Consider the following 56,855-nt stretch of genomic DNA (forward strand, 5'->3'; position numbering starts at 1 on the left):
CCGGCCAAGGGCGAACAAGCCCGGAAGGAGATCCTGGCCGCACACCCCGGAGCCCGGACGGAGGTCCGCCACCTGGATCTCGCCGACCTGGCCTCGGTCCGCGCCTTCGCCGCCGGGCTGGTCTCCGACGGCAGGCCACTGGACCTCCTGCTGAACAACGCCGGAGTGATGAACGTGCCCCAGCGCACCGAGACCGCGGACGGTTTCGAGCTCCAGCTCGGCAGCAACTTCCTCGGCCCGTTCGCCCTGACCGTCCGACTGCTGCCCCTGCTGCTGACCGCTCCCGCCCCGCGGGTGGCCACGATGAGCAGCGGCACCGCCAACCGGGCACGCATCGACTTCGAGAACTTGCAGTCCACGCACGGCTACAGCCCCACCCGGGCATACGCCCAGTCCAAGCTCGCCGATCTGCTGATGATGCTGCACCTCGCCGACCTCGCGGCACTGCACGGCTGGCCCCTGCTGTCGGCCGGCGCGCACCCCGGCTACACCCGTACCAGCCTGCAGACCTCGGGCCCGACCCTGAACGGCGGCCGGCCCGGCCTGCTGGAATCACTGCTGTACAAGATCGTGCCGTCCCAGGGACCGGAGCAGGGCACAGAACCCCTGCTGTACGCGGCCACCAGCCCCGACGCCACAGCCGGCGGCTACTACGGTCCCCGTTGGGCGGTGGTCGGCCCGACCAAGGCCACCGCCCTTCCGCGCAGCGCCCAGGACAAGACCTCCGCGGCACGCCTGTGGACCGAGGCCGAAGAACTCACCGGCGTCTCGGCAGCCGACAGCATCCGCTGACCACCCGGTCCGACAGCCGGCGGGCCCGACGACATCCCACGGGATGCGAGCACCGTGCGGGCTCTTCAGCTTCCCTAGCCGTTGATGTCCCGGAATCCCTCGGGCGAGGCCGGCCGTGTGGTTCCTGCGGTCCCGGCGAGACCGAGGGAGCGTCCGTGCCCGGCCAGCGACCCCTCACCGGAGCCGAGAAGCTCGCGGGGGCGAAGCTCGGCGGTATCCCGGTTCCCGGGTCCGCTCCAACTTCGTCAACGGCAACAAGAAGCTGCCGGTCGAGGTGACTCTCGCCTGACCGTCCGATGTCGAGAACGCGGCACCGGCTCCGTCCCCGGGGTACCAGCGGTCCGAACGGACCGCGCGACGAAGAAGACGAAGAAGGAGCACCCCGTGACGATTCAGCGGATGGACAACGTAGGCATCGTCGTCGACGACCTGGAGGCCGCCGTCGCCTTCTTCACCGAGCTCGGCATGGAGCTGGAGGGCGAGGCGCAGCTCGAAGGGGACTGCCCGGACCGGATGCTCGGCCTCGACGGGGTCCGCAGCGCCATCGCGATGATGCGCACCCCGGACGGCCACGGCAAGCTGGAACTGACCAAGTTCCTCGCCCCCGCGGCGGTCACCGCCGGACCGCTCGACCCGCCGCCGCACACGCTGGGCCTGCACCGTGTCATGTTCGCCGTCGACGACATCGACGACACGATCACCCGCCTGCGCCGCCACGGCGCCGAACTCCTCGGCGAGGTGGCGCAGTACGGGACCATCTACCGCCTCTGCAACCTCCGAGGCCCCGCAGGCATCATCGTCGCCCTGGCCGAACGGATCGGCTAGGGCGTGTTGCGAAGGTCGCGTCGTTCGCCCGACGGGCGGGCCGCGCGGCAGGCGGGACTTCGTCGAGGTGGTAGTCGGCGGCCAGCGCATCGCGCAACTGATCGCGGTCGCACTCCGCCCAGGTCTGGAAACTCCCGCCGCCGGTCGCGTCCAACCGAGGCAGCACGACGTTCAGAAGCAGCCACACGGCACCTGCGACGGACGCGATGCCGGGGACGGCGAGAAAGGTGACCGGCAACGAGTGCTGCAACAGCTGACCCACATCATCGGCGAAGGCACCCGCTGCGACGGCGACCACGGCGAGGGCCACGGAAGCCTGGGTGTTGGCGCTCTGCAACTCACTGCGCACGGCGGCGGTCTCATGTTCAGCGCGGGAAACCATGACACCCCCGAGTGACGACGCCGCCGCTGAGCCCTGAGCCCTGAGCCCTGAGCCCTGGCGATGGTCGCCGGACAGCGTAGCGTGCGCCGCCTCCGGCCGGACAGAGCGTCACAGCGCCCATCGCCTCCGCCAAGGCCGCTAACTCAGCGTCCACTTCTGGTTGGTCTGGCCGTTGCAGGTCCACAGGACCAGCTGGGTGCCGTTGGAGGTGCCGGCTCCGTAGGCGTCCAGGCAGAGGCCGGCGTTGACGTTGACGAGCGTGCCGTCGGTGCCCACGTTCCACTTCTGGTTGGTCTGGCCGTTGCAGTCCCAGATCACGACCTTGGTGCCGTTGGTCGTGCCGAGATTGTAGGCGTCCAGGCATTTGTTGCCGTACACAACGAGTTCCTTGCGCGCGGTGTACGTCCACTGCTGGTTCTGGCCGCCGTTGCAGTCCCACAGCTCGGCCTGGGTGCCGTTGGTGATGGTGTTGTCGTAGACGTCGAGGCAGCGGCCCGAGCCCGTTCCGACGGCGAGTGTGCTGTTGGCTCCGGGCAGCGGGCGGACCGTGATGTCCGCCAGCGTGGGCGCGCCGGTGAACGTGAGCGTGTTCGCGGAGCCCTTGGACAGACCGACCTGGACCGAGATCGTGCCCTGGGCGGAGCCGGTGGGCGGGAAGGAGACCGCCGTCGGGCCCTGGCCGTTGACCTTGAGGGTCGCGGTGCGGGCACCGGAGGTGTTGTTGGTGTAGGCGACGTCTACGGTCTTCACTCCGGTGCTCCCGGACACCACGCCGGAGAAGGCCGACGTACCCGTGTACGTGCTGCTCGCCGCCTCGGTGCCCCCGGTCACCGTGAGCATGACCGAACCCCCGGCCGGAACACTGGTGGTGTAACTCGTCCCGTACGAGCCGATATTGGTGCGGGCCCACAGATCGCGGACGGTCGCGTTCGCGTTGGTCAGCCCGAGGTCGGACCAGCGGACGGTGATGTTCTGCGCGGCGGAGCTCCGGTTGAGGAGCACGACCGCACGGTTGCCGGTGCCGGACAGGACCTTGCCGTAGACCTGGAGACCGCTGGCGTCCTCGGCGATCTTGACGCCCTGAAGACCGCGCGGGTCCTGATCCACGGCGATGACCTCGGGGTTCTTGAGGATGTTCGCCGTCTCGGTCGTCATCGTGGCCAGGTTGTTCCCCGCGAGCAGCGGTGCTCCGGAGATCGCCCACAGGTTCATGTGGGTGCGGTTCTGGGCGGCGGTGAAGCCGGTCATGCCGGTCATCAGCATGTCCGGGTCGTTGTAGTAGCCGGTGTGCTGGGCGAGCGGGTGCAGCGCCTGGTCGAAGTTGGACAACATGTTGGCCGTCGACGGACTGTTGCCCCAGTAGATGATGTCGGTGCTGGTCCGGTACATCGGCGCCAGGCCCGGCGCCCAGTTCCAGGGGTTGGCCTTGCCCCAGTTGCAGACGGAGAGGGTGAGCGGCCGGCCGGTGGCCGCCGTCGCCGCGGCCACCGCGTCACTGATCGCCTTGTACGCCGTCGGCGCGTCGAGACCTTCCGCGTCGCCGCCGCACCAGTCGACCTTCACGAAGTCGAAGCCCCACTTGGAGAACTGGAGCATGTCCTGCGCGTAATGGCCCTCGCTGCCGGAACCCGGGGCGGCGGGGCGGCCCGTCGGGTAGTAGTAGCCACAGCCGTCCTTGCCCGCGTCGGTGTAGATACCGGCCTTCAGGCCCTTGCTGTGGATGTAGGCGGCGATGGCAGCCATGCCGCCGGGCCACTCCGACTCGTCCACGGTGATGTTGCCGCCGCTGTCGCGGGTGCCCTGCCACCAGCCCTCGTCGATGTTGATGTACTGGTAGCCGGCGGCCGGAAGACCTGCCGCCACGAACGCGTCGACCTGCGCCTTGATCACGTCGTAGTCGATGACGGCCGCGAAGCTGTTCCAGGACGCCCAGCCCATGGGCGCGGCCGGAACCGGTATCTGACGCGCTGTCGCGGCCTGCGCCGAGACCGGTATCTCATGCTCTGTCGCGGCCTGCGCCGGGGCCGGCTGTACGAAGAGCAGCGCGGCGGCGGCTGTCAGGGCGAGCAGGAGAGCGCGGACGACGGCGGCTCTGCCACGTCTCACGAGTCCTTCGCGGGCGGTTCTCGGCGGAGAGTACACGCGGTTCCTTCCAGTGATGGGGGCACCAGAATCTGATCGCAATCTCGAACAAGGGCCGACGATTCGAACACCGTGCGGGCCGAAGGTAGGCCCGTACGGGGGTGAAGTCAACGGATGCGACAGGGGGTGATCCAGCACTTCCCATCGGCATCCGCCTGCCCCGTGCGCGACCACCGCGCCCTCCGCCGCTTCGAGCGTCACACGGCGCGGGTGCCGCCGACGAAGGTGCGTTCCGGCGGCGACGCGACGAGTTCGACCATGGTGCCGGCGCGGAGGTCCTCGCCTACGACGCGCGTGACCGCTTCGGTGAGGGCGGCGCCGAGGCGCGTGGTGATCCGGGCAGCATCGGGGCGGTCGAAGACGCCGGCGCGGACGCCCAGGACCACCGAGGCGTTCGCGTCCACGGCCTTGCCGCCCTGCGCGAAACGGCCTGCGGGGACTCCGGCCAGGCGGATGCTCACGAGGGCACGGGCCCATTCGCCGTAGACGTCGACGACAGCGTCGGTCAGCGCGGCGATGAGTCCGGGTTCGTTGCCGGACAGCCTGCTCTCTGGAAGATGGACAGTGAGGTGCGGCATAGTGACCCTCGTTTCTCTTTGCCCACAAAGCCTTTGTCCTCAAAGGTATTCGAAAGAGGTCGCTCATGTCCACGAGTTCGGACGGTCCGGCCGTCGACGAGGCCGTCCGCACGCTGCTGTTGCTCATGCCACGGCTCGTCGGCCGGGCCAAGCGTCTGCCCATGCCGTCGGCGCTCCAGGGCCTGGATCTGGCACCGCGACACCTCGCGCTCCTGGCCCACCTGGAGTACGACGGCCCCATCAGCGTCAACGAGTTGGCCTCCCGGCTGGAGGTGGCCCCGACGACCGTCAGCCTCATGGTCGGCGAACTGTCACGGCTGGGCGTCCTGGAACGCACCGCCGATCCCGCCGACCGCCGCCGCCGCATCATCACCATCGCTTCCGCCTACGCCGTACCGATCGGCGAATGGCTCTCCGGCAGCGCCTCCGCCTGGGAAACCGTCATGCGCGACCTCGCCCCCGCGGAACGCGCCACGGTCATCGCCGCCCTGCACGCCTACGAGACCGCCTTGGAGCAGGCGGGCGGTCAGCATGGGAACACGCGGGCGCGCTAGCGGGGTGGATGGGCAACTCCGGTAGTGGCTCAGACGGTCCGTAGATCGAACACGTTCGCTCGCCGACCCCATGACGTTCCTGACCCTCCGGTCTCGCCACAAGGGGAAACCCTTTTCGAAATCTGAGCGGCGGAGTCGGTCGACTGACCGACCGGTAGCCTGGTTCGGTGATCGACTTGCAGGTGCGGGATGAGTCCGGGGCAGTCCTCGCGCACTCCCCGGGTGTTTCTTGGGACGAGGCGCTCGCGGACATCGACCGGGCGGAGTTCCCGTGCTCGCCGGGGTGTGCCCGTACGCCGACACCGTTTTCAACACCTGGCAGATATCCATGCTGCTCGAGGAACTGGAACGACTGCCCGTGGAGCGTGCCGGTCCTTGGCTGGAAGAGGTGCGGTCCATGTGCCGGACGGCGAAAGAAGGGCCCCATCGGTACGTTTGGTTCATGGGTGACTGATCGGCCGGCCTCTGCCGTGCTTCTGACCGGCTCGGTGATCGTGCCGTCGTGCAGAGAGGCCGTTGTTGCGCGGGGTGTGACCGTGTGAGGCCCGTTCCGACCCGCTTCAGCATCTGACCGAGCAGGTGCAGAGCGCGCGCTCGTATCGGTGCTTCGCGGGAGGTGCCGCGCCAGTGGTCGCCGGTGAACGTGTCGACGGCAGCGAGCGTCCGGGCGTCGTCATCCGCGGCCAGTATCAGGACGAAGCGCACGTGGTCCCCGATGTCGGTGCCCCGTGGATGGTGCTCCACGAAGTCCCGAAGCCGTGGAGTCAAAGCGGGCAGTGTGCGGGCAGAGGGGAACACCACGGCGAGGCCCGCGAGGGCCAGTCGGACCGCCGGACACTCGGCTGCCCATCGCCGCCTTCCAGGCGGACTCGAGCCTGGCGTTCATGCACCCGGCGTTCACCGAAGCCCTTGAAGCCGCGATCGGCACCTTCCTCCAGGGACTCGTCGCGGAAACCGCCGACGCAAGCTGACACGCGCCTTCAAGCGGTCAATCGACCAGTCAGTCGGTCGGCCAGTCAATCAGTCGGTCGGCCAGTCAGTCGGTCGGTCAATCGGCCAGTCGGTCAACCGGTCACTGGCCGCGATTCCGGCTTACACGATCGAGTGGTCGCACCGGCGGCCTCACGCAGGGGTGAGCCGCGCGGGGCCCGGCCGTCGCGGCTCGCGATGACTGCCGGACCCACGCCCCCAGGCGCTGCCCCGGCCCGGGCAGGACGAGCAGTGGCGGACGCCTCGGAAAAGCCGCGCGGCAGAGGTGCGGTAGGCGGCCCCGAGTGATCTCCGCCGGGCCGCGGCGCCCATACTGGTACGAGCACGTGCCCCTGCTTCCCCAAGGACCCATGCCCACCTCTCCCGCAGCCCGCCCCACGACTCCGGCCACGGTGTGGCCGGCTCGCGGTCGCCACGTCGGACCCGACGCCGAGGGCGTACTCCGTCACACCCTGCGCCAGCTCAAGGACGACCACGTCATCGACGACTTCATGGAAGTTCCCGATGCCGGCGACTCCTCCGCATACACCTTCGAGGCCCGCTGGCGGGTCCCCGACGACGTGACCGTACGCGCCCGGCTGAGCCTCGCGCCCCATACGGGCGGCGGGCGGGAGTGGACCCTGCTCGCGGAGGCGGAACAGCCGTGGGACACGGCCTGGCCCTCCCCCGTCACCCGGTTCTGGCCGGAGTACGGCGACTGGGACCACAACGCGGCCACAGGGCTGTCGCTGAGCAGGATCAACACTCTGCCCGAGGACGACAAGGACGCACGGCGCCTGCTCAAGACCTCCGCGCACGACGGATGGTGCATCCACGTCGTCGTCCACGAGGCCATGGCCCATGACGAGCGCGGACGGCTGCCCCTCGCGCGATGGCTGCCGCCGAGCCTGCGCCACCGCGTCGTGGAACACCGGGCCGCGCCGCATCAGCTGCGGGTCGCGCAGTGGGCGCTGCGGGACGTCGACGTGACGTTGCCACGCGGCGGTGCGGTGGTGCTGCCCGGCACCGCGGCCTCGTCCGGCTACGAGGCCGAGGACTTCGCCGTACGCACGGTGTTCCTGGACGGTTCGGAGCCGGCTGATCTCGTCGCGGCGGTGCAGCGGTTCGCCGCGCTGCCGCGTCCGCTGCCGGACGGGGCCGACGAGGCCCTGACCGCGCTGCGGGAGGACTGGCGCCTCCTCACTCTTCGGGAGGAACTCGCCCGGGAACGGCAGCGGGTGGCGAGGTACGCCGAGGCGCTGGAGGCCATGGCGAAGTCCCGGGACCTGTACCGGGAGGCGGCCGAGCGTGCCAACGAGGCGCTGGCCGTCTACCGCGAATTCGCCGACGCCGCTCCCGCCGAGCAACAGCCGTCCGCAACCCGGCCGACGTCCCCGTTCCAACAGCTCACCCGGACGCTGGAGCGACTGAAGGACAGCACCAAGGCATTCCGCCCCACCGCGACGGACCAGAGCAAAGAGGACACGAACACCCAGTCGACCGACCGCGACCGACAGGATCCTTCGCGCGACACCGAGTGACTGCGCGGCGCCGGTTCCCCCACCTCGGCGTTTCGCGACGCTAGCCGTCGCGACGCGGCGGCCCCGCGGCGGATGTCCCGTCGAGTCCCCTGAGCAGAGCGATGTCGTGGTGATCGACGTCCCTCAGCGCGTAGCCCCGGCGGAAGGCGAGCTGCTGGGCGACCGACAGGCATGGAACGGTGCGCCCCCGGATACGGCCGACGGTGAACGCCCCCTGAGGGTAGAGGAAGTAGCCGTCCTGGAGGTCGGCCTGCCGCCCCACGCCCAGCGCGTCGAAGGCGACCGGATGGAGGTCCACCCAGCGCCGGCCGGGCGCCGCGAGCTCCGCGCGCGCAGGCCGCTGATCCGTCTCTATCCGGTAGTCCAGGGCAGCCAGGGCTTCGATCGCCGAGGCCTCGGTCGCCGCGTCCAGGGCCAGATCGACGTCCCGATGGGCGCGCGTCCGCCGTCCTACGAGGACGTCCACGCCCCACCCACCGGCGACCCAGCAGGGCACGTTCGCCGAGCGCAGGGCATCGAGCACGTCGAAGAGATCCGCGATGTCCATCGCGGCCACTCAACTGGACCGCCGGGTTTTACGCAAACAACTAACGCGCCATGGGACAGGTCAGCCATGGGACAGCGCGAAAGAGACGAGGAACCCGCACACAGTGATCATCCCGATCGCCAAGTGCGCGTCCTCGAACGCCTCGGGGATCATCGTGTCCGCGACCATCGCGAGAATGGCACCGGCCGCCACCGCTGTCACGGCCGCGATCACAGCCGGGGAGAACGCGCCGATGACCGTGTAGCCGAGCACAGCGGAGACCGTGCTCGCGGCCGCGATCGACGCCCACACCCCGAACACGTACGCGTTGCCCCGCCCCGCCCGCTTCATCCCCGCACTGCTGGACAGCCCCTCGGGCACATTGCTGATGAACACGGCCACGACCGTCACGAGGCTGACCGATCCGCCGTCCAGCAGACTCACCCCGATGACCGCGGACTCCGGGACCCCGTCCAGCAACGCGCCGAGGGCCAGCGCCGCCCCCGAACCGCCCTGCTCGCTCTCTGACGGCTGAGACCGCGCCGCCCGGCTGCCGGACCGCTTGCGATGCCGGGCACCACGCCGGGCCAGCCACACGTTGCCCAGGGTGTAAGCAGCGGCACCGGCGAGGGTGCCCACTGCCGCCGGGGCCAGTCCAGCCTGGTCGTACGCCTCACCGACCAGTTCGAAGGAGACCGCCGACAGCAGCACCCCGGCTCCGAACGCCATCACGGAGGCGATCACCTTCTGCGGCACCCGAAGCCCGTAGCCGAGTCCGGCGCCCAGCAGCAGTGCCGATCCGGCCAGGAGTCCCCACAGTCCTGCCTGCACCACTTCATCCATGGCGGCACGTGTACCCGATCTTCAGACGTGTCACGCGGCGCGCCGTTCAGGCCGGCTCGTGACGCGAGCGGCCCTCGGACGGCAGCCTGGTGCTCTTCGACCGCGTCGGCCTGGTCGCGCGCCGGGCTGACCGGCTCAAAGCCGTGGCGGCCCGCGTCCGTGCCGGCGGCAGCGCCTGTCACACCTGGGTGGCTGACGCGGGCGAGATGGAGGCCGCGGCAAACGGCCGCTGCGACGGCAGCACTGCGCGCCATCGAGGCGGAGCGCGCCGATGCCGCGTTCCCCATGACGACGGCGGCGCTGACCCGCATGCTCCGGCTGCTGCCCGCCTCCGCGCGAGGGGCCGCCTTGCGGCGTCTCGCGCGCGGATGAGCCGCCGGCACCGCAGCCCTGCGGGAGTGCCCGTCGGGGTCTTTCCCCGACGGGCACTCCCGTACGAGCGGTGGCGGACAGCTTGGCTCAGCCGACCCTGGTGACGCTGTACGGGGTCAGTGTCACCGGGCCGACGAGGCCGTTGGGCTGGGCGGTGCGCGAGGACAGGGCGCTGTTCAGGGTGCGGAGCCGGTTGATCAGCGAGGTGGAGACCTGCACGGTGATCGTGTTCTTGCCGGCGTGGAGGTAGGTGCCGATGTCGGCCGTCGCACTGAGCTGGTTCGGTGTGGGCACCTCGGTGCCGTTGACCGTCAGGCTGAAGGAGTCGGTGACCTGGCCCAGGCCGAGGCGCGCTCCGGTGCCCTTCTTCCACGACGAAGGCAGGGTGACGGTCGTCGTGTAGGTGCCGACACCGGAGGCGTCCTTCAGTTCCGGTATCCCGGTCCAGGCCGTCAGCCTCTTGAGGTCGACGTGGACGGTATTCTTGTCGGTCCTCACCGCGTCCGCGCCGGTGGTCCCGTAGGCCGCGGCGGGCCGCCAGTCCTGCGCGTTCAGACTCCAGGGCGCGGTGGTCAGGTCAACGGCCGGGCCCGCCGAGGAGACCTTGGTGGTGACCTTGCGGCCGTTGCTCAGGACGGTGGTGTACGTGCCTGCCTCGGCGGCTGTGACGGCGAGGCCGCCGTCGGGCTGGAGTACGGCGGAGTCGGCCGTGGTGGACACCACGTGCAGGGACCCCGTGCGGTGGGAGCCGAAGCGCTCGGGGTCGGGGCTCAGGGCGATGACCGTGCTGTCGTCGCCGGTGAGCGACACGTGGACGGTGACGCTGTCCTGGTGTGCCGTGTACTCGGCGATCGGAGTGATTTCCCCGGTCCAGGTGTTGAGCTGGTAGGGCGTGCCGTGGCCCTGGAGGGTGACGTCGGTCTCGGTCGGCTCGGCGGAGGTGTTGGGCTCGAACAGGGTGGCCGGCTCGTCGTCCTGGGTGACCGTGGACTGGTTGTAGAGCCAGTAGTAGTCGGTGTCGGCGTCCTGCCGGTGCACGGACAGCAGCGGGCTGTCGGTGGCCGGCTCGGCCGAGGGCTTGATGCCGAGCTTCTTGAGCAGGGCGGGGACGTCAGCCTCCGAGGCCACGACGTGTACCGACCTCTGCTTCAACAGGGCCGCCATGGCCGACCGAACTCCGCTGTCGGCCTTGGTGTCGATACCCGGAGAGGTGCTGGGCGCGGCTCCGACGATGATCACCGGCAGGCCGGCCCTGGCGTAGCCGAGGATCTTCTTCGCGGTGTCCGCCGGGATGCTGTCGCGGGAGGCGGCGGCGGTGGGCAGCTGCGTGCTGTCCAGGATCAGCGCCTTGTAATCGGGTCCGTCGGCGGCGAGCCGCTTGTTCCTGACGGTCGCGTTGGGCTCGTCCAGCAGGGTCGGGTTGACGTAGTCGCGGGTGTAGCCGGCTCTCGACAGCTTCGGGTCGGACCAGTACTGGAGGTCGTTCTGGTTGTAGGGCTGCTGGTAGGTGTAGTTCTGCGAGTAGACGGCGACGTCCGTCCTGGCCTCGCCCTGCGTCAGGACGAGCTGGTTGCGGGCGAAGTAGTCGTTGTAGACCTTGGCGTCCGACGCCCAGTCCGGATTACGGTCTCCCCACGACCCGGAGAAGCTGGTCGGGAAGAGCGAGTAGCCCGGCCAGGTCGAGGTGTTGCCGGTGTCGGACGGGTAGGTGTGGTAGACGAGCTTGGTCACACCGCCGGCGTACGCCTTGTTCATGCGGATGACCTGGTCCTGGAGCGTCTGCGCGTAGGCCTGGTTGACGGCCGCGGAGCCCTCGATCGAGTACCACTTGTTGCCGGTCATGTGGTTGGCGGACGCCTCGGGCAGGTAGTTGTCGACCTCGTCACCGAACCACAGCGTCTCCGTCTCGACCCGGTCGAGGTTGGCCGCGGCCTGGATGGAGTCGACCGCGGCGCCGTTCTCACCGTAGGGCTGGAGGCGTATCGCGTAGTGGTAGGTGCTCTTGGCCCACTTCTTCAGGGGCGTGACGTGGTTGTCGATCCAGAGGTCGGTGCGCGCCTGGTCGAAGTCGTTGCGGAACTTCTTCGACGTCTTGCTGTCGAACTCGAAGGCCCAGGCCGTCGCGCTGGCACTGGAACTGCCCTGCCTCACCAGCAGGGGCAGGTAGTCGGTGATGGAGTAGCCGGCTTCGCGTTTGAAGTCGGCCTTCATCGAGTTGCTCCACGTGTCCGTGGGGCTGCCCCGGTCACCGGTGTGGGAGTCGTAGAGGAAGTCGGCGCCGTTCGCGCGCATGAACTGCCTGACCGGCGCGAACTGTTCGTCCATGTTGCCGGTCAGCGTCTTCGTGCCCGCCTTGGTCAGCAGGTCCGGCTGCGCCTGGACGCCCACGCTCCAGAAGGCGAGCACCGTCCAGTCACCACCCGACGGGGCGGTCCACTCCAGGGAGCCGGTGGTGGTGCCTCCGTCGACACCGGCCGTGTCGGTGTTCTTCACCCTGGAGGTGAGGTCGACAACGGAACCCTCGTCGAGGGTGGTCGCACCGCTGGTCGCGCAGGAGCCGCTGCACCGGTAGGCGAGGACGGAGACCAGCGTGGTGCGGTTGCCGGTGGAGGGCTTCGGCAGCGCGCCGGAGATGCTTTTACCTCCGCCGACCGCCTTGCTGCCGTACGAGAGCTGCTTGCGCGCCTGGTCGTCGTCGATGGAGAAGCCGTCGGGGGCCGACACCGGCCCGTGCGACAGACTCAGCGCGATGCCCAGGCTGTTGGCCGTCTTGAAGAGGGCGGTGAGCTTGTCGCCGGAGGGGAAGTAACCCTGACCGATCTCCGCGCCCGCGATCCCCTCCGACGCCATCTCCTTCAACTCCCGCTGGAGTTCGGCGATCGAGGAGTCCGCGGAGAGGGTCCAGCGCACCCAGGGCCGGTCGGCCGAGCCCGGATCGCTGAAGCTGGCGGCCGTCAGCCGCGCGCCGAGGGCGGCGGACCGGCTCTCGGCGGAGGTCTGCCCGGCGGAGGCACTCGGTACGGCGACACCGATGCCCGCCGCGGTCAGCAGCGCCACCACGAACGGCAGCGTGCCGCCCGACCGGCGCCCGAGCGAGGGTCTTCTGACGTTCAACGCGACCACGCCTTTCTGCCGTCGGCGACGCTGCCGACGCGCTTGTTGAATCGATTCAATAGAGAAGCGATTCGTCCTGGGAGCGAGCCACCCGGGACAGAGGATGACAGTAAGCACGGTCGTGATCGGGGTCAATCGGTGTGCGCGAAAGTTTTCGGAGATGGGGCGTGAATGGCGGGTGGGTGCTTCGCCCGCAGCCAGGGATTTGAACGGTTCAATCACGCGATGCGTCCATGTCTTCCCGACGGGCACAGAACCCGGATACCGGCCCCGCTGTCCTCACCAGCCCGCAGGCCGCAAGTGAGGCAGGGACGTCTCGTGCTGGACGCCCAGTTCGGTGGTGATCTCCGTGGCTCTCCGCTGATGGCGCTCGGCCGTCTTCGGGTCGTCCACGCGCAGCGTTTGTGCGAGTTGGTGGAGCGCTCGTGCTCTTTCGTGCGAGTGGCGGCCCTGGACCGCGAGGGCGAGGGCGGCCTCGTACTCGTGGATCGCCGTGGCCGTCTCTCCGAGAGCGGTCAGGGTCGCGCCCAGTTCGATGCGGGCGCAGGCTTGCAGGCGCGGGTCGCCGTGCAGCATGTGAACGGCGGAGCGCTGAGTCCGTACGGCGTCTTCGGGGTTGCCCCTCAGCCGCTGCACCGCTCCGAGGAGGACCAGTGCCTCCGCTTCGCCTTCCCGGTCACCGATGGCACGGCGCACGACGAGTGACTGCTCCAGGTGACCGAACGCCTCGTCGTGATCGCCGAGCAGGATGAGACAACGCGCCAGGGCGGTCAGCACGTGGTCGTTGGGCGCCAGTCCGCCCAACTCCGCACAACTGGCGTACGCCTCCCGCAGGTACGGCAACGCGGCCTGGTGCTCGCCGCGCAGCCCCCGCACGACACCGCGGGTCCAGCAGGTGATGATTTTCGCGTCGAGTCCCAGCGGGGACAGGGCGGTGAGCTCGGCGAGTTCGGCGAACGCCTGCTCCGCGTGCTCCTGAGCCGCATCGAGGGCTCCGCGGCGCAGGAGCATCAGTCCGAGCAGGGCGAGGGCGTGCGCGTGGAACTCGGTGCTTCCGCGTGACTTCGCCGAGGCGGCCAGCAGTTCGTGGGCGGCCGAGGTGTGGCCTGCGGACCAGTGCGCCAGAGCCAGCAGCGTGTTCAGCAGCAGCTCGCCGCCGTCGGCCGTCTCCCGGGCAGCGGACACTCCCTGCTCGAGCAGTTCGATGGAATCGCCCGCCAGGTTGCGGGCCAGGAACCGCCACAGCACGACGGCCAGCCGCCAGGCGTAGTCGCTGTGCCCTTCCGCGGTGGCGCACCGCGTCGCGGCCAGCAGGTTGCTTCGCTCCGCGGTCAGCCAGGCGTGCGCCGTCGCGGTCTCCGGGCCGGTCCCGGTGCCGAGACGGGCCGTTGCATCCGTCGCGGTCGCCAGGTAGTGGTCGAGCATCCGCTTGACCATCTGCCGGTCGAGGGACAGGCTCCGGGCGTACTGCCGCACCAGGTCGTGCTGACGGTAGCGGCCGGGAACGGCCTCCTCCACAAGATGGACGTCGACCAGCCTCTGGAGTGCGTCGTCCGCGTCGTCCGGCGACATGCCGGCCATCGCCGCGACCACCGCGGCGTCCGCGTCGGCACCGGGGTGCAGCCCCATCGCATGGAAGACGCGCTTGTCCTCCGACGGCACCTGGGCGTACGACATCCGGAACGCCACGGCCACTCCCTGCCCGGCCATGGACAGTTCCGGCAGTCGCCGCCGCGAGTCTCCGAGGCGGGCGGACAGATGCGCGACCGGCCACGCGGTGCGGTGCGCCAGCCGTGCCCCGGACAGCCTCAGCGCCAGCGGCAGGCCCCCGCAGAGCTGGACTATCCGCGCGACGGCCGCCGGCTCGTCGGCCACCCTGTCGGCGCCCACGATGCGGGTGAAGAACGCGGCGGCCTCCTGATCGGGCAGTACCGCCAGGGACAGGGGCCGGGCCGCGGCCAGACCGGCCAGCCTGGACCTGCTGGTCACGATCGTCACCCCGGGGCCGGACGGCAGCAGCGGAGCCACCTGCTGCTCGTCGACGGCATTGTCGAGGATGACCAGCAGGCGCGCATTCGCCGTCTGCACCCGCCAGTTCGCCTCCAGACCGTCCGAGGCCGCGATCCCGAGCTGTCCCAGCAGGATCTCCAAAGCCTCGTCCGTGGTCAGCGGCGTCTTCCCCTCGCTGTAACCCTGCAGGTCCACGAACAACCGACCGTCAGGGAACCGATCGGCGAGCAGGTGTCCGGCGTGCACGGCGAGAGCGGTCTTGCCGACCCCGGCCATCCCGTCGATGGCGTGGACGACGGCCCTGCCCTCGACGGGTGCGGTCAGGCGACTCATCTCCTGCTCGCGGCCGGTGAAGTCCGGAAGGTCGCGGGGAACGTGGTGAGGCGCGCGGACGGGAGGAACGGTGCCGGCTTCGGTCGGTGGGATGCGGGCGACGGCGCGCACCCCCAAAGACGCGGCCTGCCGGAATTCGGACGGGCCGACGGCCTGTGAGCCGATGGCCTGCGGACCGGCGGTCTGCGAGCCGATGGCTTGCGAGTCGATGGCCTGTGAGCCGGTGGCCTGCGAGTCGGCCAGGCGGCGGTGTGCTGCCATCCAGTCGTGGATGTCCTCGGGCGGGCAGCCGCAGGCCCGGACGAACGCGACGACGACATCGGGGCGCGGCAGTGCCGGACGACGGAGGACATCGGCCGTCGTACTGCGGGCCAGCACCTCTCCCCGCTCCGCCGCGCGCTCCTCCAACTGCCGGTAGGTCAGCCCCGAGCGTTCCTTGAGCCGTCGCATCGCAGCCACGTACTCAGCGGCGTTCCGGACCTCCTGCGGTGCTGACGTGCCCTCGCTCCCCATGGCACACATCCTCACTCGTGCCCAGGCAATCAACAACTGCCGGTCTTGACTTTGGAAGTTCACTCGGCACGGTGACCGCTCAGGGCGCCGGGCAATCTGCTTGCATGGACCGTCGCGGCACTCATCAGGAACCGGCCGGGCGGTCGAGACCGTTGATAAGTTACTGCGATGAGCGAGCACTTGCCCGGCGACGCCGTCGAGTTGTCACCCGACGAGATCGAGAACCTGCACGCCCGATGGTCATCCTGCTGGGCCCCGAGTGAGGTCGCGCAGCGGTTGGCCGGGGTCGACGCGCCCTGGTGCGTGGCCGCGGGCTGGGCGCTGGACCTGTTCCGCGGCGGACAGACACGCGCGCACGGGGACATCGAGATCGCGATCCCGGCCGCGAGCTTTCCCGAGGTCGTCGACCGCTTCCCCGGGTACGTCTTCGACGGGGTGGGCAGCGGCCGGATCTGGGAGGACGTCACACCGGAGATACTGGCCGCCGTACATCAGACGTGGCTGCGCGAACCGGCCACCGGCAACTACCTGCTCGACGTGTTCCGAGAACCGCACGACGGCGACACCTGGATCTGCCGACGCGACGATCGGATCCGGTTTCCCTACGGCGACATCATCCACCACACCCCCGACGGCATCCCGTACCTGGCGCCCGAACTGGTCCTGCTGTTCAAGGCCAAGCACGTCCGGCAGAAGGATCAGGCGGACTTCGACGCGACCGTCCCCCACATGTCCCCGGCTCAACGCGACGCCTTGGCCGAACTGGTCGCTCGCGTGCATCCGGGGCATCGCTGGCTCGCGGATCTGTGAGACGACAGTGTCGAGAGGCGGTCATGCTGTGAACCGACAGACGCTCTACCGGCGGATCGCCGAGATCAGACCGCCGGGCCGCTCCTCGCGCTGCGGCAGGGTGCTGAGGGAGCGGCCGTAGGCGGCGGCGCGGTCGCGCAGGGTGTGGCTCTCGGCCTCCCAGCCGTGCCCGGCCAGCCAGCCGACCGGGTCGTCGGGCATCTCCGAGACCCACATGGACGCCGCCGATCCCGGCGCGGCATCCGCGCCGCCGAAGCGCTCGATCACACCGCGCGAGCCCAACGTCAGCCCCATCCGGCTGCCTTGCGCCGACTGCGCGCTGATTCGGGCCAGCAGCAGTTCCACCGCGTCCTCGGGCAGGTAGATCAGCAGTCCTTCGGCGATCCACACGGTCGGTACGGCCGGGTCGTGCCCCGCGGCGGCCAGCGCGCCCGGCCAGTCCTCACGCAGATCCACCGCGACGGTGATCCGCTCGCAGCGCGCAACGGCACGCTCCCGGCGCAACACCGAAGCCTTGAAGTCCAGTGGGGCGGTGGTGTCGACCTCGAACAGCCGGGTGCCCTGCGGCCAGTCCATTCGGAAGGCCCGGCTGTCCATGCCGGCGCCGAGCAGCACGACCTGCCGGACCCCGGACGCGGAGGCCTCCCGCAACAGGTCGTCGAGGAACTTCGTCCTGACAACGATGGAGACCGACACGGCCAGCCGGCGGCGGCGCGCGGCCTCCTCCTCGGACCGTGCCGGCGGAGAGGGCCACAACCCGCCGGCGGCGGCGAAGGCCTGTGCCAGGGGGTCGCGGAACAGCGCGTTCTCCCGCTCGGTCTCCAGCGCCCGCACCCTGGCCACGCCCACCGCCGTGGCCCACACTCCCGACGGCTGCACTTGCCCCTGCTCAGCAGTCACCGCGCCAGCCTAGACGATCGGTTCCGAGGAGCCCGATGGAGGCGACGCCGGTCTGCGGTCGAAAGGGGCTACCCGGTCCCGGTGGGTTGCCCCTACTCGCTGATGCCGGGGTTGCTCGCCAGAATGTCCTCGGCGGTCCGCCAGAGGCGGGGCAGGAAGCGGGTGACTTCTCCGGCGCGGTGGAGGATGTCCTCGGTGGAGCCGATGCCGAGGTCGGTGACGGCTGCCCGGAACGCCGGGGCGAGGGCGTGGTGAAGCTCCGGGGCGTCCGCGGCCAGGATGGTGTGACAGCGTGCGAAGGTCGCGATGATCCAGAAGACGGCTTCGTGGTGGTCGCCGCGGTCGATGAGGTCCTGGCTGCCGTCGATCGCGATCGGCCGTGCGGCCTCGGTGATGTCGCTGCTGAAGAAGAACGGGGTCTTGGCGACGTCGGCGGTGGCGTCGAAGGTCGCGGTGAGTTCGTGCAGATGGTGCTGGATGCGTCGGGCGGACAGGTGCCGGCAGCCGAGGAGGTCCAGCAGTTCGGGGTAGAGGCCGGGATGGCCGTAGTCGGTGAGCACGTCGCGTGCGGCCAGGTAGCGCAGGCGCACGGTGGGATTGCGCAGGGCGGCGACCAGCAGCACGTGAGTGTTCACGCCGGTGGGAAAGAGCCAGGCCGTCACCTGCTCGTGGAACGGCGCCGAGGAGTCGATGGCCGCGAGCCGGGTTTCGATCCGGCGGCGGGCGTCCTGGCATCTGCGGCGGACCCAGGGCCGGGTGGCGAACTCGGCCGAGACGCGCGCCTGCAGTCCGCGCAGGTGGCCGGTGGGGTCGTCGATGATCGTGTCGGTACGGAAGCTGCCGGCCAAGTGGTAGGAGGCGAGGACCTCGTCGGCGGACTGGAGCTGCGACCAGGGAAGGTAGCTGACCTCCAGCAGGGTGTCGCGGTAACGGAGCTTGCCCGGTTTGACGGGTGGGTCGTCCTGGGCGGTGACGACTATGTCGATGTCGGAGGAGGGCGGCAGCTCGGCATGGTCCGGGAGCCCGACGGTCGAGCCACTGAAGTACGCTCCGCGGAAACCCGCTACGGACCGGGCATGCCGGGCCACCCACACGGCTGCGTTGCTACGTCCCAACCCCACTTGCACAATGCGTCCTTCCTCGCTGGCGAGTGCGGAATCTACATCGTTGCCGTGTGCCGCGGCAGACGATCGTGGTCGTCCAGCACGGTGTGGGGTTCGGGCATCTGCCGCCTTCGGGGAAACCAGTGAGCTTGCGCGACGGGCGTCGCGCGGCGTGCGGCGTACGGCGTACGGCGTACGGCGTGCGGCGTGCGCGTCCGGAACCGTCGCCGCCGAGCACTGGTGGGCGCTGACCGCCGAAATCGCGCGCTCGACCTCCTGCGCGAGGACGTCGCCGAGTACCCCCGCTCGGGTACGTGGACCGCAACTTGCTCGGCCGCTGAGGCTTCCGCGGCTCTCCTCCCCCGGTCGACGGCGGCCTGCGCCCTCACGAAGTGCCGATCACGCCTCCTTCAGCTGCGTGAAGCGGATGTTGTTCCCGAACGGGTCCCTGAGGCCGCAGTCGATTCCGTACGGGCGCTCGGTGGGCTCCTCGGTGAACTCCACGCCCTTGCCGCGCAGCGTCTCGTACGTCTTGCGGCAGTCGTCGGTGCTGAAGATGAGATGGCCGCCCGTCGCGCCCTTGGTGAGCAGCGCGCGGACCTGTTCCGCGGTCTCCTCGGACAGGCTCGGCGCGCCGGGCTTCTCCAGCAGGATCTGGCGCTCGGGGTGGCCGGGGACACTGACGGTCAGCCAGCGCATGAAGCCCAGGTCCGCGTCGGCGTTGACCTCCAGGCCGAGCTTGCCGACGTAGAAGTCGAGGGCTTCGTCCTGGTCGAGCACGTAGATCTGCGAGTGTGTGATGGCTGTGAACATGTGCGTCACTCTACGAGCGGAGTCCTACGACTACTTATCCAAAACTGCTCAGTCCACCGACGCTCCGGTGCCCGGCCGCATCCACGCCCTCGTGAAGCAGGTGGGGACGTCCGCGGTGACGGCCCGCTTGCGGTACTCCCTCGGCGACTTGCCGACGATGTCGCGGAACGTACGGCTGAACGTGCCGGGGCTGCCGAAGCCGACCTCGAAGCAGATGTCCGTCACGCTGCGGTCGGTCTCCCGCAGCAGGAACATCGCGCGCTCGACCCGGCGACGCTGCAGATAGCGGTGCGGTGTCTCGCCGAACGTGCTCCGGAAGGTCCGCGTGAAGTGGGCCGGGGACACATGGGCGATCCGGGCCAGCGCCGGTACGTCCAGCGGCCGGGCGTAGGCACCGTCCATCACGTCCCGGGCCCGGAGCATGCGACGGTTGGACTCTTCGGCGGCGCGGCTCACGGCGCCATCACATCACGACGACCACGGCAGCGCGCACGGTTGTGGACAGCCGGGCCCGTCCTCGGACAGCCGGGCCCGTCCTCGGGCGGGCGGTCGGGAACTTCCGTCGGGCGCCGGTCGTCTATCTGTGACAGCGGAGCGGAGGTCGGGGGATGCCCAGGAAGCAAGCGGGCAGATTCGTGTACTGGTCGGAGCGGCTCGTCGACGAGGTGATCGATTCCAACGGTATTCGTATCGACCCGCGTCTCAAGTCGATCGTCAAGGTCGGTGCCGGTGGTGCGGGCGTCGAGCTGTCCGCTCATGAGCGGAGCAAGGTGAGTCGTTTCGAGGTCATGAAGAAGGTCTCGAAGAGACTGGGCGGTGGCGACCCGCTCTCCGAACTCGACGCTCCCGGACCGCTCGCCTTCGTACAAGGACAGGGGCGGGCCGATGTCACCGAGTTCAGGCGAAGCGGCCTCGGCGCGGATCACGATCACCGTCAGGAGTCGTGTCTCGTGCATGTCCTGACGGCAGGCAAGCGCGGTCACCGGGTCGATCTGTGCCTGTTCGGCAGCCTCGGCAATCTGACCGGATACACCGCCCCGCAGGACCCGGACCCGGGATGGACGTCCTCCGCCGCTCCCGCGATCGACGAACTCGTGGCCTCCAGAGGGGCGAGAATCCCCCGCGCCTACGACGACGAGACCGTTGCCGTCGAAGCGCTGAGAACCGCACTGCATCACGGGGCGGTTGGGACGGCCGGTGAACCGCCCGGCCGGCCGGTGCGCCCCGGCACCCACGCCTACACCGTCGCGGGCATCGAGTCCTGCCAGTACGCGGCCGTGGTGTACAAGGACGTGACACTCACCCCGGACCGTTGGGACTTCGAGGGCGAACCAGCGCTGAACGGCGCCCACCGCATCCTGGTGGGCGCCCCACTGTGGCTGCGGGCCGTCGGCTCCTAGGCGGTGCCCTGCGCGCCCAGGTCCGCCACGGAAGCGCGGGCCCGCTGGACCCAGCGAGCGGCGTTGCGCGGGTCGTGGCGCCGTGCCTGCTCGTGGAGTGCGCGCAGCGCGGCGCCCACGGACGCCTCGTCCCCGCGCATACCGTGCAGCACGACCGGTGCGGACAGCGCCCGCAGGTACCGGTCGACGAGGTCGCGCCGGCCGTGGTCGACCACCAGGGTGCGATACGCGGCGATCCCCTGGGCGAAGCCCCGCGCGGCGGCCGCGTCACGGCCGCACATCATGGCGAACGTGCCGAGCCGCAGGGCCGCCTCCCCGCACAGGTGCTCGGCGCCCCCACGGGGATACCTGCCGCTGAGCCATACGAGCTTGCCCACGACCTGCTCGATCAGCAGAGCCGCGTCGTATCGCCCTCCCTGGGCCCCGATGTCGCACGCCGAACCCAGGTCGCCCTCGAGCGCGGCGAGCTGGGCGGGAAGACCGGCGGGTGTGACGGCGAGCAGCGAGCGCAGCGCCTGCTGCTGGTTGCTCAGCGCCTCCGACATGAAGGCGTGCACATCGCCGCCCCTGCGGTGTACGGGTTCGGGCGACTCGGGCAGCCACCGGGTCGCGAAGCGGGCGGCGCGGCCGAGCGCGGGATCGTCGGTGGCCAGGCCGCCGTGCAGCGACAGCATCCGTTGCAAGGCACGTTCGGCGCCTTCGAGGTCGCCAAGGCAGAGCAGGTTGGTCGCGAGGGTGCCGGTCACGCGTGCGGCCTCCACGACGAGATCGCCCCGCCCCTGGGCGATCAGCGTGGAGTACTGGTCGACCGCGGCGCGCGCGGCCTCGGCCGCCTCCGGGTGCATGCCGAACTGCCAGCGGGCACTGGCGAGTCGCTGGGCGCTCTGGGCGAGTTGCGCCGACGGGGGGTGGGTGCCGGGCGACCGCGCGAGGGCGGCGGACGCGGCTTCCTGCGCGCCCAAGGCCTGTTCGTAGGCCCCGAGGTCGCCGAATGCCGCCGCCAGGGTCTCCAGAGTCAGTACGTACATGGGGGCCGTCGCCGGTCGCAGGGCGGGGTCGGCGTCGTCCGCCTCATCGGTCTGGCCGCCTGTCACGCCCGTACCGTCCGTCTCGCCGGGTGTGTGCAGGAAGCCGAGTGCCTGCTCGCACGCTTCCAGCGCCTCCTGCGGGCGGCCGGCGCGCCGCAGCCACACGGCCCGGCAGCGGTGGACGGCCGCCGCTTCCGGGTCGGGGACGGTCGCGGCGTACTCGGACCCCGCAAGGATGTCCAGCGCCTCGGTGAGATAGCGCTCGGCCTCGTCTGGCGCGCCAGCGTCCAGCGCGATGTGGGCCAGCTTGGACAGCGCGTGGAGGAACCTGGGGCCCCATACGCCCAGGCCGTCCAGTGCGGCGAGGCGGCGCCACAGGTCGAGCGAGGTGCGGGCGTGTGCGAGGCCCTGTTCCGGGTCCTCCAGGATGCCGACGAGGTTGGCGAGGTTGTCGCGGGCTTCGGCCAGGTGGTCGGCGTCGGCGGCGTCGCCCTCCAGGAGTACCGCCTGTTCCAAATGGCCCGCCGCTTCGGCGTAGCTGCCGCGTGCGGCCTGTACCCGACCGTCCGTTTCCTCGTCCCTGCCGCGCAGGATCAGCGCTTCGCCCAGGCTTCCGGCCAGTTGGTGGATTCCCTCGTCGCGGACCATGGGGGTCAGCACCTGTACGGCGGCGGCCGCCTGCCCCGGTGTCCCCCGCCGCGCACGCTGGACGCAGACGGTGGCACGCAGCTCACGCGCGTGCCGGTCGGCCGGCGCCCGGCGGAGGTACCGGCCCAGAAGGGCGTCGATCTCCCGCCACAGCTCGGCGGCACGCTGCTCGTCGCCACGCGTCTCCTCGACGGCCGCGAGGTTGCTCAGGGACGGTACGACGTCGAGCGGGTCGTCGGACGCCGCGAACTCCTCGGCCGAGGCCTCGTACAGCTTCGCGGCCCGTGCTCTGAGCGCTGCCCGGCGCTGCGGGGAGCCCCGGTGGCTCCGGTCGCTCCGGTCGGACAGGACATTGGCCTCGAGAAGCAGGGCGTGCCCCAGGACGCCCTGGTCGCGCGGTCCGCCCGGCAGGCTCCGCGCCAGGGCCACGGCCCGCTCGGCGGTGTCAAGGGCGGCGGCGAGATCACCGGCGCGGCGCTGGAGGCGGCACAGGGAGCCGAGGACGACCGCCAGCAGGTCCCGGTATTCGCCGGTGAGGCGGCCGATGAGGTCGGCGGCCGTACGGTAGTGCGCGAGGGCACCGTCGACGTCTCCGAGCGCTTCGAGTACCCGGCCGGTCTCCGCCACGCAGCGACCGCGTGCGTACGCCGTTTCCTCCGCGTCCTGCTGCTGCCTGGGCAGGCCGTCGAGGACGCGCCCGGCCTCCCGCAGCGCGCGCAGGTCGCCGAGCAGCTGGGCGCGCGGCCCGCCGACGTCGACCGGCCAGAAGTCCACGGCGTCCCGCTCGTCGAGGCCCGCGGTGCGGTAGGCGTAGTGCACCAGGGCGCGCGGGTCGCTCCACGTGCCGCCGCCGGGGGCGCGCCGCTCGTACCGCGTTGCCTTGCCGCCGGGGCCGGTCGGTGCCCCGGAGGGTGGTGCCGCCGCGAGGGGTTCGCCGGTCTCGTCCTGGGCGATCCGGAGGACGGTCTCGGCGATGTCGCCGAGCGGATGGGGGCGTTCGCCAGGTTCCTTGCTGAAGCAGCGCTCCAGCAGGTCGGCCAGGGCAGGGGGTACCGCCAGCGACTTGGCGGTGAGCGGCCGGGTCCGGGCGGCTTGCAGCACCAGGCCGGCGACGGTTCCAGCGGGCCAAGTCCGCTCGCCCACCAGCAGTTCCAGGACGGTCACGGCCCAGCTCCACACGTCCGCCGGGACACCCACCCGTCGTCCCTCGGCCTGTTCCGGTGACGCGTACGCGGGTGTGCCGGAGGCAGCGGCGGAGACCTCCAGGGAAGCCTCGGAACCAGGGCCAGGGGGATGCAGTTCCTGGCGCAGCAGACTGCGGATCAGCTCGCGCTCCTGCTCATCGGTGTCCGGCACGTCGGAGACGTACTGGATCACCGCTTCGAGCTGCATGCGCTTCTCGCCGTCCCACGTCGGCGCCACGGCCAGCCCGAAGTCGGTCAGCCGTACCGCGCCGTTCTCGTCGACGAGCAGGTTGGCGGGCTTGACGTCCAGGTGCAGCAGCCCGCCCTCGTGCGCGGCCGCGAGGGCCCACGCGGACTGGGCCGCCGCCGTCAGGACACGGCGCAACGCGGCTCGTTCCCCGCCCTCGTACAGGGCGCCGGAGCGGATCCGGTCGGCGAGGGAGCCGCCGGGGGCGTACTCGCTGAAGACGGCGACCTCGTCGCCGACGCTGCGGGCGAACCGGCAGGGCGCTATGTACGGATGGGCCGGCAGGTCGATCCAGCGCCGTACCTCGGCGAGGAGTCTGCCCTGGTGCGCCGGATCGGCGCTGTGCAGCCGCTTGACCGCGTACTGCTCGCCCGTACGGCGTGAACGGACGAGGACGACACCGGCGAAGCCCCCGCTGCCCAGCGGCCGTTCCACCGTGAACTCCCCCAGGAACAGGCTGCCCGCCTCCATGTCAGCTCCCGCCCAGTGCGGCGCGCAGTTCCTCGGCGGTCGGGAACCCGCCGCCCGGTTCGTCGTCAAGCGCGTGGTCGATGACTTCGCACAGCCCCGGCGGCAGGGTGACGCCCCTCTTGGCGACGGGCACGACGGGACTCGTGGCGACGGCGAGCCAGGGGTCCCAGCCCGGCGGCAGATCACGCGGGGTGGCCCCGGTCAGAACGTGGTAGAGGGAGGCGGCGGTGGACCACACGTCGACCTCGGGCGTCGCGTACTTGTAGTTGATGAGCTGGGCCCTCGGCATGTAGGCGGGCGTGCCCATGACCGCGCCGGTGCGGGTCAGCCCGCTGAGACCGGCACTGTCGTACGCCTTGGCGAGGCCGAAGTCGGCGAGCTTGGCCGTCATCGGGTCATCCGTCATCGAGCCGCCCGTCATCGGACCGACCGTCATCGGGCCGTCGGGACCACGGGCCAGCAGAATATTGTGGGGCTTGATGTCGCGGTGGACGAATCCGTGCTCGCGGTGCACATGGTCGAGCCCGGCCAGGACACCGTCGAAGAGCTCCAGGGCCTGCTGCACCGGAAGCGGTCCGTCCCGCCGCACCCGGTCGGCGAGACTGCCGCCTTCGCACATCTCCATGACCAGGCAACAGGCCGCGGATTGACCCGCGGATGCGGGTGCGGTCTGCGACCCGGATGCGGTCGCGATCTGCGACGCGGATGGGGTCGCGATCTGCGACGCGGGTGCGGATGGGGTCTGCGACGGTGATGCCTCGCCGTCGCCCGGTCCTGGCTGCTCCACCCCGATCACGCGCACCACGTGCGCGTGGCGCAGCACCGTGCAGACTCTCACCTCCCGGGCGAAACGGGCCACCTCCTCGTCGGCCCCGGCGGGGGCATGGATGACCTTCAGAGCGCGGCGCTCGCCGCTGTGGCTGTGCACGGCGGCGTACACCACGCCCATGCCGCCGCGCCCCAGTTCCCCCTCCACCACCCACGACCCGAACCGCACCCGGCACCACTCCCCCGCCTCGGCCGTTCCCGGTCAATCCAGGCCAATCCCGACCGACCGATGCATCCAGGCTAGCGGCAACGGAGTTGCAGGGACGGAACGTCGTGAGTGTCAGACAGCACTGGCAGGACAGGACCGGCGGGACAGCACCGGCGGGACAGCACCGGCAGGCCGCAGAACATGACGGATCGCTTCCGTCCGTCCGGGCCTGCCGATGTCCGACACGACTCGGACCGATGTCCGGAGGACTCGGACCGATGTCCGGCAGAACTGGGACCGATGTCCGGCAGGACTCGGTCTCAGCCTTCACTCGGACTCAGTCTTCCGCGACCGCCGGCTCGAGCAGGGACAGCGTCTGGTTGTCCGCGTCCAGGTCGGCCCGTACGCCGATCGGCAGCGGCAGGTTCGGCGAGGTGTGGCCGAAGTCGACCTGTGCGAGAACCGGGATGTCACGCTGGGCCAGGACATCGAGGACCACGTCGCGCAGGTTCGCGCGCTGTCCACCGTTCTCGTAGGGCTCGACCTCGGTCGGGATGCCGACGACCATGCCCGCGATCCGGTCCAGCACACCGGACAGCCGCAAGGTCTGGAGGTCGTTCCAGATGCGCGAGACCGGCCGCTGCAACTCCTCCCAGAACAGCACAGCGCCGTCGAACAGTTCGGGGGCCGGTGCGAACGGCGTCGCCTGGAGGAGGATCAGACGGTTCAGCAAGCCGCCGAACAGCGGTCCCTGCGCACGGCCCGGCCGCCAGGTCTCCCAGGCGCCCGCCGCGGGCAGGGCGCCCGGCGCCTCGGCCTTGGTGAGCACACGGGTGTAGAGGTCGACGAGCTCGGAGCGGCGGGCCTCGTCGCCCAGCGTGTACCAGTCGCTGCCGAAACCGTGGGTGGCGATGTCGGCGTGGAAACCGACGAGGCCGGTCCTGGCGTGCAACGCCATGTGCAGCAGCGAGATGTCGCTGTAGCCGATGATCGGCTTCGGATCGGCCAGGATCGCGTCCGTGTCGATCAGATCGAGGTAGCCGATGGTCGCCTGACCACCGGTGTGCGCGACAATGGCCCGCACCTCCGGGTCCCGGAGGTGCGCATTGAGTTCGTCGGCCTGCTCCGCCGGAGTGCCCGCCGCCCACCAGCGGCTCCGCGCCGGGTCGACCATCGGGCTGACCCGCACGCGAAAGCCCATCCGCTCGAGTACGGCCACACCGCGGGCGAGCAGTGGCTCCTCACCCGGCTCGAGCTGGCCCGAGGGCGCGGTGACGACCACGAGGTCGCCGGGACGAAGCGCGCGGGGCCGAAGAATCGCAGGCATGTGGGGTCTCTCCTTGTTGATCAATACTGGCGACCAACAAGTACCCTACGGTCGATATTCCTCCTCATCCCGCTTCACCGACGTGGCCCCCGAGCCCGTAATCGCGGATCGGAAGCCGGTGGAAGCAGTGGATCGGAAGGCGGCGGAAGTAACGGATCGGAAGGCGGCGGAAATAAATGCGTCGACAGCGCCCCTCGGCACCCGGCAGAGTAACCGCCCGTGACGAGCAGTGAGCTGTGGACCCGAGCGACCGCCGACCGTTACGACGCCGAGGATGCCGAGATGTTCTCGGACGCCGTTCTCGACCCGGCCCTCGCCTTCCTCGCCGAGCTCGCCGGTGACGGCCGGGCGCTCGAGTTCGCCATCGGCACCGGACGAGTGGGCGTACCCCTCCGGGCACGCGGCGTGCCGGTAGTGGGTATCGAACTGTCCGAGCACATGGCAGCGGTCCTGCGACGCAAGGTCGACGAGGACACGCTCCCGGTGACCATCGGGGACATGGCCACCACCGTCGTCCCCGGCGAATTCGCCGTCGTCTATCTCGTCTACAACACCATCTCGAATCTGCTCTCGCAGGACGAGCAGGTCGAGTGCTTCCGCAACGCCGCACGTCATCTGACGCCCGGCGGCCGATTCGTCATCGAGTTGGGCGTGCCGCCGCTGCGGTCCCTGCCACCCGGCCAGGTCGCGGTGCCGTTCGACGTCTCCGCACAGCATCTCGGCTTCGACACCTTCGACCTGGTCGAGCAGGTCCTCGTCTCGCACCACTTCACCCGCGACGGTGACGACGGCCGCTACCGCCGCAACAACTCCCGCCACCGGTACGCCTGGCCGGCCGAGCTGGACCTGATGGCCCGGATCGCCGGACTGGAGCTGGAACGCCGCGTCGCGGACTGGGACGGGACGCCGTTCACCCAGGACTCCGCGAAGCACATCTCCGTGTGGCGCAAGCCGGCCTGAGGCCGTCCACCGGGCCGTCGACGTGGGCGTGCCCGCCCGGCGGAAGCGGTGGACCGGCGATCACGGCGAGGCGTGACGAGGCCCCGAGCCCGGCACAGCCGCCGGTCGGGGCCTCTGTGTTGTCGCAGCTCAGCCGAGGGTGGCCCCGAACAACCCGCTCTCGGCCTCTTCAGCGGTCATCTGCACCGTGCCGCGGTGGCTGACCTCGACCTTGTAGAACTTCTCGCCCTTGGGCACGTCCGGGACGGCCACCGCGAAGGTGCAGTCGTACGCGTCCGAGTCGTAGGTGGAGTCACCGAGGCTGCCGGTGGCGACGACGTCACCGGCGGCGCCGTACACGGTGACGGAGGCGCCCTCCTGGATGTCGTCGTAACCGTCGAGTCCACCGCAGCCGTCGTCGCCGCTGGGGGCGACGCTGTCGGTGAGCATGAACTCGCCTTCGAGCGTGAAGGTGCCGGGGTCGCCGGGTCCGCTATGAGCGGTGATCGCCCAGACGCCGCCGACGATCCCGGCTCCGACGACGAGGCCGAGGACGCCGGCGGCCAGCGGGCTGAGGCGTCTCTTCTGCCCGACCGGGGGCTGCGGTGGCGCGGGCGGCATGGCGGGGAGGGTGGGGATGGCGCCGGACGCCGACTCGGCGGCCGACTGAGTGGTCGGCGGTTCGGCCGACGGGGCGGCCGGTGAGGCGGTCGGTGGGTCGGCCGGCTCGGTGGTCGGTGGAGTGGCCAATGTGGCCGGTGTGGCCGGTGTGGCCGGTGTGGCCGGTGTGGCCGGTGTGGCCGGTGTGGCCGGTGTGGCCGACGGGATGGTGGGCTGCTCGGGAATGCCGTTCGTCATGGTCCCCCCTGGGATGTGATGGATCGGCAGGCTACAGGCGAATGATGTTGAAACCACCCGAGCGATTGAAGATTCACCAAAGCGAGATACGGCAGGTCAGGGGGGTGTGCGGTGGCGCATGCGTGCCGGACAGCTGAACGAGGCGCACCAGCGGCACCAACACATCACCACAGCCACCCACCCCGCGCGACAAGCCCAAGGCCGTCGCCGACAGCTGACCTGTTCACCGACTCCCTCACCGGCAGGGGGCCCAGGGCCCCTGCGTACTCTGGCCGGATGATGGATGCGGGGGACTTCCGGGCCGGTGACGTGTTGTCGGTTGCATGCGCCTTCACGCCGACGAGGGTCGAGCGGGGGGGTGACGTGGGACTACCTGGCGGTGCGATGGCCGTGGTGGGACATCGACACCCGCAGTGACTTCAGGCGCTGGAACGGGGTCGTGGCGTTGGGCGTGGGCGGCGCCGGGCACGTCGAGCCCCATGTGGAGGCGGAGCTGTTCCGCACCGATCCGCCGCCCGACCAGCTCGATGCGGGAGACGCCTGCCTGGTCGGAGTACCGCCGACCGTCGTGCACGTAACGGCCGTCGAGCATCACGACCCGCCGCTCGAGACGGGCAGCCTGCCCCGCCCGCACCTGACCGTGACCGTGCTGCGCCGCGGCCTGTCCTATCGCGAGTTCCCGGACGAGAGCCATCTCGACGGTTCGGGGTACCCCCTTCACCCCGGCGACGGCATCCCGTTCACCTTCGAAGTGCTGATGCGGCCCTACGCCTTCCTCCACCTGGGCGATGAAGTCGCCGACTGTGCAGGCCGGGGCCGGGCATGGCGCTTCGACGGGCCCTGGCACTGGACTCCCTTCGACGGAGAACCAGCCGGCGCGGGTCCCCAGTGGCCGCTCGTCCTGCTCACCCGCGCAGGGGTGCCATGCGCCGCCGAGGAGGCGGAGACAGTGGCCGCGAGCACGGCGAAGGGTTCGCACCAGGAGACGGTCCGAGACTGGATGTCGCTTACGCAGGCCTCCCCCACGCCATGACCGTGACGAAGCGTCCGAGCGGTGAGGGCGTTGTCAGTGCCGACGGATATGTTGCAAGTCGGCACGTATGCGAGCGGAGCGGGGGCGACGGCAATGGTGGTCGAGGTGGGGTACGCGCAGGCGTGGGACCTGGAGACCCGCATGCCCTGGCGGCCGATGTCCGTGCGGGAGGCCCGCGAGCGGGATGCCACCGGGCTGCCGTACGTAGTGGTGTACCGGACAGCGGACCGGGAAGCTCCGCTGGAGGTCCGGCTCGTCTCCTGGCGGGACCACTACGTCGGGCTGTGGATATACGACGCGCTGGGCCGCCGCACCTACGAGCTGGACCTGCGGCTGCTGGACGACCCGGCGCGACTGCTGTGCCGGTACGCCGACGCGTGGCACTACACCGGTCCGGAGATGACGGAGTTCGACAAGGCGTGTCCGCGCACCACCGTGGAGCTCTTCCCGGACGGCAAGGGCCAGCGGGAAGAGCAGCCCCGGGGCGAGGCCGGTGGCGCGACCGTCACCGTGCCCAGGGTCGGCGACGAGCGCTGGACGAACCGGCCCGCCTTCGGGGAATGGCCGCTGCTCTCGGCCCAGTTCCACGGACTGACGGAGCCGCCGGTCTTCGAGATCACCGAGCCGGCCGAGGCAACCGATCAGGCCGACAAGCCCGCACCCGACGCGCCCGACGCCTGTTGGCGTCCGCCGCTCCCCGCGCAACCCGGGCCGATCAGCGAGTTGTTCCGGCCCGGAACACGCGTGACCGACAGGTACCACCCCGAGATGACGATCGTGGAGCCGCGTCGTATCGGATCCCTACGCGTGCCCAGCGGACTGCTGGCCGTCTCCGGTCCGGACATCGACCACGGCGACGGACCGCACATCACGGTCCCCGTCCCGCCGGGCGAGTACGTTCTGGAGGAAGCGCCGGCGTCCCTCCACGCCCACCGCTACGAGTGGGAAGCTCGTGACGTCACGCGGATCTGCTGGTGTCTGTGAGGAACACCTGTACCTTGACCAGGGAGAGCTGAGCCTGGACTCGGACCAGGACGTGGGTCTCGCATCCCTGAGGTGGCGCTGTGACAACGGGTCCGGACCGGTTCTCGGGGCCATCCCGGCGAACCGCAACGCCTCCGCTTTCTGCCCGGTGAGGCAGTTGAGCGCGGCCGTGCGCTGACCTCCCAGGGCGCCGGTCAGTGTGTCGCTCCGCCCGGTCTGCTGATCACCGCGTCGAGGGCCTCGTCGTCCAGCGGTGGGCGGGTGAAGGTGAGGCGCGGGTTGCGCAGGCCGGCCAGGGCGATGTCGATGTGCCGTTCCCAGGCGTCGGCCGCATGGCCGTCGGCGGCGACGATGACACCGCGCATGCCCCAGATGACGGTCGCGACGTCGGACAGGGTCACCTCGCCGGTCACCGTGCCAGCCTCCATCCCCGTCGCCAGCAGTTCTTTGATGAGGGCGTACATCCGTTCGCGCTGGCCGGCGTCGGCGATCTCACCGAACCGGTGCGGCAGGATGCGGTGGCTGACGGCCAGGTGGAGGCCGACGGTCCGCAGAACGTACTCCATCTGCTGATCGGCCGGGAGCTGCCGGGCCTGCTCGATGTGGGCCAGGAGGCGGTCGTAGAAGGAGGCCGCCAGTGCCTGCCGGAGCGCCTCGGGGGTGGGGAAGCGACGGTAGAGGTCACGCGGGTCCAGGCCCGCCGCCCGGGCGATCTGCCCCATGCTCGCCCCGGGGCCGAGCTCGCGCATGGCCGCCGCCACCCGTTGCAGCAGCTGTCCGTCGTGGACCGCGAACTCCTGGGCCCGGGCATCCGGCGGACCGGCGGGGCCGTCCTGGTCATCGCTCACGGCTACATCCGATACGGTCGGGCCGCCCTGCGATCGCGAGCCGGCCACGGGCGGGCCGGGCAGGCCGTCAGCGCACGGCCGCACCGGTCCCGGGGGTCGGTCCCGTTCTATCCCCTGCCGGCGCGAACACGGCGGGCCCACGCCGGACGGCCCGGCACGGCGACACCCACCCGCGCCCCGAGACCGGCGTGCTCACCGTGCGGCCGTCACCGTCTTCTGTCGTTGCTACGAGCGCGAGCCCCGCACCTTGACCCGCATGAGGTGGCGGCCGGTGCCCGCCGGTCCGACGTCGGTGCGGCCGTGCAGCAGGCGGCGGTTGTCCAGCAGCAGAAGGTCGCCCGTGCGCAGCAGGAAGACCGTGGGGAGGTGCTGCCGCGCCAGTGCGCGTTCGAAGGCGTGGAGCGCGTCGGCGTGCCGGGCGTCCAGGGCGTGTCCGGGCAGTCGCACGCCCGCGGTGACCCGCACCGGGCAGTACCGCACAGCAGTGTCGCCGTCGTCGGAGACCGTGAGGATCGGGTGGGTGGTGGCCGACGGCGGGGCGGTTGCGGGCGGGTGGGGGACGGCGAAGGGGTAGCAGGGGTCCTGGAGTGCTCGGCGGTGGCCGTGGTCGGCGATCTCCGCGGTGACGTCCGCGGCGCTCACCAGCGCGGTCCGTCCGTCGCCCGTCGGGCTCGGGCGGACGCACAGCAGTCCGAGGTAGGCGTGCGGGTGCGCCAGCAGCGGGGAGTCGGTGTGGAACGGGTCCGGGTCCCGGTAGGGGCGCGCCTCGCTGTCGACCACGTGGTGCACCAGGGTGTCCGGGACGGGACCGTTGTGGTGCGGATCGACCCGGCCGAGGGCTGCTGCCGCGACGACCAGCGCGGTGGCGTCGAGCGGGAAGCCCTCGACGACCACGGCGAGCGAGGTGCGTACGGCGGTGACGGCGTCGGCCAGCAACCGGCGCAGTTCGGGGCTTGTCGCCCGGGCTCGGCCCAGGGCCTCCTGCTGCGCCCGTTCGCCGCTCAGCTGCTCCAGTCGCCGGGCCGGGCCGAGGTCGGCCAGTGCGGCGATCGCCGCACCGGTCAGGGTGAGGCGGGGCGGCCATGTCGTGGCAGATGTCGAAGCAGAGTTCTGAATCACCGCTCCCAGCCAATCGCGTCGTCCGTCGGCGCTGTTCAAAGGGGTTGTTCGAAGAGGCTGCATAAAGGTCAACCGCATCGAACGCTGACGCATCCACTTATACCGCTCGCATCACGTCCTTTATGCAGCGTATTGACCTTACGCGCCATGTGCTCCTATTCTGTTCAATTGATATTGATATCCGAATCGTGAACGGTCATCGTCCGTGTCCCTTCTGGCGGCTGTGGGCCACCCGGAGTGACGCACGCATGGGGGCCGGCATGGCACACGCCTATGACCGGGGGAAAGCGCTCCGCGGTCTCGCCGAGATCGATCCCGCGTATCCCGTGCCGAGGGTGTCGTCGTTGCTCCGTGAAGAACGCAATGCCGAACTCTTGGGATATTTGCAGGCCGAGGCGTTCACTCATGTCTTCACCGGAGACATGGGAAGCGGGCCGGAACAGTTCTTCCACGACATGGACCGCGCATTGCGCGAGGCGCCCTCCTTCCATCTGTGGGCGGATATTCCGCTGTGCCGCTACCGCTGCCACTTCTGCCAGTTTCCGACACTCGTGACCAGCAGCCGGACCGAGGCGGCCGACACGACCGCGCACCGGTGGGTGGACGCGAACATCGCGGAAGCCCGGTCCTGGGCGGCGGAGGTTCCGGCGCTGCGGACCACCCCGGTCGGTGAGTTCTGCCTGTTCGGCGGCACGCCGAGCGTCCTGCCCGCCGCCGAGATCGTACGGCTGGTGGATTTCTACCGGGAGACGTTCGCGATCGGTGAGCGGACCTCGATGCGGGCGGAAGGAAGCCCGGACTCCCTCACCGACGACGTCCTGCGTACCCTGCGCGAGTTGGGTTTCACCGCTCTCTCCTACGGCATCCAGTCCCTGGACGACCGGCTGCTGGCCATTGCCAACCGCCGGCACACCGGGGAACAGGCGCTGCGGGTGCGTGCGGCGGCGGAGCGGTCGGGTTTCGCCAGGGTCGACGGTGATCTCGTCTGGGGCCTGCCCGGACAGACGGTCACCGGTTTCCTCGACGACGTCGACCATATGATCGAGGCCCGGTTCAGCACCGTCGTCGCGATAAAGCTTCATCTGCGCTCGTTCCACGACGTGGAATCGGCTATCGGGCATGTTTCTCCGGCTCCCTGGGAGAACACGCGCGTACGCGAGCAGTTGGCCCGACGCGGCTACCGGTGGCCGTCATTGGGGCAGCAGTTGCAGATGCGCGAGGGAGCCGTCGACCGGCTCACCGCCGCCGGTTATTACGAGCACCCCACCACGTATTTCCCCCGGCGCGAGGTGGGTCCGGAGCTGTGGCGCTCGCTCAATCTCGACCAGGACAAGCAGGTGCCGCAGGTGGGCATCGGGCTGGGTGCCTACAGCTGGTGCGGGGATGCGGAGGCGAACGCTGTGGCCGTACCGGGGGACTATCTCCGCCTGGTCGAGAAGGGGGAAATCCCCTTGGAGAACGTCACGACGGTGAGCGCGGACCATCGTGAGGTGCGTGCGGTGCAGATGGCGCTGTCCACCTGTCAGCCACTGTTCGAGGGCATCCATCGTTCCCGTTTCCCGGGCGGTTCCCTGCTGTCCGGGAGGTGGGGCGCGCTGTTCGGTTCGCTCGCCGAGCGCGGGCTGGTGCGGATCGACCGCGGCGCGGGCAGCGTCGCCCTGACCGAGGCGGGTGCCACCTTGGTGGAGGCCGTCATGAACACCGAGCTGGGCCGGTGACACCGGGTGCGCATCGGACTGGTCTGCGGGGACGGAGTGCCGGCCAGCGGCCTGCTGACGGTGTTCCGCAACGTGGTCGAACTCGGCGTCGACCTGCGACTGCTTCAGACTCCGGTACCGGCGGAGCTGGGCTACTCCTGGCGCCCCGACAAACCGGCCTTCTTCCCGTACGGGCCCGCGCGGCAGGAGCCGTACGCGCTGCTGGCACCCGACCGGCACCCGCCGCCCGTCCTCGGGGACACCGGCCGGGCGGCGGCCGAGTGGACCACCGTCCGGGCGGCGGCCGAGTGGACGGCCGTCCGGACGGCCGTGGCGGACGGTGCCGTACTGGGCCCCGCCGACCGCGCCCGGCTGCACGCCCGCATCGACCGCATGGCCGCCCCCTACCAGGACCGCTTCTCCCGGTGGCTGCGCCAGAACCGGATCGACTGGACGGTCGCGGTCAACATGACCCTGTCCGACGCGGTGCCCGTCACCAAGGCCCTGCACGCCGCGGCACGCGATCGATACCGCGAGAACCGGTCCGGTGGCGTGCTCTTCTGGGACCACGACCTGTTCGGCAGTTGCGCGGTGTACGACGACGGCGTGCGCATGTACCCGCAGCGCCCCAACGAGTTCACCCCGCTCCCGCGGGCCGGTCCGGGCGTGCGGTGGGCGGTGGTGTCCGAGGCGCTGGCGAAGGAGACGGCGAGCTACCCGGTGCCCGAGCCGGCGCGCGTGGTGCCCAACATCCCACCGCGGGTGCCCGCCGGACCGCTGGAGCCACGGCACGAACAGTTCCTCGCCCGTCTGGCCCTCGACCGCCGCCGGCCGATCCTGCTCAACCCGGTCCGGGTGTTCCGGGTCAAGGGGGTCGAACTCGCCCTCGAACTGCTGGCGGCGGCCCGGTCGGCCGCCACCGACCGCGGCCTGCCCGCCCCGTACCTGCTCGTCTTCGGCAGCCTGGCGGAAGACCCGGGCTACGCCGACGAGGTGCTGCGCACCGCCCGGTGCCTCGGCCTCCTCTCCGACGTGCGCTTCCTCGACGGTGTCCCGCTGTGCAGCGTCCGGGACGCCACCGGCGCCTGGCTGCTGGACGAGACGGACCTGCTGCGGACGGCCGCGGCGAGCGGCGGCGCGGTCGTCTACACCCCCAACACCGGCGACGTGGAGACGGTCGGGCTGGGCCCGGCACTGGCCGCCGCCGCGGGACTGCCGTGCGCGAGTACGCGGTACGCCGCCTTCACGCCCGTCTACGGCCCGGACTTCTTCGTCGTCCCGGTGGACCCCGGCCCCGCCGGTATGACCCGGGCGGGCGCCGAACTGGTGACGGCCATGCGGGCCAACCGCGCCGGTGAGCCCCGCGTGGTGGACGCCGTACGGCGCAACCGGCGGATCCTCGAGCGCCGGTTCCCGTCCGGTCCGTGGGCCGAGTTGCTGACCGAACTGGCGGCGAGCGCCGGATAACCGGCCGTGCCGCACCGCCCCCGGCCGGCCGGCCCAGGACGGTGGAAGGGAGAGCACATGCGTCGGACCGCGCCCGCCCCCGGGATCCGGGAGATCGTGCTCACCGCCCGGGAGACACACCTCGCGGACCGGATCGTCCGCCGGCTCGTACCGGAGTACCGCGGCACGGACGAGACCGGCCTGCCGGCTCCGCTGACGAAGCTCGCCGGGCAGCGGGGCGTCCTGCCGGCCCGCCTGCTCGGCGCGCTGGCCGGTGTCCGGGCCCGGCTGGGACCCGCGGTCACGGTGGTGCGCCGGCCCCGCCCGGACGAGGACGTCGGCCCGACGCCGTCGCACTGGCGGCTGCGCGGGTACGCCGACACCGCCGCCCACGACCTCTGGCTGGCCCTGGTGTCCCTCCAGGTCGGCGACCCGGTCTGCTGGCAGACGCTGCAGGAGGGCAGGCTCTTCAACGACGTACTGCCGATCAAGGGCCAGGAGTACGCGCAGACCGGACACAGCAGTGTCGACGTGCTCGATTTCCACGTCGAGGACGCCTTCGACGACGACCGCTGTGACGTGCTGGCGCTGCTCTGTCTGCGCAATCCGGACGCCACCGCGACAACCGTCGCCACCGCCGACGCGCTCCGCCTCGACGCGGCAGACCGCGAACTGCTGCGCCGGCCGTGCTTCGCCATCCTGCCCGACCCCGAACACCTGCGGCCGAGCCGGTCCGCCGCCGCCCCGGCCGCCATGTGGCGCCCCGTGCTCTTCGGCGACTCGCCGCCGTATCTGAGGGTCGACCCGGCCTACACCACCACCGCTCCCGGCGACGACGCGTCCGCGCGGGCGTTCTCCCGGCTCTGCCACCGGCTTCAGCAAGCACTCGTACGGGTACGGCTGCGCCCCGGCGATCTGATGCTCATCGACAACTACCGGGCCGTGCACGGCCGGGACCCGTTCGCGCCCCGCTACGACGGCACCGACCGCTGGCTGCGCAAACTCACCCTCACCTTCGACCTCGCACGCTCCAGCGCCCGCCGACGGGCCGGGAGCCGGGCCCTGCCCCTGACATGACGGCCGTGACGCGAGCGGACCCGCGGCCGGTGTCGTCCCGGTTCAGGTTCCGGTTCGTCAGCCGCGGCCGGCAGAGCGACGAACTGGTGGTCCTGGCCGTGCGCTCGCTGCTGTACTGCCACCCCGGCGCCCGCGTGGTCGTGGTCGACGCCAACGACGGCCCCCGCCTGGCCGGTCAGCACTTCGGCCGCGGGACCATCGACGTCGTCCACCTGTCCCCCGGTGACGATCCGGTCGCACGCGCCGCCGGCCGGGGCACCGCCACCCACCTCTTCTACTGGCGCCACTCGCCCGCACTGCGCGACAGCCTGCCGCCGTGGCGCGGTTACGACGTCCATGCCGACGCCGACCTGCTGTTCCTGCGCCCCATGGACCTCGGGGCACTGGAGGGGCCACTGGCCGAGGGGCGCATCGCGGCGGTGGTCGACGAGTCGACCATGGACTACTACGGCGAGCTCGGCGAGGTGGCGTCGCTGCCGGTGGCCGACCTGCTCGGTACGCCCGGCGAAGGCGGCCCGCTCCTGCAAGCCGGCCTGATCTTCAGCAACCCCGCCGACGACGGCGGGCTCTACGACCTCCTGTGGCGGTTCGCGACGAAGGCGGCCGAGGCGGGCGTCCTGGACGCGGTGCCGAGCGACGACATGGGTGCGGTGTCGTCGCTGCTCGGCCGGCGGGGCCCGCTGTGGGAACGGCTGCTGGCCCTGGGCCACGAGTGGAACTACATCAGCGGTGCCCTGAAGGATCCGGGGGTGTTCGGCTGCGTGGCGCATTTCGGCGGGCGGCGGGCCAAGAAGTACCTCCTCGCCCAGAGCGGCACCCTGTTCCCGCCGGACGCCTGCCCCGGCCGTGCGCCGTGGGGCACGGTACGGGCCCCCGGTCCCCCTTGTCGCCCCACGGTCCACCGCGGTGTGTGGCGACGGGCCTGGCTCTCCCCCGACGGACCGGAGGGGCGGACGGAACCGGTCCCGGGCGCCGGTGTCGAGACCGCGCTGCCGTTCAGCCTGTCCTGGCGGATTCCGACGGGCACATCGTCGGCGCTGGTCAAGGGTGCTGTCCGGGCCGGAGGCCGTGGCAGACCCGCCCAAGGCCCCACGCCCACGGTCCTGTTCGTCTACCTGGACGGCCACCTGCTCGACCGCTTACCGGTGGAGGACCCGCGCTTCCGCTGCCCCGTCCGCCTCGGTCCGGCCGAGACCGTCACCCTGATCGGCGTCGGCCCCGCCGGGGAGGACCGCACCGTCCGCCTGGACGACCCCTTCGGCCCACCCCGAGTACAACGGAGGGAGACCTGAGACGTATGCCGTTGCTTCCCGTCCGTAGCGGACCGCTGTCCCCGAAAGAGCTGTACCTGTTCGACACGATGGGATACCTGCGGATGCCCGGGTTCATCAGCCCGGCAACCGCCGAGGACTGCCGTGCCGAGGTACGGACACTGCCCTCGCACCTCATGAAGGGCAGAGGCGACAAGGAGCGGTTCGACGACCTCACCAGGCACAGCGCCCGCTTCGACGCCCTGGCCAGGAGCGAACCGCTGCTGGACTGCGTACGCCCGGTGATCAACCAGCCGTTGCGCCTCATCGAGAGCTACGGCCTGCGGCGCACCGGGGACAGCAGGTTCTACCTGCACAACGGCTTCAGCGAGGTGTTCCCCTACGGGCGCGGTCGCACGGCGCGGCGGAACATGAGCTTCCAGCACACCTACCACGACGGCCATCTGTACTGCATGTTCGTCAAACTGCTCCTGTACCTCACCGATGTCGCGTCGGCCGAGGACGGGCCGTTCTGCTGCCTCCAGGGCTCGCACAAGGCCAACTTCCCGTGGTTCCCCGACACGAAGGCTTTCTCCCGCCGCCCCGCTCTCACGACAGAGAATTTTCCTTCGCTCGACATCGTGCCGGCCGGGACGGGAGATGCCCTGCTGCTCAACGAGGCGCTTTTCCACGGCACTCTGCCCAAGAGCACGGAGTGCGAAAGGCTGGTCCTCGCGTTCAGTTACGCACCGGCTTTCGTGACCGACTGGGCGGAAATCGACGTCGATTCGGAGGACATCGCCAAGGTCGGCCATTACTGACGTCTACTGACGTCAAAAGCGCACGTGCACGACAGTGGCGTCGGCGGTGACACCGGAACGGGGCCACCGGACGCATCGCGGATCGAGCGTCTCGAACGCCCGCACCTCGTCGACGAGCACGTGCGGCCCGTCCTTGGCGAGGGTGTCCATCACCTGCTCCCAGACCACGACGCCGAAGGTCACCAGCCGGGCGGCGCCGCTCGACAGCATGGCGACCTGCCGCACCTTCCTCAAAGCCACCCGGCCGGAGACCGGCCAGTTCGCGGCAGATGCGCGGCCCGTGCCGGTGCCGTCGGTGCCGTCGGAGGCGGCAGTGGCATCGGTGCCGTCGGAGGCGACCCGGAGGCCGTCCGGCAGGTCCAGGACCACCACCGTGTCACCTATGACCAGCCATTCCACCTCCCGGCCGACGACCCTCACGAAGGCGGCGGCAGGCCGACGCCGACTGCCACCGCGGGCGCCGGGGGTGCCGGGGGTGCCGGGGACGATCCCGCGTACCCCCCGGACCTCCCGCTCGGCTCCGGGCAGGCACGACTCGATGGTGAGCGAGGGATCGGCCAGCCGGCCGAGGACCGCGCACCCCAGGAGATCCGCACACCCCTCCGCCCAGGAGCCGCCGCCGTCGAGCACCGCGGCGGTACCGGCGGTCACGCCCACCCAGTTCCCGGCGGACCGGTCGCTGTCGGCGGCAAGAGTGACGCATTCGGCTCGCATTTCCCCTCACCGTCCCCACGGTGTCTTTCCGGAGTACCGTCTGAGCCGCGCACGACCGAAGATAGGGGCCACCACCATGTCTGGCGAGACCACCGCCGCGTCTGGCGAGACCACCACGCTCGGCGTTCTCTCCCTTTCCGACTGGGTGGAGAGCCGTCTCGGCAGCCGCCCCAGAACCGAATTGTGGCGCTGGGTGCACCTGTCCACGGTCCTCGCCCTGGAGTTGGCGGATCACCGGCGGGTGGTGGTCAAGATCCGCCCGTTCCAGGACCGGCTGACCGGCTGTTGCCGCACCCACCGGCTGATGTGGCTGGCAGGGCTGCCGTGCGCCGAACCGCTGGGCGAGCCGACCCGGATCGACAGCCGGCTCGTCACCCTGGAGACGCTGGTGGACGACGGTACGGCGATCGACGTGGCACCCCGTTCCTCGGCCCGCTCGGCCGCCGGACTGGCCCGCTTCGTGTCGACGGCACCCGCCGTGGACGAGGCCGGCGAGCTCGGCCCGCCGCCGCCGTGGGTGTGGTGGAACCACGACCAGGGCGGCATCTGGCCGTTCCCCGACGACCGGCCCGAGGACCTCAACGAGCACCCGGGACCGCACTGGCTGGACGACGCCGCTGTCCGCGTGCGCGATCGGCTGGCCGCACACGGCCTCGGCTCCCCCGTCGTCGGCCACTGCGACTGGGAGGCGCAGAACGTGATGTGGAAGGACAGCGCCCTGCACGCCGTGCACGACTGGGACAGCGTCGTGGCCCTGCCGGAGATCGTCGTCGCCGGCGCGGCCGCCGCGGTGCACAGCGTCCTGGGCGGCCGTCCCGGCGAATCGGCCGTCCCGGACACGGAGCGGTTCATCCACGCCTATCAGGCGGCCAGGGGACTGCCCTGGACGCACGCCGACCGCGAGGCCGCGTGGGCCGCCGGCCTGTGGGTGCACTGCTTCAACGCCAAGAAGGCGACACTGCGCCCCGACGGCGGCCCCGTCGTCGCGCGGCTGGCCGCCCAGATCGAGCAGCGGCTGCGCCTCGCGGGCGCTTGACGCCCGTCCACATCTCGTGCGGCACGGGCTCCGTCCACATCTCGTGCGGCACGGGCTCCGGCGGCATCTCGCGCGGCACGGGCTCCGGCGGCATCTCGCGCGGCACGGGCTCCGGCAGCGTCCTGCCCCGGGCCGACCGCGGGATCAGGAAGCCGGCCGACCGACGAGATGGATCCGCTTCCGCAGTTCGGCTTCGGCCCAGTCCGGATCGGCCCGCAGGTCCAGCCAGACCTGGTCCTTCCTGCCGCCCGGCTGGTCGAGTCCCACCGCGACCCAGGTGAAGACGCCGGTGAGGATCTCCCTCTTGCGGCCGGGAGCGGTCACGGACAGCGCGAAGGGCAGGGCCAGTCCGGCCCGGGTGACGATGATCCGGTCCGGGTGGTCGGGCCGGGGCCGGCCGCCCGTGAGGAAGCGGGGATCGTCGAGGATCTTCAGCCAGTCCAGGACCGCCCCTGCCACCTGGTCGGTCAGGCACCCCTCGACGGAGTCGCGCACGGCACGGGCCGGATCGTCGCCGAGCCAGTCGAGCCAGTGCGTGGACTCGGTGAGCCTGGCGAACTCGTCCTTGGGCGGCCCGTAGTTCAAGTTTTCCTCGAACTCACCGGTGAGCTTCCCGTCCGGCCCGACGAGCCAGGCCCCTCGGACCGCCTCGGCGGGGATGTAACCGTTCGGATCGCCGATGTAGCCGGTGTCGATGGCCGCGACCGACCCGCCGGGATTCGCCGCCGCCTCGGCGACGAGCTCGGGCGGAGGCGACTGCAATATGCGCTGCCGCTCGGCTGAGAAGTCCCCCATGTGTTCCAACCCTTCGCCCGGTCCGGCCTCTGCCGCGTAGTCGATCACTGCGCGCCTGTTGATCCACATGTTCGCACGGGCAGGACGGGCAGGACGGGGAGGACGGGCAAAACGGGCAGGACCGGGCCCACAGGATCCCGCGGCGGACGGGATGTCGATCGCGGGACGTAGGACCTCAGCCCCATGTGCTTTGCGATCTTGCTGGCTAGCGTCGGCGACCATGCAGAACGAGAAGATTCCTCATCGCTCGACGGCCGAGCGCAGGCGCGAGACGCTGGACCGCCTCGCCACGGAGCGGGACGTCTGGGTGGCGACAGCTCATCCCGATCACGGCCCCCACCAGGTCCCCTTGTGGTTCTCGTGGGACACACGAGCCGTGTGGGTGTGCACGAGCGCGACGTCCGCGACCGTGCGGAACGTGCGCGAGGACCCGCGCGTGCGCCTGTCGCTGCCGGACACCTTTGATGCGGTGCTGCTCCAGGGGACGGCGGAGTGCTTCCCGGACTCGGACGTCCCGAACTTGGCGGCGGACGCGTTCGCCGCCAAGTTCGGCTGGGACCCGCGGACGGAGGACGGTCCCTTCGTGTACGTGCGTGTGGCGCCCAAGGTCGTCCGCGCCTGGCGGGGAGAGCCGGAACTGCGGGGCAGGGTCATCATGCGCGACGGCGTCTGGCTGGAGTAACCCGTGGAGCAACTCGGGGCGGGCTCAGCCGCAGGAACCGGTGAAGATGTCCACCTGATCGCTGCCGCTGCTCGCCACCACGAGGTCCTGCGTCCCATCGGACGTCAGATCGGCGGCCGTCGCCTCGTACGCGCCGGCGGCCGCCAGCTCGGTCGCTGCGCTCAGCCCGCCTCCCGAGGTGCCCTGGAAGACGGAGACGGAGTTCCCGTTGAGCGAGGAGACGAGCACGTCCGTCACGTGGTCGCCGTCGACGTCGGCGGCGGTGACGGCGACCGGCAGGGCGGGCGTGGTGTAGTCGACGGGAGCGGCGAACGTTCCGTCGCCGCTGCCCGCGTACACCTCCAGGGTGTTGGAACCGTTGCTGATGGTCGCCAGGTCGGTGCGGCCGTCGCCGTCGAAGTCGCCGTGGGCGAGGGAGTACAGACGGGCGACGCCGGCGTACTCGGTGACAGCGCCGAAGGTTCCGTCGCCGTTGCCGAGCGCCACGCTGACCCCGCCGGTGGTGGCGACGCTCGCGGTGGCGATGTCCAGGTCGCCGTCGTCGTCGAAGTCGGTGAGGACCAGGCCGTGCGGTCTGGTCACGGTCACCGCCTCGAGGTCGACGGAGAACGAGCCGGTGCCGTCGCCCGTGAGCAGGCTGACGCCGCCGCCCTGTTCCTCGGCCACCGCCAGGTCCAGGTCGCCGTCGGCGTCGATGTCACCGGGGACGAGCGAGCGGGCGCCCGCGCCGACGGTGTACTGGGTGGCGGTCGCGAAGGCGCCGCCACCGGTGCCGAGCAGGACGCTGACGGTGCCGCCGTCGAAGTCGGCGGTGGCGATGTCCGGGTTGCCGTCGGCGTCGAAGTCCGCGACGACGGACTGGTACGGCTTGTCGCCCACCGCGTACTCGGTGGCCGCCGCGAAGGTGCCGTCACCGTTGCCGAGCAGTACGGACAGGGAATCGGCGTCGTTGTTGGCCGCGACGACGTCCGCGTTGCCGTCTCCGTCGAGGTCGCCGGTCACCACGTGCCGCGGGTTGTCGCCGACCTGGGCAGGGGTGTCCGACTCGGTGAAGGCGATGTCGCACGAGCAGGGGGCGGGCTTCGCCGGTCGTGCTCCGGCCGCCGTGGCCGGGGCCGCGGCCGGGGCCGCGGCCACGAGGGTCGCGCCGCATACCAGGGCACTGGTTGCGGCGAGCACGACGAGGCGACTGGGCCTGCGCTTTTGACGGTTGGTCATGGGGGAAGGGCCGTCCTTTGCTGCCTGGAGGATGGGAGGAGAGCGAGAGGAGGGTGAGAGGAGGGGTGAGAGGACGTTCTTTGAGGGCGGTGGACTCCGCGCGCCGTTACCGCACCGTCAGCGTGATCGCCCCGGTGTAGGTCCCGCCCGGAGCCAGGTCGATGGGTTCGTCGTCCACCGTCATCGTCACGGTGCGCCCGGCCGGGGCGGTGACCGTGGAGTCGGCGTCGAGCGACAGGACGCTCAGATACGACGTGCCGGTCACCGTCCATGCCGAACCGCCGGTCAGCGTGACGAGGACCCCGTTGTTGACGACCGGCCGTACGGTGTTGGTGACATGGCCGAGTTCGGTGTACTCAGCGGAGCTGATGGAGTCGACGGCGTGGCGGGAGACGGAGGCGGAGAGCACGCCCTCGACGGTCGACGCGTCGAAGGTGAGCGCCATGTTCTGGCCGTTGCGGCGCGCGTTGCAGAAGTCGCCGCGCAGCGAGACGGCGGTGAAGGACGCGGTGGTGTCGGCGTCGTGCAGTTGGGTCACGTCGAAGCCGTCGTCACGTACCGGGTCGTCGGTGGGTTCGGTGTACACGCCGTTGATGGAACCGGGGTTGTCGGTCTCCATGACCTGGAGGATGACGCCGTTGCCCGCGTGGATACGGGCGCCCTGGGAGCCGTCGACGGTGATGGTGGCCCGGACGGCCTTGTCGAGGAACGCCGTGTGCCGGGTGTCGAGCACCGTGGAGCCGTCGATGTGCAGGGTCCCGGCGCCGTGCCACATCACTCCGAAGCCCCGTGAGGAGGCACGAGTGGCGCGGACCGGGAGGGCGGCCAGCTCGGCCGCCGAAAGACCGAGCCCCAGCTCTGAGTTGAGCGCGGCGACGGTCTGCCGGGTGCTGTCGCCGTAGTGCACGGTGGCGTCGGAGGCGCCGATGATGGTCGTGTACGTGCCCGCGTCGATCTCGCAGCCGAGGATGCGCTCCAGCACGTTGCCGTCGGCGAAGGTGCCGTACCCCTCGTCGCCCAGGTTGGCGATGCGGCAGTTGACGGCGGTGGCACGCGAGTCGGCGGTCGAGTCCACGGAGAAGGCGCCCCACGTCTCGGACTCGATGGACGAGCCGATGTAGGTGGCCGTCGTGTTCGTGCCCAGCAGGTTGGTGGCCCGGACGTTGCCCGAGATGCCCAGCCGCCAGGGCACGACGAGCATGTTCGCGCCGCCCGCGGGGACGTAGTCGGCGGGCAGGGTGCCGTTCAGGCAGCGGATGCGGGAGTTCTTGACCACGAGGGCGCAGCCGTCCGCGGCGACGACGCCTCCGCGGACCACGCCCTTGTTGGCGATTCTCACCCCGTCGAGGACCAGGGTCGTGCCCGCGCCCGTCCCGACCACGGCGGTGCCGTCCCCGATGAAGTCGCAGCGCCCGTTGCCGGTGAAGGCGAATCTCGCGTCCCGCAGCGTGTACGTACCGCCGTCCGCCACGTACACCCCGTCGAACGCCTCCCCGTCCGAGACGACACGGATCCCTCGCGCACCGGCGTCCGTCACCCGTCCCCCGGTCACCGCGGGCAGCGCCGACCTGGCCGCCACGACTCCTTCGGTGCCCGCGTACAGCGCCTGGCGGATCGGGAAGGTGACATTCGCGAAGGTCGCCGTGTGCTGCTCGGCCACGGTCAGCACGATGTCGCCGCGGTAGGTGCCGGGGGCGATCGTCGTGCTGGTGGCGAGCGTCGCGGTGAGCATCGAGCCGGTCTCGACGCCGTCGACGGTCATGGTGAGGCTGTAGCCGTCCGGTACGGCGAGTGTTCCGCCCTTGGCGATCGACAGCGCGGTCAGCCGTGTCGTCGCACGCAACCCGTAGGTCTTGCCCGCCCCCACCGAGATCCCGCGGGCGCGCGACGCGGCCCGGGCCGAGGTGGCCGACAAGGTCATGGCGGGCAGCGCCAGGGCCGCGGCCCCGACTGCGCCGAGCGCCCTGACGCGGGCTCTCATGGTGACTCCGCGCAGGTCGTTCTCTTCGGTGGGACACATGCGGAACTCCCTTTGCCGTGACTGCCGGACGACGGGTGCCGCACCTTCCTAGTGTCGACACTAAGGCGGGGTCAAGGGCTTGAACCATTGTTCTGAGCTCAAGTGTCGACAACTGTCGGCGATACGCAGTCGGTTGCTCGAAGTTCTCAGTCCTCCTCGAGCCCTGCCGGCTCCGCCTTCCTGGCCGCTTCCAACCCGCCGAGGAAAAGACCCAGGACCGCCGGACAGACGCTGTGCCGTGTCAGGTGCCGGGTCGGCCGAGGCCGGCAACTGCCCACGTCGCCCGGGTGGACAGCTCCCGGAGGGCCTTCGCAGAGTTCTTCGCGATGGTGCCCAGCAGCCGGCGGCTGTGGGCCATCGTCGTACGCGCGAGTTCCGCGTCACCCGCCTCGACCGCGGCGAGTGTGAGTTCCAGGTGCTGCTCCGTGATCAGCCGGCCAAGTCCCCGGCGGTGCCACTCGGCGACCGTTCCGTCCGACGGATCGCCGCCGACGCCGCCGCCAGTGCCAGTGCCAGTGCCAACGTCGATACCGACCGCGGTCCGTGCCCGTTCCAGTGCCCGACCCGCTGCCGCGAGGTCGCCCTTGCTGCGCTCCAGACGGGCGAGGACGTACGCCTCCGACGCCCGGTCCCGGTCCGTGTCCTGCAAGGAGAGGAGGTTGAACTGCGCGCGGGCCGCCTGCGCGTGGTCACCGATGCGCTCCAGGGCCCGGCTCAGCTCCCGCAGCCGGCCCGCGTCCGGACCCGTGTCGTCCAGCATCCGGATGAGCGCGACCCTGGCGTGCTCGACGAGTCCCTGCCGGTGGGCCAGTTCTGCCCAGGTGAACTCGTCCCGTCCGGCCGAGTCCTGCCCGTACCGCTTCGCTTCCTCGGCGCGGGCCCATGCCACGGCACCGGCGCTGTCGGTGATCTGGCCGGAGGTGGCCGCCCGCAGCAGCGGTGCGTCGTCGGCCTGCCCGTACGAGCCCACCAGCATCGCGGCAAGCCACCGCTCCTCGTACCGGTCGGCGCGTCCGGCACTCGCGCCTGCAAGCTCCAGCCTCAGCAGGGACCGCAGCAACGGCAGGTCACTGTCACGGCGTTCGCACCGCGCCGCGTGCAGCAGGCCCGCCCGCAGCACCGGGTCCGCGACCGCCTCCGCTCGCGCGCCGGGGTCGCCGGAGCGCATCCGTTCCAGCGCCTCCCGGCCAGGGCGGAGCACGACGTCACGCAGCCGCTGGCGGTAGGGCTCCTCCAACCGGTAGGCGCACAGCTCCTGGGAGTTGAGCAGGAGGTGGTCCGGCTCGGTGCGCCGGGTGGCCGCCTCCGACAGGGCGAGCAGTTCGACCAGCGGCCGGTCCGGCAGCCCCAGGCCGCTGATCAGCGCCGCCCGCTGCGCGTCCAGGTCGGGGGCGAATTCCTCCCGCGCCTCGTCGTCCGCCGCACGCACCACGTCGCGCAGCCCCTCCTCGTCCAGCTCACCGGAGAGTTCCTCGCACCAGGCCGGCAGCCGGATGAGTTCTTCCAGCGCCTCGCCGACACTGTCGGCCACCAGCGAGGCGTAGCCGTCCGAGGACGCGTGCAGCACGGCCGTGCCCCCGCACAGGAAGTACGTACCGCCGGTGTCGTCACCGGCGATCGGCTCCAGTGAGGCGCCGGAAGCCAGGTGCACCTCTTCGACGTGGTAGGCCCGGCTCACATCGAAGTTGAAGGGAACGCCGCCAGCTCGGCCAGATCGGGTCGGGTTCGCAGCAGTTCGAGGACACGGTCGGTCATTCGGCGGCGTCCTCGGACCGCTCGGCGTGGCCGGACGGACCGTGCATGCGCCGGTGCAAGGCGCGTACGTCGTCGAGGAGTTCGGGCACCGGCCCCTCCACGACCGCGTCCGGGACGACGGCGGTGACCGGCAGGGCCGCGACCGGGGCGGCGGGCACGCCCCACTCGGCGAGCCAGTCCGCCAGGTGCGCGGCCGAGGCCACGTACACGATCCGGCCGAGGCCCACCCAACCGTGCGCGGCGGCGCACATCGGGCAGTGCTCTCCGGAGGTGTAGACGGTGGCCTCGGCCCGCTCCGCGGGGTTCAGGTGCCGCGCGGCCCAGCGGGCGAGCGCAAATTCGGGATGCTGGGTGTGGTCGCCGGAGGCCACGTGGTTGTGGTCCTCGCCCAGCACGGTGCCGTCGCCTGCGACGAGAACGGACCCGAAGGGCTCATCGCCCGACTCCAGGGACTGCGCCGCCAGTTCCACGCAGCGGCGCAGGTGCCGCAGATCCACCTCACTGATCACGAACCCAGCCTACTGACTCACGGCTGACCGAGTGACTCGGTCTCCTGTCCGCCTCTTATGTGCCGTCCGCATCGCCATACCGTGCCCAGAGCTCGCGCGCCTGCGCCTCGGCGGTGCCGGCGGCGCGCCGTTGCTCCACAAGCGCCTGCTCATTGCCGGCCACCCCTGCCAGAAGGGTGGCCAGCGCCCCGGACAGCATTGCCATCGCGTCGTCGATCTCCGGCTCGCCGGTGTGCGCGAGGAGGGTGACGTCGACTTCGGCGAGCCGGAGAAGCCGACCTGCCTCCCCGTGGCGGAGGTCCGCACGGCAGGCGGCGATCAACTCCGGCCCGATGACGGGATCGAGCACGTTGCAGGCCGCGTCGGCGAGGCTGCCCCCGAGGTCGTAGGCGTCCCGCGCGGGAACCGCGTGTTCGGCGAGGACGGTACTGACGAGCTGGGCGATGACGAAGGCCCGGCGGGCCCGGGCCAGCAGCACGGCCGGCGGACCCGAACCGCCCGTGACCGTCGCGGTCAGGGCATTGGCCTCCTGGGCCAGTACCTCCGTGAGGCGAAGTGCGCGGGGTTCGCTCCCGGTCACCCTGCGACGGTATCCGTGGCCGCCGCCTGACGGTAGGTGTCCCGCTCGGCCGAACCAGACGCGCCCAGGGTGAGCAGCTGGCGGAAGCAGCGACTGCGGCAGCGCGAGTGGCCGAAACTAACGCGCGTCGGCGGCAAGTGGTTACGCCCTCGCCGTCCCGGCGTACGCAGAACGCCGATTCGCCGGAATGTCCGGCCGTGGTTGGGCAGGCTGCCGGTGTGACGAAGCGACAGCCACCTGACCACGTGTGCGTGCTGCCCGGTGACCCGTCCTGGATCCTGGCAGCCGACTATCTCGAAGACGCCTTCGGCTTGCTCGGCGAAACCAGTGGGAGCAGTGGAACCAGCAGAGCCGGTGGAGCCGGTGGAGCCGGAGAAGCCGGTGGAGCCGGAGAAGCCGCACAAGCGGAAGGCGGAGCCGCACAAGCGGAAGGCGGAGCCGCGCAGGCGGAAGGCGGAGCCGCGCAGGCGGAAGGCGGCTGCGCGGAGGCGGAAGGCGGCTGCGCGGAGCAGTACGTCCTGTCGCCCCGTACCTGCGACGTCGCCAGAAACGTGATCCGCCGCGTCAAGGACGAGGTCTGCAAGGCCGGAAGCCCCGTGGTGCGCCTGGCCGTCGTGCGGCCCTTCGAACTGGATGCGCTCTGGGACGCTCTGGACGCCCTGCGGAGCGCGCGGGACGGTGCGGAGGGTGCCGCTGAGATCGTGAAGCTGATCGAGGGGTTCGGCCAGTACGTCCTGCCTTCGCGGACCATCGCCGACCTCGAGAAGGTACTGGCCGTCCTCACCCTCGACATTCCGGCCACTCGGCGCATCGCGGCCGCCTTCGTTCTGGATCACGCACCGGGCTTCGACTTCGACGCCGCCTACGCGCAGCTGACCACGGTGTGGGAGGCCGCCGGCGTCAAACCCTGAGACGGCTCGCGACTCCCTTGCCCCTTCTCTCCCACGGAGACGTACATGCGCCTGCTTCCCCGTTCGCCGTCCGGCTGGACCATGGCCGTGTTCGGCGTCCTCGCCGCCGTCATGGGCGCGCTGGGCCTGATCGCCCCGGACCTCCTGCTCTCGCTGATGAGTCTCGGGCCCACGGCGAACGGGGGACGTCCGGCGGACGACCACACGGTGGCCTTTCTGACCGCCTCGTCCATGGCGGCGCTCAACATGGGCGTGTACTACGTCCTGGCGTCGCTGGCCGACTGGAAGGCGTTCTTCCGCTGGACCGTCCCCTTCCGCCTGCTGACGTGCGCGGTGTTCACGCTCGCGATACTCGGCGGCCGTGCCCCGTCCGGCTTCTTCGGGGTGGGCCTGTGGGAGGGCATCGGGGCCGTCGCCACGGGCGTGGCTCTGCGCCGTGAGAGACGGCTCGGCACCGCCGCGGCCGACGTCGTCCCGTCACCGTAGGCAAGTGACCCGAGAAATCTCTATCGGGGATCCGGCTGACGGCGTGCGAGGAGCATGCCTCCCAGCGTGCTCTCGGCGGAGGTCAGCGTCCGGTGTGCCTCGACGGTGAAGCCGGCTCCGGTCAGCCAGGCCGTCATCCGGCTGTGCTGTCGACGGTGCACGTGGATCTTCATCGGATGGCCGCCGTATCCCTGCGTCCACAACCGCGTCTCATCACCGACGTGGAAGCCGACCAGCAGCGGTCCGCCCGGTCGCAGCACACGCCGGAAGTGCCCGAGAACCGTGCCGATGTCGTCGTCGGGGATGTGGATCAGTGAGTACCAGGCGACCAGACCGGCCAACGACTCGTCGCCGAGGTCGAGTTCGGTCATGGAACCCACCTCGAACCGGAGATCGGGGTGATCGCGCCGGGCCACCTCGACCATCCCGGGGGACAGATCGATCCCGAACGCGTCCACTCCCAGTCGCCGCAGGTGGGCCGTGATCCGTCCCGGACCGCACCCCACGTCCGCGACCGGTCCCCCGCCGCCGGCCCGCACCTGGTCGGCGAACGTCGCCAGGAACGCGCGTTCCTCGGGTGTCTCGTCCAGCAGGTCGCGGAACTGATCGGCATAACTCTCGGCGACGGTGTCGTAGGAGGTCCGCGTGTCTTCCAGCCAGTCGCCGGCGTTCGCTTCGTTACCCACGCCCGGAGGCTATCCAATTCAGGCTCGACCGTCCTCGCGTGCCGGTCAGGCCAGTTTCCGGCAGAGCAGGGCCGCCGGGCCCGCCGAGCTGCCGATGCGGGCGGTGAAGGCGATCCCGGCCGCGTACTCGTCGTCGGCGCACTGGCCCTTGTAGTCGTTCGTGGCGAAGTCGCCGCCCGCCGCGCCCGCGGGCCGGTTGTCGGACCGGTCGAACCACACCGTACGGCCCGTGCCGCCCAGGGCCGACCGGGCGGGCACGCACAGGGCGGCCGACATACGTACGCCCCGGTGGCTGTACCCGATGAGGAACTGGCCCGGGGCACACTGCAATTTGGTGTAGCCGGAGGCCCAGTCGCCGCCCGCCGGAACGTTGCGTTCGTCCGTGACGACCGCCTGGGCGTCGCCCGCCGCGCGCAGGTCGCCGGCGGAGACGTCCGTGCACAGTCCGCGACCGGAGGTGTGGCCGAGGCCGATCAGCCGCTCGCCGTCCGGGCAGGCCGCCTTGCCGGCACCGGAGTCCCAGTCACCGCCGGCTCGCACGGTGAGCGACTGGACCTGGTCGCCGTGATCGGTCGCGAGCATGTCCCAGGCGGGTGCCGCGGCGACGGGACCGGTGAGTGACGGCGAGTCCATGAGCCGGGCCCATCCGGTGCCGCGCCAGTCGGTCTGGTCCAGCAGCCCGTACCGGTGCCCGTCCTGGTCGTAGCGCAGCAGTGCCCAGTCGTCGTGGCCCTCCCAGCCGACCAGGGGCCAGTAGGCGAAGTCGGTGTCGTGGTCGGCGAAGTAGTCGGTCACGTTGCCGAACCAGGTCCGTGCGGCGGCGCCCGTCTCGCCGGCCCCGATACCTAACTCGCTCACCCACACAGGGGCGGTGAAGTGCCGGCCGGCTTCCTCGGAGACGAAGAACGCCTCGTCGTAGAGGGCCTGGTACAAGTCGTCGCGGGACAGGTCCTGGTAGCGGGCGTCGTGGGTCTCGCCGATGCCGGTAGCGCCGCTGTGGTGCGGGCCTGTGTAACCGTAGAAGTGGGCGGAGTACACGAGCTTGTGGGCGGCTACGAGGGTGTGCGAGAGCGTGCGCGCGGGGGTGAGCACGGGACGGCCGTGGGGCAGCCCGTCGACGGGCAGGCCGGTCCAGTTGATCCCCTCGATGACGATGAGGAGGTCGGGGTTCGCCTCGGCGAGGATGCGGTCGGCGGCGAGCAGGGCGGCCGCGTACCAGTCGTGGCTGTCGCCCAGTCCCCAGTTGGGGTCGTCCAGCACGTCACGGCGGACCTCGTTGTAGAGGTCGGCGCCCACGACACGTGGATCGGCGGCGTAGCGGCGGGCCATGAAGACCCAGTCGTCGGTCCACTGCTGGGTCGACTGGCTGCTGTTCCAGCGCTCGTTGCCGTCGATGCCGCAGCACCAACGGCTGGTGTTGGTGTGGTTGTTCAGGATGACGGCGAAGTCGTCGCGAGTCAGGGCGGCCACGACGGCGTCGAAGATCTCCAGCGGCGTCCGGCCACGCAACTCCGGGTTGGCCGACACGGCGGCGTCCGATACGGCGGCCGTGCTGTGGATCATCTCGTTGGAGAACGGCAGCCGGACGCTGTTGATGCCGAGTTCGCGGAAGTCGGCCAGCAAGTCCGGCAGCGGTACGCGGTCCAGGCCGAGGGGAATGCCGTACGAGTTCTGGCCGGCGTGGTGGTCGGCACTGTCCGCGCTGCTGCCGCTGCCCGTCCACGAGCCCTGCGCACCGTCCCAGTTGGCCGACTTCAGCCGGAAGCGGTCGCCGTTGGCGTCGACGATGTACCGCCCGCGTGTGGACAGGGGCGGCTGCCAGGCGGGTGCCTGGGCGGTGGCGGTGGGCACGGACGCCACGCCGGTGGAGGAGGCAGGGCCCTCGGCGCCGGTGGAGTCCAGTACCGCAGCATGCCGCACCAGTGGCTCCGCGGCCGCCGCGACCGGCCCCGGGGAGGCGAGCAGTAAGGCCACAGCCGACCCGACTCCTGTCAGGTACCGGACAACTCTGACATTCGACATGCGTCCTCCTGTGAACGGACATCGGTGCCTGACCGTGCCGCCCGCAGCTGCCGGACGCGGCCGTCCACGAAACACTACCCACCGAGCGGCGAAGCGCCCCAGGCTTGCCCCACTTCTCTTCGCCCGCCTCAGTCCGCCGCAGTCCTCCTGCGCATCCGCTCAATCCGCTGGATCCGCATCGAGACGCGCGAGCCCCTGCTCCCAGCGCCGACGACGCTCGTCCTCGGCCTGGTCCCACCACGGAGTGCCCCGCTCCCCCAGCGCGGTCTTCGCCCGGTTCACCCGTGCCCGCGCCGCCCGCTCGGCCCGCGCATCACCCGCGGTCGTCGCGGAGCGCACCGCGCGACGAGCCGACATGAGGTGCCGCCGCAGACGAGCGGCGGTCTCCTCGGGAATGGCCGGATCCGTCGCACGCCACTTCCGGCCCTTGATGATGACGAAGTGACCGTCGGGGGTCTTCTCCAGAGGCTGACGCGCTTCCATAGGATCAATTCTTTGCACTCCGGCCCGCTCACCGCATCCAGTGACCGCCGGATGCCCAGCCCACGAACCGCCGCGCGCGGCCGTCGTCCAGCGCTCCGTCGGTGTTGAAGGTGCCTCCCTCGGCGATCAGGGTCAGGCCCGTCAGGGCGGGGGCCAGTCGGGGGGCGGCATGGGCCGGGTGCCGGGTCGTCTCCTCGTGCAGATCCGCGATGATCCGCCGCTGTTCTTCCGGCGGGCACAGGGACAGGTGGAACAGCATCTGCCGCCACGCGTACGCGGCGTCCTTGATGGTGCTCAACGGCCGCGGGTTGCCGTGCACACGGGAGACCAGCCGGCACACGGTCACGAAGCAGCGGCGCGCCAGGTCGGCCCAGCCGGGCCGCGGGGTGATGCCCACCCGGTGGACCAGCGTGGCCAGGTTGTGCGTGGTGAGGATCTGCGCCTGCTCGATCACCGCACCGTTCGCCGCCACCGACCAGGAACGGGAAGCCTCCGTACCGGCCCGTTCTCCGCACAGCCGCGCGAACCCCGGAGAGGTGCGGGCACGGTAAGGACGGGTCAGGGCCGTGGCGGTTTCGGTGATCGCCAGGTTGCGTATCGCCGCATAGTCGATCCCGTAGTAACGCTCGTACAGCGAGCCGTCGAGCAGTTCACCGGCGACCCGCGCCGCCGTGAGGAACTTCGGGCTGAACGTGCCCATGAAGATGTCGGCGGCCAGCTCTTCCACGAACGGGGCGCCGAGGTCGCACTGCCGCTCCAGGACGCCGAACTCGCGGACCAGCGGATTGGGCAGGAGCGTCCCCGGGAACGCCTGCACGGCCAGCTCGCCGAGCTGTCGCAGCACGGTGAGCGCGCCTTCGCCGTCCGGCTTGCCGAGCACCGCGGACCGCTGACCCGACACCGCTCGTACCCAGGGCAGTTCCTCCACACGTACCTGCCGCTCCAGGTTGAGCAGGAGCAGGGAGCGGCGGCCGCGGAACGCCCGGTAGTTCGCGGCCATCAGCGCGCGCAGCGTCTCGTCCCCGTACGCCTGCGCGGTGGTGGCGGCGACCAACTGCGGCACGAGTTCGGCCAGGACCTCGGCGGACGGGACGACGCCCCGCTCCACCAGCGTGGCGAGCGGTGCGCTCAGCGCGGACTCGACCACCTCGCGGATCGTGGGCGGCGCGACCGCGCCGACGGGCAGGCCGGCCGCCCGGCCCTCCTCCTCGGTCACCGCGCCCACGAGCGGGAGGACATCGGTGATGCCCGTCTCCTGCGGTAGCGCAGCGAGCCGACGCACCATGAGCTGGGCGAAGGCGTGGTGGGACGGGAGCGCCGCCTGCTCGGCCTGGCTCCGGCGCAGCGCCGTGTGCGCGACGGAGCCGGGCAGGCCGCGGCGCCGGACCATGGACTCGACCGCGTGCCGCAGCAGACCGAGCCGGCGCGCGTCCAGCGGCCGTCCGGCGACCGTCTCCTCCAGCGCGCCACGCAGGATGCCCAGGTTCTGCTTCGGATTGCGGTGCTTGGTGCAGCGGGTGTGTTCCGCGGCGAGGAGCCGGTAGCGGTCGAGCAGGGCCTCGCCGCCTGCCAGCCAGTCGGCGTCCGGGATGTGCTCGAGTACGCGCCCGTCCCGAGCCGTCCGCAGCCAGTGGACGAGCAGTTCGTCGCCGAACGGCTGCCAGACGGCGAGCGCCTCGCGCTGGGTCTCGACGGCCTCGTTGGGACGCCGCCCCGTCAGGGTGTCGACGGTCTCGGAGACGGTGTGCCGGTGGACGGCCGTGGTGGCGTCCGGAGCGGGCCCGTCCACCGGGCGGGGCAGGAACCGCAAGCGGTCGGCGAACGGCGCCAGTTCGGCCGCGAGATCGAGCGCCGCTTCCGTCTCCCCGTGCCGGACCTGCCAGGCCACGGTGAGCAGCGCGGCCGTCTCGGGCACGCCGATCTCGTAACGGCCGCTGTCCAGCAGGGCCCACAGCCAGGCCATTCCGGGCTCGGTGAGACAGTACGCGAAGAGCGCGCGCCGCTCGGCGGGTACCCCGAAGTCACGTGCGGCCTCGGTCTCGTACGGCTGGAGCGGACCGCCCGCGACGGCGGTCCCGGTGGTGAAGCCGCCCCGCACCACCTCCGGGGTCACCCACGCCGGAAGCCCGGCCACGGGCGTGCGTGAACCGACCGACAGCCGGCCCGCGGCCATTCCCGCGAGGACTTCCCGCCAGCGCTGTCCGCGCACCTCGGCGCGGCGCCGGGTGCCGGCGTCCTCATGGGTCAGCGCGGTCACGAAGGCCTTGGCCAACTGGGCCTGCGGGTAGGAGGTGGCCGCGGTGAGAGGCTGCTGCTCAGCGTTGTCGTTCATAAGCCGACGTGGCAGGTGCCGCCCCTGCGCCCTCCGGGTCCCGAGCCCGGTGCTCTGCTGCTGAGCTACACGCCGATGACGGCTGACGGTAGACGCCGGGACGATCACCGCACAACCCGATTTCTCCGGGATGACGACACCCGGGCAGGACAGGAAAGGGCAGGGCAGGGCAGGGCAGAAAAGGACAGAACCGGGCCGGGTCGGGTCGGGTCGATTCAGTGCCTCGCCGCCAGCAGCAGGGTCCAATAAGGGCCGCCGGAACTCCTCGCTACGCCCACTCCGGCATGTGTGAAGTGGCAGTTCACGATGTGTCGGCGGTGCGGGCGGCTGCCCATCCACACCGCGACGGCCTCTTTGCCGGTGGCGGGCCCCGCGGCGATGTTCTCGGCGGCGAGCGCCAGTCGGTATCCGGCCGCCTCGATGCGGTCGGCCAGGCTGCGGCCGCGCAGGTCCGCGTGGACGAGCCGGTGCCGTCGGGCCATCTGGGCGCTGTGGTCCTCGGCCACCCGGTCGAGCGCGGTCCGAGGCCGCACCGCGGGGCAACCCGCCCGCTCACGCCGGGCGTTGACGGCGGCGAGCACCTGCTCGTGCGCGGACGCGGCCCGCGGCCGGTGTCCGGACGGCCGGCTGCCGGCGTGGGGCCGCCAGGCGGGGGAACCGGGGTGTCGCGGCGCCGGGAGCCACCGCGGGACCTCGTAGCGGAACGGCGGCGGCTCGGGGTCCTGCGCGCGGGCCGGCAGCGCTGCCGCGAAACAGGCCACAAGCACGGCACAGGCCACGGCCACCGCTCTTTTCCTCACCGTCTCCACCGTCACTACCTGCATCGCCATCATTTCCTGGTCGCTTTCTGCGCGTCTACTGCTCCGCTTCGCCGGCCGAGCGATCGGCCGATAGTCGAATTGATTCCCTGATGCTTTTTGAAGAACGGGCGGCATAACCCCTTCGGGTTAAAGTATTCGCACCCGTATCTGCCGTGCGGCTGTTCCTCCAAGTGTCGCCCTGGACGCCCTCCTTCTCTGCCCGAAGGAGAAGACGCTGCACGCCAATCTGCGCGGGCACGCCGGCACCCCGTGGTTCTTCCGCGATGACGCTGGCCCGCCGGTCATTCCACGCCCCGGCTGTCCCCCGTCCGCGTCCCATGAGTGACGCGGATCTTCGACTGGCCATGGCCGAGGGTCTCCCAGTCGTCCATGAAGCGTGCCGTCAGACCGTGGTCGGCGGCCAGGGCGGTGAGGGTTTCGGTGCGGTAGTAGAAGTCCTCCCGCAGTACGTGGTGCTCCTCGCCCTCCGTACGGTCGAAGGTGAAGTCGAACCAGCCGCCGGGTGCCAGGACGCGGCCTATGTGGGCGAAGCACTCCTCGATCACCGACAGCGGCGAGTGGGAGAACACGCTGTGCGCGTGCACGACGTCGAACCGGCCCTCCGGCAGGAAGCCCAGCTCCAGGTCGCGTACCGGTGTGAGCGTCGCCAGCCGGTCCTGGAGCCCCTGCGCGCGGAGGGTGTCCTGCGCCGCGAACAGGATGTCGGGCGAGATGTCCACGCCGTAGTAGTGGCCGGGCTCCAGGTAGTCGATGAACCGCCAGCCCGCCCGCAGATTGCCGCAGCCGATCTCCAGCATCCGGTGTTCCGGACGCAGCCCGTGGCTCAGCAGGTAGTCGAACTGCATCGCCCCCAGCGCCAGCCAGCGTTCCCGGCTGCGGCTGCCGACCGCGGCGTCCGGGTCGCGGGCCGTGTCCGAGCGCATGACCGCCCGGTAGTAGGCGACGTGGTCCGGCGAGCGGTATCGCAGCCAGGCGTCGCGGGCGGTGCGGCGCAGGTGCTTCGGTACCCGGCCGGGGTGGCGCAGTGCGTAGGAGAGACGGTGGCCGAGGGCGGCGCGGTTGGCGGTGAGGTTCTTGGGCATGGTGGCGGTACTCGTTCTCCGTCGGAGGTGAGTGCCCAGGGGCGGGCGGACCAGGTGGTAGGCCAAGTGGTGGGCCAGGTGGCCCTGTGTCAGCAGTTTCGTGCGCTCCTGGGCTCGTCGCGTCGTACACCCGGCTGCCCGAGACGGGCGCGGCGGGCCATGCCGCTGTCAGCCGATCGGATGATGTCCCTGACGGTGCGGGCTTGTATATGTGGTCGGACCGGCCGGGTCGGTCGGGATGGCCCAGCTG

At 70.9% G+C, this 56,855-nt stretch carries 48 protein-coding genes and 1 tRNA gene (1 of these 49 cut by a window edge); 18 read left to right on the forward strand and 31 right to left on the reverse strand.

The annotated features are described in order from the left end of the window. Positions 1 to 792 carry the 3' portion of an SDR family oxidoreductase gene (locus tag ACFV6E_RS07970; RefSeq protein WP_385459946.1) on the forward strand. Its footprint begins 126 nt before the window's first position, so only the last 792 of its 918 coding nucleotides appear in the window; its start codon lies beyond the left edge, outside the window; it ends in the stop codon at positions 790 to 792. 384 nt (positions 793 to 1,176) lie between these two features. After that, entirely contained in the window at positions 1,177 to 1,617 is a 441-nt protein-coding gene (locus ACFV6E_RS07975; protein WP_385459947.1) for a VOC family protein, read from the forward strand. Here ACFV6E_RS07975 and ACFV6E_RS07980 read toward each other — a convergent pair. The 3 genes from ACFV6E_RS07980 to ACFV6E_RS07990 form a co-directional block, all read right to left on the reverse strand. After that, the gene (locus ACFV6E_RS07980; RefSeq protein WP_385459949.1) at positions 1,586 to 1,999 is read right to left on the reverse strand and encodes a hypothetical protein; all 414 of its coding nucleotides are present in this window, start codon (positions 1,997 to 1,999) and stop codon (positions 1,586 to 1,588) included. The genes ACFV6E_RS07975 and ACFV6E_RS07980 overlap by 32 nt on opposite strands. A 138-nt stretch (positions 2,000 to 2,137) precedes the next feature. Further along, a complete protein-coding gene (locus ACFV6E_RS07985; RefSeq protein WP_385459951.1) occupies positions 2,138 to 4,141 on the reverse strand; it encodes a ricin-type beta-trefoil lectin domain protein in 2,004 nt (667 codons plus the stop codon). A gap of 197 nt (positions 4,142 to 4,338) precedes the next feature. Beyond that, positions 4,339 to 4,719, reverse strand: a complete 381-nt coding sequence (locus ACFV6E_RS07990) for a 4-oxalocrotonate tautomerase family protein (RefSeq protein ID WP_385459953.1) — start codon at positions 4,717 to 4,719, stop codon at positions 4,339 to 4,341. Positions 4,720 to 4,784: 65 nt separating this feature from the next. On the opposite strand from ACFV6E_RS07990, the gene ACFV6E_RS07995 reads away from it, so the two are divergent. Continuing rightward, positions 4,785 to 5,273: a MarR family winged helix-turn-helix transcriptional regulator gene (locus tag ACFV6E_RS07995; protein ID WP_385176397.1), complete on the forward strand. Its 489-nt coding sequence runs from the start codon at positions 4,785 to 4,787 to the stop codon at positions 5,271 to 5,273. A 1,340-nt stretch (positions 5,274 to 6,613) separates the two neighbouring features. After that, entirely contained in the window at positions 6,614 to 7,783 is a 1,170-nt protein-coding gene (locus ACFV6E_RS08000; protein WP_385459955.1) for a hypothetical protein, read from the forward strand. Positions 7,784 to 7,823: 40 nt separating this feature from the next. Here the strand turns inward: ACFV6E_RS08000 and ACFV6E_RS08005 are convergent, their stop codons facing one another. The 4 genes from ACFV6E_RS08005 to ACFV6E_RS08020 form a co-directional block, all read right to left on the reverse strand. Continuing rightward, positions 7,824 to 8,330 (reverse strand): nucleotidyltransferase domain-containing protein, encoded by a 507-nt coding sequence (locus tag ACFV6E_RS08005; protein WP_385459957.1) that lies wholly within the window; start codon positions 8,328 to 8,330, stop codon positions 7,824 to 7,826. A gap of 60 nt (positions 8,331 to 8,390) precedes the next feature. Further along, the gene (locus tag ACFV6E_RS08010) at positions 8,391 to 9,152 is read right to left on the reverse strand and encodes a ZIP family metal transporter (RefSeq protein ID WP_385459959.1); all 762 of its coding nucleotides are present in this window, start codon (positions 9,150 to 9,152) and stop codon (positions 8,391 to 8,393) included. A gap of 459 nt (positions 9,153 to 9,611) precedes the next feature. Beyond that, complete coding sequence (locus ACFV6E_RS08015) at positions 9,612 to 12,638, reverse strand: glycosyl hydrolase (RefSeq protein ID WP_385459961.1); 3,027 nt, start codon at positions 12,636 to 12,638, stop codon at positions 9,612 to 9,614. A gap of 279 nt (positions 12,639 to 12,917) precedes the next feature. Further along, entirely contained in the window at positions 12,918 to 15,431 is a 2,514-nt protein-coding gene (locus ACFV6E_RS08020; RefSeq protein ID WP_385460033.1) for an ATP-binding protein, read from the reverse strand. 231 nt (positions 15,432 to 15,662) lie between these two features. Between ACFV6E_RS08020 and ACFV6E_RS08025 the strand changes: the two genes are divergently transcribed. Continuing rightward, positions 15,663 to 16,304, forward strand: a complete 642-nt coding sequence (locus ACFV6E_RS08025; protein ID WP_385459963.1) for a nucleotidyltransferase domain-containing protein — start codon at positions 15,663 to 15,665, stop codon at positions 16,302 to 16,304. Positions 16,305 to 16,349: 45 nt separating this feature from the next. Here the strand turns inward: ACFV6E_RS08025 and ACFV6E_RS08030 are convergent, their stop codons facing one another. The 4 genes from ACFV6E_RS08030 to ACFV6E_RS08045 all read right to left on the reverse strand — a co-directional run bounded on the left by ACFV6E_RS08030 (position 16,350) and on the right by ACFV6E_RS08045 (position 19,576). Further along, the gene (locus ACFV6E_RS08030) at positions 16,350 to 17,168 is read right to left on the reverse strand and encodes a class I SAM-dependent methyltransferase (protein WP_385167912.1); all 819 of its coding nucleotides are present in this window, start codon (positions 17,166 to 17,168) and stop codon (positions 16,350 to 16,352) included. A gap of 128 nt (positions 17,169 to 17,296) precedes the next feature. Continuing rightward, on the reverse strand, positions 17,297 to 18,331 hold the full coding sequence (locus ACFV6E_RS08035) for a hypothetical protein (protein ID WP_385459965.1): 1,035 nt from the start codon (positions 18,329 to 18,331) through the stop codon (positions 17,297 to 17,299). Positions 18,332 to 18,706: 375 nt separating this feature from the next. Next, positions 18,707 to 19,120 carry a VOC family protein gene (locus ACFV6E_RS08040; protein WP_385167866.1) on the reverse strand — a complete coding sequence of 138 codons (414 nt, stop codon included), beginning with the start codon at positions 19,118 to 19,120 and terminating at the stop codon, positions 18,707 to 18,709. A gap of 48 nt (positions 19,121 to 19,168) precedes the next feature. Further along, the gene (locus ACFV6E_RS08045; protein WP_385167868.1) at positions 19,169 to 19,576 is read right to left on the reverse strand and encodes a helix-turn-helix domain-containing protein; all 408 of its coding nucleotides are present in this window, start codon (positions 19,574 to 19,576) and stop codon (positions 19,169 to 19,171) included. A gap of 152 nt (positions 19,577 to 19,728) precedes the next feature. Here ACFV6E_RS08045 and ACFV6E_RS08050 point away from each other — a divergent pair, with 152 nt between their 5' ends. Further along, positions 19,729 to 20,520 (forward strand): hypothetical protein, encoded by a 792-nt coding sequence (locus tag ACFV6E_RS08050; RefSeq protein WP_385167869.1) that lies wholly within the window; start codon positions 19,729 to 19,731, stop codon positions 20,518 to 20,520. Here ACFV6E_RS08050 and ACFV6E_RS08055 read toward each other — a convergent pair. From ACFV6E_RS08055 to ACFV6E_RS08065, 3 genes are all read right to left on the reverse strand, one after another. After that, positions 20,517 to 24,098, reverse strand: coding sequence for a protein kinase (locus ACFV6E_RS08055; RefSeq protein WP_385459967.1), 3,582 nt, complete (start codon positions 24,096 to 24,098; stop codon positions 20,517 to 20,519). The genes ACFV6E_RS08050 and ACFV6E_RS08055 overlap by 4 nt on opposite strands. A gap of 1 nt (position 24,099) precedes the next feature. Beyond that, entirely contained in the window at positions 24,100 to 25,095 is a 996-nt protein-coding gene (locus tag ACFV6E_RS08060; RefSeq protein WP_385459969.1) for a serine/threonine-protein kinase, read from the reverse strand. 316 nt (positions 25,096 to 25,411) lie between these two features. Continuing rightward, on the reverse strand, positions 25,412 to 26,401 hold the full coding sequence (locus tag ACFV6E_RS08065; protein WP_385459971.1) for an LD-carboxypeptidase: 990 nt from the start codon (positions 26,399 to 26,401) through the stop codon (positions 25,412 to 25,414). Positions 26,402 to 26,620: 219 nt separating this feature from the next. On the opposite strand from ACFV6E_RS08065, the gene ACFV6E_RS08070 reads away from it, so the two are divergent. Next, a complete protein-coding gene (locus ACFV6E_RS08070; protein ID WP_385459973.1) occupies positions 26,621 to 27,361 on the forward strand; it encodes a class I SAM-dependent DNA methyltransferase in 741 nt (246 codons plus the stop codon). Positions 27,362 to 27,490: 129 nt separating this feature from the next. On the opposite strand, the gene ACFV6E_RS08075 is transcribed toward ACFV6E_RS08070, so the two are convergent. Beyond that, positions 27,491 to 28,198, reverse strand: coding sequence for a hypothetical protein (locus ACFV6E_RS08075; RefSeq protein WP_385459975.1), 708 nt, complete (start codon positions 28,196 to 28,198; stop codon positions 27,491 to 27,493). A gap of 358 nt (positions 28,199 to 28,556) precedes the next feature. Here ACFV6E_RS08075 and ACFV6E_RS08080 point away from each other — a divergent pair, with 358 nt between their 5' ends. Beyond that, a complete protein-coding gene (locus ACFV6E_RS08080; RefSeq protein WP_385167879.1) occupies positions 28,557 to 29,231 on the forward strand; it encodes a hypothetical protein in 675 nt (224 codons plus the stop codon). 93 nt (positions 29,232 to 29,324) lie between these two features. Further along, entirely contained in the window at positions 29,325 to 30,215 is an 891-nt protein-coding gene (locus tag ACFV6E_RS08085) for a hypothetical protein (protein WP_385167881.1), read from the forward strand. Positions 30,216 to 30,409: 194 nt separating this feature from the next. On the opposite strand, the gene ACFV6E_RS08090 is transcribed toward ACFV6E_RS08085, so the two are convergent. Then, positions 30,410 to 31,063: a TetR/AcrR family transcriptional regulator gene (locus ACFV6E_RS08090; RefSeq protein ID WP_385167882.1), complete on the reverse strand. Its 654-nt coding sequence runs from the start codon at positions 31,061 to 31,063 to the stop codon at positions 30,410 to 30,412. Between the two features lie 225 nt (positions 31,064 to 31,288). Continuing rightward, positions 31,289 to 32,182 (reverse strand): TauD/TfdA family dioxygenase, encoded by an 894-nt coding sequence (locus ACFV6E_RS08095; protein ID WP_385167884.1) that lies wholly within the window; start codon positions 32,180 to 32,182, stop codon positions 31,289 to 31,291. A gap of 248 nt (positions 32,183 to 32,430) precedes the next feature. Between ACFV6E_RS08095 and ACFV6E_RS08100 the strand changes: the two genes are divergently transcribed. From ACFV6E_RS08100 to ACFV6E_RS08120, 5 genes are read left to right on the forward strand one after another with little or no spacing between them, the layout of a single operon-like run. Continuing rightward, the gene (locus ACFV6E_RS08100; protein WP_385459977.1) at positions 32,431 to 33,900 is read left to right on the forward strand and encodes a radical SAM protein; all 1,470 of its coding nucleotides are present in this window, start codon (positions 32,431 to 32,433) and stop codon (positions 33,898 to 33,900) included. Positions 33,901 to 33,906: 6 nt separating this feature from the next. Continuing rightward, positions 33,907 to 35,346: a hypothetical protein gene (locus ACFV6E_RS08105; RefSeq protein ID WP_385167888.1), complete on the forward strand. Its 1,440-nt coding sequence runs from the start codon at positions 33,907 to 33,909 to the stop codon at positions 35,344 to 35,346. A gap of 57 nt (positions 35,347 to 35,403) precedes the next feature. Further along, on the forward strand, positions 35,404 to 36,402 hold the full coding sequence (locus tag ACFV6E_RS08110) for a TauD/TfdA family dioxygenase (protein ID WP_385167890.1): 999 nt from the start codon (positions 35,404 to 35,406) through the stop codon (positions 36,400 to 36,402). 5 nt (positions 36,403 to 36,407) lie between these two features. After that, entirely contained in the window at positions 36,408 to 37,694 is a 1,287-nt protein-coding gene (locus ACFV6E_RS08115) for a hypothetical protein (protein ID WP_385167892.1), read from the forward strand. A 5-nt stretch (positions 37,695 to 37,699) separates the two neighbouring features. Next, positions 37,700 to 38,473, forward strand: a complete 774-nt coding sequence (locus tag ACFV6E_RS08120) for a phytanoyl-CoA dioxygenase family protein (RefSeq protein ID WP_385167894.1) — start codon at positions 37,700 to 37,702, stop codon at positions 38,471 to 38,473. A gap of 12 nt (positions 38,474 to 38,485) precedes the next feature. On the opposite strand, the gene ACFV6E_RS08125 is transcribed toward ACFV6E_RS08120, so the two are convergent. Further along, entirely contained in the window at positions 38,486 to 39,187 is a 702-nt protein-coding gene (locus ACFV6E_RS08125) for a hypothetical protein (RefSeq protein ID WP_385167895.1), read from the reverse strand. Positions 39,188 to 39,263: 76 nt separating this feature from the next. Here ACFV6E_RS08125 and ACFV6E_RS08130 point away from each other — a divergent pair, with 76 nt between their 5' ends. Next, positions 39,264 to 40,223, forward strand: coding sequence for a hypothetical protein (locus tag ACFV6E_RS08130; RefSeq protein WP_385167897.1), 960 nt, complete (start codon positions 39,264 to 39,266; stop codon positions 40,221 to 40,223). Between the two features lie 144 nt (positions 40,224 to 40,367). Here ACFV6E_RS08130 and ACFV6E_RS08135 read toward each other — a convergent pair whose 3' ends face one another. After that, complete coding sequence (locus ACFV6E_RS08135) at positions 40,368 to 41,018, reverse strand: hypothetical protein (protein WP_385167899.1); 651 nt, start codon at positions 41,016 to 41,018, stop codon at positions 40,368 to 40,370. Between the two features lie 220 nt (positions 41,019 to 41,238). On the opposite strand from ACFV6E_RS08135, the gene ACFV6E_RS08140 reads away from it, so the two are divergent. Further along, positions 41,239 to 41,700 (forward strand): pyridoxamine 5'-phosphate oxidase family protein, encoded by a 462-nt coding sequence (locus ACFV6E_RS08140; RefSeq protein WP_385167901.1) that lies wholly within the window; start codon positions 41,239 to 41,241, stop codon positions 41,698 to 41,700. A gap of 24 nt (positions 41,701 to 41,724) precedes the next feature. Here the strand turns inward: ACFV6E_RS08140 and ACFV6E_RS08145 are convergent, their stop codons facing one another. The 5 genes from ACFV6E_RS08145 to ACFV6E_RS08165 form a co-directional block, all read right to left on the reverse strand. Continuing rightward, complete coding sequence (locus ACFV6E_RS08145; RefSeq protein WP_385459979.1) at positions 41,725 to 42,918, reverse strand: FG-GAP repeat domain-containing protein; 1,194 nt, start codon at positions 42,916 to 42,918, stop codon at positions 41,725 to 41,727. A gap of 106 nt (positions 42,919 to 43,024) precedes the next feature. After that, a complete protein-coding gene (locus ACFV6E_RS08150; RefSeq protein WP_385459981.1) occupies positions 43,025 to 44,938 on the reverse strand; it encodes a hypothetical protein in 1,914 nt (637 codons plus the stop codon). A 241-nt stretch (positions 44,939 to 45,179) separates the two neighbouring features. Then, a complete protein-coding gene (locus ACFV6E_RS08155; RefSeq protein ID WP_385459983.1) occupies positions 45,180 to 46,616 on the reverse strand; it encodes a hypothetical protein in 1,437 nt (478 codons plus the stop codon). Between the two features lie 73 nt (positions 46,617 to 46,689). After that, a complete protein-coding gene (locus ACFV6E_RS08160; protein WP_385459985.1) occupies positions 46,690 to 47,202 on the reverse strand; it encodes a nucleoside deaminase in 513 nt (170 codons plus the stop codon). Between the two features lie 55 nt (positions 47,203 to 47,257). After that, positions 47,258 to 47,782: a hypothetical protein gene (locus tag ACFV6E_RS08165; protein ID WP_385459986.1), complete on the reverse strand. Its 525-nt coding sequence runs from the start codon at positions 47,780 to 47,782 to the stop codon at positions 47,258 to 47,260. A gap of 251 nt (positions 47,783 to 48,033) precedes the next feature. Between ACFV6E_RS08165 and ACFV6E_RS08170 the strand changes: the two genes are divergently transcribed. Both ACFV6E_RS08170 and ACFV6E_RS08175 read left to right on the forward strand, forming a co-directional pair. Then, complete coding sequence (locus tag ACFV6E_RS08170) at positions 48,034 to 48,693, forward strand: hypothetical protein (RefSeq protein ID WP_385459988.1); 660 nt, start codon at positions 48,034 to 48,036, stop codon at positions 48,691 to 48,693. 45 nt (positions 48,694 to 48,738) lie between these two features. Next, positions 48,739 to 49,179 carry a hypothetical protein gene (locus tag ACFV6E_RS08175; protein WP_385166404.1) on the forward strand — a complete coding sequence of 147 codons (441 nt, stop codon included), beginning with the start codon at positions 48,739 to 48,741 and terminating at the stop codon, positions 49,177 to 49,179. Positions 49,180 to 49,199: 20 nt separating this feature from the next. On the opposite strand, the gene ACFV6E_RS08180 is transcribed toward ACFV6E_RS08175, so the two are convergent. The 7 genes from ACFV6E_RS08180 to ACFV6E_RS08210 form a co-directional block, all read right to left on the reverse strand. Next, a complete protein-coding gene (locus ACFV6E_RS08180; protein ID WP_385166406.1) occupies positions 49,200 to 49,865 on the reverse strand; it encodes a class I SAM-dependent methyltransferase in 666 nt (221 codons plus the stop codon). Positions 49,866 to 49,910: 45 nt separating this feature from the next. After that, entirely contained in the window at positions 49,911 to 51,887 is a 1,977-nt protein-coding gene (locus tag ACFV6E_RS08185; RefSeq protein WP_385459990.1) for a glycoside hydrolase family 5 protein, read from the reverse strand. Positions 51,888 to 52,046: 159 nt separating this feature from the next. Next, a complete protein-coding gene (locus ACFV6E_RS08190; protein WP_385166410.1) occupies positions 52,047 to 52,370 on the reverse strand; it encodes a hypothetical protein in 324 nt (107 codons plus the stop codon). A gap of 28 nt (positions 52,371 to 52,398) precedes the next feature. After that, a complete protein-coding gene (locus ACFV6E_RS08195) occupies positions 52,399 to 54,702 on the reverse strand; it encodes a hypothetical protein (protein WP_385459992.1) in 2,304 nt (767 codons plus the stop codon). Between the two features lie 3 nt (positions 54,703 to 54,705). Next, positions 54,706 to 54,777 (reverse strand) — tRNA-Pro (locus ACFV6E_RS08200). Between the two features lie 140 nt (positions 54,778 to 54,917). Continuing rightward, a complete protein-coding gene (locus tag ACFV6E_RS08205; RefSeq protein ID WP_385459994.1) occupies positions 54,918 to 55,526 on the reverse strand; it encodes a CAP domain-containing protein in 609 nt (202 codons plus the stop codon). A gap of 278 nt (positions 55,527 to 55,804) precedes the next feature. Next, positions 55,805 to 56,605, reverse strand: coding sequence for a class I SAM-dependent methyltransferase (locus tag ACFV6E_RS08210; RefSeq protein ID WP_385459996.1), 801 nt, complete (start codon positions 56,603 to 56,605; stop codon positions 55,805 to 55,807). Between the last annotated feature and the right edge of the window lie 250 nt (positions 56,606 to 56,855).

It is taken from the genome of Streptomyces sp. NPDC059785, assembly GCF_042732375.1.
GTDB lineage: Bacteria > Actinomycetota > Actinomycetes > Streptomycetales > Streptomycetaceae > Streptomyces.

What these genes read in the sequence shown, in the direction of transcription:
- ACFV6E_RS07995 (WP_385176397.1), top strand. Translation starts at nt 4,785, where the DNA reads ATGTCCACGAGTTCGGACGGTCCGGCCGTCGACGAGGCCGTCCGCACG.
- ACFV6E_RS08020 (WP_385460033.1), bottom strand. Translation starts at nt 15,431, where the DNA reads ATGCGACGGCTCAAGGAACGCTCGGGGCTGACCTACCGGCAGTTGGAG.
- ACFV6E_RS08140 (WP_385167901.1), top strand. Translation starts at nt 41,239, where the DNA reads ATGCAGAACGAGAAGATTCCTCATCGCTCGACGGCCGAGCGCAGGCGC.
- ACFV6E_RS08145 (WP_385459979.1), bottom strand. Translation starts at nt 42,918, where the DNA reads ATGACCAACCGTCAAAAGCGCAGGCCCAGTCGCCTCGTCGTGCTCGCC.
- ACFV6E_RS08210 (WP_385459996.1), bottom strand. Translation starts at nt 56,605, where the DNA reads ATGCCCAAGAACCTCACCGCCAACCGCGCCGCCCTCGGCCACCGTCTC.
- ACFV6E_RS08000 (WP_385459955.1), top strand. Translation starts at nt 6,614, where the DNA reads ATGCCCACCTCTCCCGCAGCCCGCCCCACGACTCCGGCCACGGTGTGG.
- ACFV6E_RS08195 (WP_385459992.1), bottom strand. Translation starts at nt 54,702, where the DNA reads ATGAACGACAACGCTGAGCAGCAGCCTCTCACCGCGGCCACCTCCTAC.
- ACFV6E_RS08190 (WP_385166410.1), bottom strand. Translation starts at nt 52,370, where the DNA reads ATGGAAGCGCGTCAGCCTCTGGAGAAGACCCCCGACGGTCACTTCGTC.
- ACFV6E_RS07980 (WP_385459949.1), bottom strand. Translation starts at nt 1,999, where the DNA reads ATGGTTTCCCGCGCTGAACATGAGACCGCCGCCGTGCGCAGTGAGTTG.
- ACFV6E_RS08040 (WP_385167866.1), bottom strand. Translation starts at nt 19,120, where the DNA reads ATGTTCACAGCCATCACACACTCGCAGATCTACGTGCTCGACCAGGAC.
- ACFV6E_RS08085 (WP_385167881.1), top strand. Translation starts at nt 29,325, where the DNA reads ATGGTGGTCGAGGTGGGGTACGCGCAGGCGTGGGACCTGGAGACCCGC.
- ACFV6E_RS08205 (WP_385459994.1), bottom strand. Translation starts at nt 55,526, where the DNA reads ATGCAGGTAGTGACGGTGGAGACGGTGAGGAAAAGAGCGGTGGCCGTG.
- ACFV6E_RS08120 (WP_385167894.1), top strand. Translation starts at nt 37,700, where the DNA reads ATGCCGTTGCTTCCCGTCCGTAGCGGACCGCTGTCCCCGAAAGAGCTG.
- ACFV6E_RS08025 (WP_385459963.1), top strand. Translation starts at nt 15,663, where the DNA reads ATGAGCGAGCACTTGCCCGGCGACGCCGTCGAGTTGTCACCCGACGAG.
- ACFV6E_RS08110 (WP_385167890.1), top strand. Translation starts at nt 35,404, where the DNA reads ATGCGTCGGACCGCGCCCGCCCCCGGGATCCGGGAGATCGTGCTCACC.
- ACFV6E_RS08010 (WP_385459959.1), bottom strand. Translation starts at nt 9,152, where the DNA reads ATGGATGAAGTGGTGCAGGCAGGACTGTGGGGACTCCTGGCCGGATCG.
- ACFV6E_RS08100 (WP_385459977.1), top strand. Translation starts at nt 32,431, where the DNA reads ATGGGGGCCGGCATGGCACACGCCTATGACCGGGGGAAAGCGCTCCGC.
- ACFV6E_RS08005 (WP_385459957.1), bottom strand. Translation starts at nt 8,330, where the DNA reads ATGGACATCGCGGATCTCTTCGACGTGCTCGATGCCCTGCGCTCGGCG.
- ACFV6E_RS07990 (WP_385459953.1), bottom strand. Translation starts at nt 4,719, where the DNA reads ATGCCGCACCTCACTGTCCATCTTCCAGAGAGCAGGCTGTCCGGCAAC.
- ACFV6E_RS08135 (WP_385167899.1), bottom strand. Translation starts at nt 41,018, where the DNA reads ATGGGGGACTTCTCAGCCGAGCGGCAGCGCATATTGCAGTCGCCTCCG.
- ACFV6E_RS08065 (WP_385459971.1), bottom strand. Translation starts at nt 26,401, where the DNA reads ATGCCTGCGATTCTTCGGCCCCGCGCGCTTCGTCCCGGCGACCTCGTG.
- ACFV6E_RS08075 (WP_385459975.1), bottom strand. Translation starts at nt 28,198, where the DNA reads ATGACGAACGGCATTCCCGAGCAGCCCACCATCCCGTCGGCCACACCG.
- ACFV6E_RS08055 (WP_385459967.1), bottom strand. Translation starts at nt 24,098, where the DNA reads ATGGAGGCGGGCAGCCTGTTCCTGGGGGAGTTCACGGTGGAACGGCCG.
- ACFV6E_RS08130 (WP_385167897.1), top strand. Translation starts at nt 39,264, where the DNA reads ATGTCTGGCGAGACCACCGCCGCGTCTGGCGAGACCACCACGCTCGGC.
- ACFV6E_RS08185 (WP_385459990.1), bottom strand. Translation starts at nt 51,887, where the DNA reads ATGTCGAATGTCAGAGTTGTCCGGTACCTGACAGGAGTCGGGTCGGCT.
- ACFV6E_RS08175 (WP_385166404.1), top strand. Translation starts at nt 48,739, where the DNA reads ATGCGCCTGCTTCCCCGTTCGCCGTCCGGCTGGACCATGGCCGTGTTC.
- ACFV6E_RS08125 (WP_385167895.1), bottom strand. Translation starts at nt 39,187, where the DNA reads ATGCGAGCCGAATGCGTCACTCTTGCCGCCGACAGCGACCGGTCCGCC.
- ACFV6E_RS08150 (WP_385459981.1), bottom strand. Translation starts at nt 44,938, where the DNA reads ATGTGTCCCACCGAAGAGAACGACCTGCGCGGAGTCACCATGAGAGCC.
- ACFV6E_RS08050 (WP_385167869.1), top strand. Translation starts at nt 19,729, where the DNA reads ATGCCCAGGAAGCAAGCGGGCAGATTCGTGTACTGGTCGGAGCGGCTC.